The following is a 43,309-nucleotide window of genomic DNA, read 5'->3' as shown; positions in this document are numbered from 1 at the left end:
TTTATAAATCTAATTAATGCTACTCAAAAAACAATAATCTGACAATAAAAAACCTCTAGTAAACTATTGCAATTCCAGTATCTATTGGAACACCATTGTTTAAGTGTCACGGAATCCTTTAAAACCTCGTTAGATAACAACAAAATCTAATGTATTCATACCTAATTAACTACAAAGAATGATCAAAGATGGCATTCGTGTAAATATGAAAACAAAAGTTTACAAAAACAACGATTTACGGCGACTATCGCCGAATATTCAATATTTGATAAATAAATATATTTACTTATATTTGAGTTTACGGCGATGGTTGCCGTAAACTTAACCTTTGTTAAACATGCCATTAGATGCTCAAAGACGAAAAGATATATTTAAGTTAGTACCAGAAGGAGCTTTAGTGACCCGAAAATGGTTAAAATCAAAAGACTTAACTGGTCACGCTATAGACAATTTAGTAAAAAGCCAACAGCTAGAATCTGTAAAAAATGGGGTTTATAAAAGAAGTGGATCTTTGACAGAATGGGGAGATATTATCTATTTTCTACAAAAAAGATTGAATACTGATTTGGTGGTTGGCGGACTCTCTTCTTTAGAACTACAAAAGCTTGCCCATTATTTACCAATATCAGATAAGCGTTTGATCAAACTTTATGGCGCAAGTAACTTGCCGTTTTGGGTAAACGAGCAAACAAACGATATCAAGTTTGAAAAACAGAATTCATCTGTGCTTCTCGGAAGTATTCCTGATAAAGACATAACAGAAACCTATAATAGTTTCACGAAAACAATAAGCTGGAAAAACACGAAAGAAGGTTTAAAAATATCAATCCCGGAAAGAGCCATACTCGAGATTTTAAATGATGTTCCAAATCAAATCAGTTTTGAACATGCATTTGAACTGATGCAGGGAATGAATACCTTGTCGCCAAGGCTATTGCAGAAACTGTTGGAGTTATGCAACAATATAAAAGTCAGACGGCTTTTTTTCTGGTTTGCAGATCAACTGAATCATCCTTGGCTGGCAAAGTTAGATCGCGATAAAATAAGTATGGGTTCAGGTAATCGTATGATAGTGAAAGGCGGGAAGTTGGATAAAAAATATTTAATAACAGTACCAGAAAGCTATGAGTAAAAAAGAGGAATATACGGGACAAGTTAGGCTTCTGTTGAGGTTGCTCCCATTTATTGACAAAGAAAATTGTTTTGCACTCAAAGGAGGTACTGCGATTAATCTTTTCTATAGACCATTGCCGAGACTATCCGTTGATATAGATTTACTGTATTTACCTATGGAGGATCGTGAAACGTCTATCGCGAATATCAAAGCGGCTTTTGCTAGGATAACTTCTGACATCAAATCAAATATACCCGGCGTACAGGTTCAAAACACAACACTGCAACAGGAAAACTCTTTACGTTTAATTGTGTCAGTTGGTGAGGATAAAGTGAAAATTGAACTTTCCCCAGTAATAAGGGGAAGTCTGTTTCCTGCTGTAAGGATGGAAGTGCGGGAAGAGGTGGAAAAGCAATTTGGATACGCTGAAATGCTGGTTGCATCTCATCCAGATCTATATGCCGGAAAATTATGCGCAGCCCTTGACCGCCAACATCCCAGAGATTTATTTGACGTTATTCAATTATATGAAAATGAAGGACTGACTGAAGACTTAAGAAAAACTTTTTTAGTTTTCTTAATCAGTCATCATAGACCAATGGCTGAACTTCTGAACCCGAACCGTAAAGATTTATCGGGTATTTATGAAAACGAATTTTTGCAGATGGCGGAAATTGATGTTTCACTTGACGAACTCATTGCTGTAAGAGAACGGTTGATTTCTGATATTAATACACAGATGACGAATGATGAGAGACAATTTTTACTTTCTGTCAAAAATAGAAAGCCGAATTGGGAACTGTTAGGTATGGTTAACCCCGAATTAGTTGCGGAATTGCCCTCGGTAAGATGGAAGCTACGTAACTTAGAAAAGCTTTCTCCTCAAAAGCATAAACAGGCCTATGAAAACCTTGCATCTATACTATATCTAGGCTAAAGCTTTCTATTCTTAAATTGGAAATTAAAGCAGAATTATTGGTTTCGGCAATCCAATAATTGCATTTTTGATTTTGAAAACAGAAGAGAATACGGTATCTTTAACATTAAGAAACGTAGCTCATACAAGTTATTAGAATTTGGTTATGAGGGCTGCATTTTTGAATTGTAAGAATCGTAGAAATTTAAATAAAAGCGTCATTCGTGGCGTCTTTGTTTTTAAAGAAACATAAACAACTGGTAGTCAGGGAATAAAAATCGATATTCGAGTCCCGTCCATTCCGCTAATAGTAATGTTAAAAACAACTAAAAGCCTGTAAATTTAATGTTTACAAGCTTTTTTGTTTTATAGAAAACACCAAATTGTTCAAATTTTCCCAAAGAAAAAGGGAGTAATTCTGGAGTCATATTAGGTGTAGAAAAAAAGTCCCGGATCAACCATTAAGTGGTTGAATAACAAAGTAAAACCTTAAATCTTTTCCCAATTTACATCTTTAAAATTCAAGCCTAAAAACTCCGTTCTTGGAGCCAAATTTAAATAAGGGTAAGTGACTTTTGATAAATATAAACCTTGCGGATGCGCAGGATATAATATTGCTGGTGTTTCTTTAGCAATTAAATAATGTTCAAAAGCTGCTACACTCAATTTTCCAGTACCAACTCTTAATAGTTGTCCTACAATTATCCGTATCATTTTACTTAAAAACCTATTAGCTTTAATCTGAAAACGTAATTGATTGCCATTTGCTGCAACCAACCAACTGGCAAAATTTACATGGCAAATGGTATGGTCATTCTTATCTGGCGAGGTACAAAACGGGCGATAATCATTATACTTTAACAATAAAGCTGTCGCTTGTTGTAGTTTATCAAAATCTAAATCCAAATCTAAATATTGCGAGCTGCAAGTTCCTAAAAAGGGGTCTTTATAGGTATGTATGAAATAATCGTATTGGCGCTCTATAGCATCAAACCTTGCATGTGGCAAATCATCCATTGGTAAAACATCAAATACAGCAATATCATCTGGTAAAATTTGATTTAACCTAAACATTAAAGTAGTATCAAAACCTACATCAATATCTGCATGAAAAAAAAACTGACTGGCATTTACCTGTGCATCTGTACGCCCGCAACCATTAACAATAGTAGGTACTTTTAAAACCTGACTTAATTTTTCTTCAATTGTTTGTTGTAAACTAATAACATCACCGTTTTTTTGCCAGCCATGGTAATTTGCTCCTTTGTACGCTATATGAAAAAAGTACCTCATTGTTTATTTGGGCAAACTTAAACAATCTCAAGTTTTTTAGAAACGAAAAAAGACTTAACGCCTTATGGTACATTGTTAGGTTTAGAGCCTCTGTTGGGATATATCATCTTTAAATCAATATCTTCAGAGCCATTTGGCATTCTAAAATCGGTATCTAAATAAGAATTTTTATTAATTAACAAAACCATTTTGCCGTCAATAATATTATTCTTATAATCGATTATAACATCTTTATTATCTAAGCTAATTGTTTGTCTTTGTGCTTTCTTTTGATCCAAAAAATACTGTTTGATTGATTCAGACCATTTTCCGCTTGTATCAGAATTTAAAGTATTTGTATTTAAATTTAATTCTTTATTTAAATTTTTGAAAGTAACTACCGATTGTGCTTTACTTACAAAAGTCCCGGCAACTAAAAATAAAGTGGCGAAAAGCTGTAGTTTTAATTTCATGATTTTTGATTTTAAATTTATTAAAGTTAAGTTAAATAATTATTTTTTTGAAAACGTACTATTTTCTGTTTTAAACAAAAAAAAGGCGTTAATTGCCTAACACCTTTTAGACAAAAAACTAAACACTAAATACTTATAAATGCTTTTTATTAAACTCAAATTTAAGAATTTGCCTCTTAAAGAAATGTAACCTATTGTTAATGAATGTTAAATATTGTTAAACAAAAAAGGCTTAAAAACTACTATCTTATATTTGTTTTGAGATGAAGCGGAAAAGTATAATTTTAATAATGGCTTTGATGAGTTTTGCACTTTTGGGTGTAATGGCCATGCAATTCTACTTTATTAGTGAATCTTACGATTTAAAATCTCAACTTTTTGACCAATCTGTTAATGATGCTTTGCACAACGTTTCTAATAAATTAGAAAAAAAAGAAGCCATGGTTTTTTTAGCTCAAAAAGCAGATATAGCGTATAGAAAAACGCAAAACGAAGCTTTTAAGCTACAAATGCAAAAGAACAAAATTGCTAGAGAAAACAAAAAAGACAGCAGAGAAAATAGAATATCGTCTACAGAAAAATCAACCATCGCTTTTGTTAGGCGAATGAAAGCTAACCAAGCTAAATCTGACAGTATATTTAGACTTAGAGATAGCATGATAAGAAGTAGATATCCGTACAGAATGGTTTATAATGGTCCGGTTGCACCAGAAAACCAACAATTTAGCGTCAATTTAAGAGTTGATGTGGATGAAGTTATGGATGAATATGGAATTGTGCACACTATACAAAGGCAATCTATTGTTGAAACCCCACCAATTACCAATGGTATAAAAATAACTAAACGTGGTGCAGCCGTTATTGATAGCGTAAGGCGTTACATGGTACAAGACCCAGTTTTAGGAACTGTTCTAAAAACAATTCCCAAACCTAATTTTTTAACTGGTATTTCTGAAACTGAACTGCGTTTGGCATCAAAAAAAAGACAAACAGAAAAACAAATTAAAAAAGTAAATAATTATTTAGATTCTGTTGAAAAAGTACAAGACAAAAGATCAATTTTTGAAGATATTGCTACGGAAATGCAGCAAGCAAGTATCCCGTTAAAACAACGTGTTGAAGCACAAAACATAGATTCTTTATTGGCATTAGAGTTAGCAAATAACGGTATTAATCTTAATTATAATTATAGAATTAGTTCAGTTCAGGAAGATTCTGTCATTTTCACAAAGGCTTCACAAACAGCAGAATTTACCCCTAAAAACACTTACAAAACCATGTTATTTACTAAAGATATGGTAAGAGATGGCGGTTATTTACTGGTTACCTTCCCCGAAAAAAACAGCGTGATAATGAGCAATATGGGCAGTATTCTTTTTTCATCGGCAAGCTTATTATTGGTTTTAGCAGGTAGTTTTATTTTCACCATTTCATCTATCCTAAAACAGAAAAAAGTATCAGAGATGAAAACGGATTTCATCAACAACATGACTCACGAATTTAAAACACCAGTAGCTACCATAATGATAGCAAGTGACGCATTGAAAGACCCAGAAATAAATCAAAATACTGCCCGTGTTAGTAAATTAGCAAATATTATTTACGATGAAAATGTGAGGCTAGGAAATCATATTGAAAGGGTTTTAAATATTGCAAAGGTTGAAAAGGAAGATGTTAAGTTAGAATTGGCGCAACAAAATATGAATGATTTGATTGCGCTTGTTGTTGACAGCATGGATTTACAACTTAAAAAGAACAACGCAACTTTAAATTTACAGCTTCAAGCTAATAACTCAATTATTTTTGGTGATGAATTGCATTTATCGAACGTTATTTTTAACTTGATTGATAACGCTAATAAGTACAGTAAAGAAAACCCAGAAATTACCATAAGCACCCATAACGATTCCAAAAACCTATTTATTAAGATAAAAGATAACGGCATTGGAATGAATAAAGAGCAGTTAAAGAAAATTTTCGAACAATTTTACCGCATCCCAACTGCAACTTACACGATGTTAAAGGTTTTGGTTTAGGTTTAAGCTATGTAAATAACATGGTTAAAAAAATGAATGGTAGCATTATCGTAAAAAGCGAAAGAGATAAAGGTTCCGAATTTGAAATTAAGTTTCCTTTAGTTTAAATTAGGGCGAAACCATAAAAAAAAACACGGTAATTTTAACTTTTTATAAATCATCTCTATTTTATAACAATATGAGCAACAAAAAATTACTTTTAGTAGAAGATGACCCTAATTTGGGTATCCTTTTAGAAGATTACCTAAGTTTAAAAGGTAAGTTTGATGTTGTTTTATGTACTGATGGCGAGCAAGGTTTAAAAGCTTTTGTAGATAACGAATTTGATATTTGCATTTTTGATGTAATGATGCCCAAAAAAGATGGTTTTAGCTTGGCTAAAGACGTCAGAAAAATTAATCCAACCATCCCAATTATTTTTGCAACTGCAAAAGGGATGATGGAAGATAAAACTGAAGCCTACAATTTAGGTGGCGATGATTACATTACCAAGCCTTTTCGTATTGAGGAATTACTATTAAGAATTAATGCGCTTTTAAAAAGAACATCGCATCAAAACCAAACCGACGAACCAAAAGCAACGCAATTTACCATAGGAAATTATACTTTCGATTATCAAACCCAACTGGTAATAATAGGCGAAAACCAACAAAAATTAAGTACTAAAGAAGCCGAATTACTAAGGCTATTATGCTTAAAAATGAACGATGTACTTACCAGAGAAGAAGCTTTGTTACAAATTTGGCATGATGACAATTATTTTAACGGCCGTAGTATGGATGTTTTTTTAAGCAAACTGCGTAAATATTTAAGAGAAGACCCTAAAGTAGAAATCATCAACGTACATGGAAAAGGTTATAAATTGCTGGTAAATTAGCTTTATTATTGTTAACCAGAGCCAAATTCCCTGTTCCTAAATCTAAAACTATATTTCAAAACAAATAGTAAATAGTCTGTTAGAACGCAAGCCGCAAAAATATTTTACTTATACACCAGCTAATAAAATCTCAAGTTTCAAACCCAGCTCTTTGATCACCAATTACTTTTTGGGTATAAAACAAAGAAAACTCCGTTCACTTTGTGTTCATCTTTGTGCTTTCTACGGTAAAAAAACGAACATCATCATCCCAAAATCATCATTAAAAAATAAAGGCTGACAAACTGTCATTTTACCATAAAATTCGTAATTTTGTTTTTTAAAATTTTTAGGCAATGTTAGAAATAGATTTAGCTTCAAAACAACACGATGAGACCAAGCAGGGAGAAGCTTTAATTTTAGATAATCAAAGTAATTCACTAAATCAGCGTAAACTATATATAGAAAGTTATGGTTGCGCAATGAATTTTGCCGATAGTGAAATTGTTGCCTCTATTTTAAGTAAAGAAGGTTTTACAACCACGCCAACTTATGAGGAAGCCGATGTTATTTTTATAAACACATGCTCTATCCGTGAAAATGCAGAAACCCGTGTAAGAAACAGATTAAAGCAATTTAAAGCCATAAAAAGAGAAAATAAAGACTTAGTAATTGGCGTATTAGGTTGCATGGCCGAGCGTTTAAAATCTAAATTTTTAGAAGAAGAAAAATTAGTTGATGTTGTGGTTGGCCCAGATGCTTACCGCGATTTGCCTAACTTAATTTCACAAGTGAATGATGGCCACAAAGCAATAAATGTATTGCTATCCAGAGAAGAAACCTATGCAGATTTAAGTCCAATCCGTTTAAACTCAAACGGAATTAGTGCATACATTTCAATTATGCGTGGTTGCGATAATATGTGTTCTTTTTGCGTGGTACCTTTTACCAGAGGCAGAGAACGCAGCAGAGATGCTTTTTCTATCGTTAAAGAAGCAGAAGATTTAAGAGATGCAGGATACAAAGAGGTAACTTTATTGGGTCAAAATGTTGATTCATATAAATGGAGAAAGCCTCATCCTCAATCCTTCTCCAAAGGAGAAGGAAGCGCAGGAGAAAACGAAACGGAAGCAGTGGATAATGCTAATACTAAGAGCAACTTAGCAGGTAACTCCCTCTCCTCCGGAGAGGGTTGGGGTGAGGCATCCGTAAATTTCGCCCAACTATTAGAAATGGTTGCTTTGGTTAGCCCAGATATGAGAGTTCGTTTTTCGACATCGCACCCAAAAGATATTACAGATGAAGTTTTACATACGATAGCCAAGTACGATAACATTTGTAATTATATTCATTTGCCAGTACAATCTGGAAGTTCAAGAGTTTTAGATTTAATGAACCGTACTTATACACGAGAATGGTATGTAAATAGAATTGCAGCAATCAGAAATATCATCCCAACATGTTCTATTTCAACAGATATTATTACTGGTTTTTGTAGCGAAACAGAAGAAGAACATCAAGAAACTTTAAGCTTAATGGAAATGGTGCAATATGAATTTGCTTATATGTATTCGTATTCTGAAAGACCTGGAACGCCAGCTGCAAAGAAATTAGCAGATGATATAACTGACGAAGTAAAGCAAAGAAGGTTAGAGGAAATTATTGATTTACAACAAATTAACAGCAAATACAGAGCACAAAAAAGAATAGGTAAGGTAGAGAAAGTATTGATAGAGGGCTTATCTAAAAAATCTAAACAAGAATATTGTGGTCGTAGCGACCATAACCACATGGTAATTTTTCCGGTAACAGAAGGTGTTAAACCCGGCGATTACGTGAATGTATTAATAGAAAAAACAACAACAGCAACTTTAATAGGAAGAATAGTAGATTAGTATTGGGTATTGAGACCTTTGCTTTTCTAATAAATAATCTGTTTTATAAAAAATTATGGCTGTGAGATTTTTTGGGTAGCCATGCGACATCTCAATACTCACATCTCAATACTCACATTTAATTAATAATGGACGTACAAGACATAAAACAACGCTTTGGCATAATTGGGGGTTCGCCTTTAATTAACAGAGCTATAGATATTGCCAGACAGGTATCGCCTACTGATATTACCGTTTTAATTACTGGTGAAAGTGGATCTGGGAAAGAGGTTTTTTCTCATATTATTCACAATTTAAGCGCTCGTAAACACGGACCTTTTATAGCTGTAAACTGCGGAGCAATACCAGAAGGAACTATAGATTCCGAACTTTTTGGACATGAAAAGGGTTCTTTTACTGGGGCGCATGAAGCTCGTAAAGGTTATTTTGAAGTGGTAAATGGGGGGACTATCTTTTTAGATGAAGTTGGCGAATTACCAATTGGTACACAAGCTAGGTTATTAAGAGTTTTAGAGTCTGGCGAGTACATTAGAGTGGGTTCTTCTAAAGTACAAAAAACAGATGTAAGGGTAGTTGCTGCAACTAACGTTGATATGTTTGAAGCCGTAAAAGCTGGTAAATTTAGAGAAGATTTATATTATCGCTTAAATACTGTACCTCTAAAAATACCACCATTAAGAGACCGTAAAGAAGATATCCATTTAATTTTTAGAAAATTTGTAGCCGATTTTTCTGACAAATACCGTTCGCCAAATATTACTTTAGATGATAGTGCGGTACAAGTTTTAATCAATTATAATTGGCCCGGAAACGTGAGACAATTAAAAAATATTGCCGAGCAAATTGCCGTTTTAGAAAGAGACAGACACATTACTGGGCAAACATTATTATCATACATCCCAACAGATAATACCTCAAGCTTGCCAATGCGCTTGAATCAAAATAGCAATAAAGAAGATTTTTCTGAAAGAGATATTCTTTACAAAGTGCTTTTTGATATGAAAAAAGATATGGTAGAGCTTAAAAAATTAGTAGTAGATATTATCAATAACGGAGATGATGTTTCTAATTACGCTGCTCAAAACCCACAAATAATTAATGCATTATACGATGATTTAGAAATGCCCGTAAACGAGTCTAAATTAACCATTCAACATCCAGTTAATATTACTCGTACTGATGAAAATTACCAAATTACACATGATGCCGAGGAAATAGAAGAATCTCTTTCTTTAATTGATAAAGAAGCTGATATGATTAAAAAGGCACTTAAAAAACATAAAGGAAAACGTAAGGCCGCTTCAGAAGAGTTAGGTATATCTGAACGTACTTTGTACAGAAAAATTAAAGAATTAAATTTGAGCTAATCCATGAAAAAAAATATTCTTTTTGTCCTGTTACTTTCTATTATAGTTTCACTTGCAGGTTGCGGAATTTACTCTTTTACAGGAGGCTCAATTTCAGCTGGTATGAAAACAGTTTCTGTAATAGTTTTTGAAAATTCAGCACCAATAGTAAATCCAAATTTAAGTCAATCTTTTACGGAAGCTTTAAAAGATAGGATTAGAACACAAACCAGTTTAAGCTTTTTAAGGGTTGATGGCGATGCAAATTTCCAAGGTAGAATTACCGATTACAATTTACAACCAGTTGCTATACAGGCAACAGAACAAGTTACCGCTGGACTTACCCGCTTATCTATTACAGTACAAGTTAAATACACAAATAAGTTAGAACCCGATAAAGGATTCGACCAATCTTTTACCAGATTTAAAGATTTCAATCCTCAAGGATCTCCTTTTAGCAGTCAAGAACCAGCTTTGGTAAAAGACATTAATCTGCAATTAACAGAGGATATTTACAATAAGGCATTTGCCAATTGGTAGGCTTTTATTAACTTCACAAGGTTTTTTATAAGTATTAGCAAAATTATAGGTGGATTTAAACATTAAAGAGGCAAATAAGTTTATAAGTTATCATGCTAAGCCTCAAAGCTTAGTAGAAAAAGACTTAATTTTAATTCAGGATTTAGTTCTGAAATATCCTTATTGCCAAAGTTTACATTTTTTGGCCACTCAAGCTGCTAAAGAAAGTGCTGCATTTGAAAATAAATTAGCCAAAGCTGCCGTATTTACATCATCTGGAGAGGTTCTATATCAATTTGTAAACCATACCAATCAATTCGAGACAGAAACTATTGAATTAGACGATTCTCTAACAGTTTTTGAAACAGAAACTATAAAAGAAGTTGAGGAGACAAATGATTTTGGCCAAGCTTTCGGGGTTGATTTAAACAGATTGGTAGTATCTGACCAACAGGCTGAAAATTACTCAGTTGATGAAGAATTAATTATTGATGAGGATGACGTTATCACTGATGAAACTCTTATTGAAGAGCCTTTAGCAGAGGTAAATGCTATCGAAAATATTGAAGATGTTGCTGAGCCGGTTGAAGAAGAAGTAACTATTGAAGAGCCTTTAGCAGAGGTAAACACTCTCGAAAACATTGAAGATGTTGCTGAGCCAGTTGAAGAGGAAGTAAATATTGAAGAACCTTTAGCAGAGGTAAACACTCTCGAAAATATTGAAAGATTTACTAAGCCGGTTGAAGAAGAAGTAACTTTTGAAGAGCCTTTAGCAGAGGAAAATGCTATCGAAAATATTGAAGATGTTGCTGAGCCGGTTGAGGATGAAGTAACTATTGAACAACCTTTAGCAGAGGAAAACGCTATCGAAAATATTGAAGATGTTGCTGAGCCAGTTGAGGATGAAGTTGTAACTATTGAAGAGCCTTTAGCAGAAGAAAACGAAATCGAAAATATCGACGAACCTGTTGAGGAAGAAGAAACAACTATTGAAGAGCCTTTAACAGAGGAAAGCGAAATCGAAAATATTGAAGATGTTGCTGAACCTGTTGAGGAAGAAGAAACAACCATTGAAGAGCCTTTAACAGAGGAAAACGCAATCGAAAATATTGAAGATGTTGCTGAGCCAGTTGAGGATGACGAAGTAACTATTGAAGAGCCTTTAGCAGAAGAAAACGCAATCGAAAATATTGAAGATGTTGCTGAGCCAGTTGAGGATGACGAAGTAACTATTGAAGAGCCTTTAGCAGAAGAAAACGCAATCGAAAACATTGAAGATGTTGCTGAACCAGTTGAAGAAACTGAAAAATCAAATAAAATTGACAATCAAATAAAACCTGATAAGTCTGAGTTAATTTTTGACAGCCCTGTTGCTTCCGACTTTTTTGCATTTGCAAAAAGAGAAAAACAAGAGCCTGCCATAGAACCAACAAAATTAGATGAACAATCAAAAGTACAACTGGCAAACCAAGAAAACTTGAGTCAATACAATGACGAGCGTATGCCTTATACTTTTTTATGGTGGTTAAACAAAACCCGTAAAGAACATGAGGCTAATACACAGCCATACTCAAAAAACGTTGTAAAAAATAAAGAAGAAATTAAAACGAAAATAGCTACAGACAGTTTAAACCAACAAATTGCTACAAATATATTTCAATTAAGAAGTGTTGAAGATATAGAGCAATCACAGCAAAAAAGCTTTGGTTTTCCATTTGATTTCAGAAAAAAAGAGTCGAATATTATTGAGAAATTTATAAAAGAAGAGCCTCAAATTAAGCCTCCAGCAGCAAATAAAATAGACACAGAAAATAAGGCAAAGAAAAGCTCGGAAGATTCAAACGAAGTAGTTTCAGAAACTTTAGCTAAAATTTATGTAGAACAAATGCTTTACCACAAAGCCTTAGATGTTTACAAAAAATTAAGTTTGAAATATCCAGAAAAAAGCACTTACTTTGCCAGCCAAATAAAATATTTGGAATTAAAAGTTAATTAGAAAAAATAAATATGGTAACGTTTTTAGTAATATTGGGTATTTTATTATGTATCCTTTTGGTATTAGTAATTTTAATTCAAAACCCTAAAGGTGGTGGTTTGTCTTCTGGCTTCTCATCATCAAACAATATTATTGGTGTACAACGTACTGGAGATTTCTTAGAAAAAGGTACTTGGGGTTTAGCAATAGCAATTATGGTAATAGCTATATTAGTTAATGTAGGCGGTCCTAAAACCGGAGCAGCAGTTAATAAAGATTCTAAAATACAGGAGCAAATTGACAAAACTGCGGCACCTTCTGCATTGCCAACAATGCCACAACCAAGCACAACTGATACTACAAAAAAGTAAATTAAAATATAAAATTTAGAGCTCCGCAAAATTTTGCGGAGCTTTTTTTGTTTTAATTAACTTACTTTAAAGCTGGGATAGTTTTTCTAAGTTTGGGTTGCGTTTTAAATCCAAAGACAAGGCAAAAAAAGTATCAAAAAATAGAAAAGAACTTAACCTGATTTAAATCTATTTTGGGAAATTTGTAAATGGCTAAGAAGAAAAAAATAAATATTATGGTAGCCTCAACGGTGTATCAAAACCGTGATTTGCTTTTGCAAATTTGCGGTATTTTGAATACGTATGGTTACCACGTTATCAATTCTGAATACGGAACACTTCATCCACCATTAGGAATGAATAATACGGATGCTTGCCTTGCTGCAGTTGCTGATTGCGATATTTTCTTTGGCATCATTAACCCTATGTACAGCACTGGAATTACACATAGAATTTCAAAGAGCTATTGCCATTGACAAACCTCGAAGATTTATTGCTCACAGTTTTGTAACCTTCTCAAGAAAACTGCTTGCTCAATATATATATGCTGATGCAGCCAAAACTCAACGCAACAATTTTGAAATTCAATCCACTTCTGTAATGGATAGTGTAAAAGTGATTGACATGTATAACGACGCTGTACAAATAAATTTAGCATATGAAGAACGGAAATATCATTGGGTACAGGAGTTTTTTAGACCCGATGAAGCATTAAGACACGTTGAAACTTTATTCCGTGACATTAAGCGTGTAGAACGTGAATTAGCTAATTTAAATAATCCAGTACAATGAAAACAGAACAACTCATAAAAGACCTGTTAAAGCAGGACGAAAGCGGACAGCTTGATTTTAAAGAAGTTATTCGTAAAGATACTATTGGAAAAACTATTTGTGGTTTTTTAAATAACGAAGGCGGTCAGTTACTCATTGGCATTGCCGACAATAAGGAAATTAAAGGCATTAAAGACGCAGATAAATGGCAATTTGAAATTGAACAATACCTGATTAAAGAACTAGTGCCCGAAGCCCCCGTAATGGTTTCAGTTGAAAATTATGGAGAAAAACAATTATTGCTAATCAAAGTTTGGGAAGGTTCAAAACAACCGTACATTTTTAACGGCAGCATTTATTACCGTAGAAATGATAGAACAATTCAGGCATCATCAAAAGAAATTTCTGAGCTAATCCATAAAAGGCAGGAGACAGAAATACATTGGGAACGGCAAGCAGCATTAGGTGTAGAGTTGGAAGATTTGGATTTAGAAGAAATCAAAAAAACAATGGATGTGGCTTTGTCTGACAATAAGATGAAAAACATTAAGAAAGAACCACTTGAATTTCTATCCTACTATGGACTTTTTCAAAATGGAAATTTCACAAATGCCGCTGTAGTTCTTTTTGCTAAAAAGCCTTCACGGTTTATTCCACAAGCAAGAGTTCGTGTGGCATTTCTCGACCACGGAAAAACAGGCGATGTTTTTAAAGATGACCAATTGCTAGAAGGCAATTTGTTTAAAAATATAGAAGCCATTCAACAGTTCTTTGAAAAGCATTTATCGTTTAGCCGAAAATTTGAAAACAACAATTGGAAACGAACAGATGATTATGTTTTTCCAATGGCTGCTTTACGAGAAGGAGTTATGAATGCTTTAGTACATAGAGAATATGGTTTAGTTTCAAGTGCTTTATCAATTATTATTTATAACGACAAACTAGAAATTACAAATAGTGGTAAATCTCCTTTCAAACAAAGCGAATTAAAGAAGAACCATTTATCAATGCCATATAATCCTGATATAGCACATATAGTTTTTCTAAGAGGTTATATTGAAAAGATAGGTAGAGGAACTTTAAAGATTATAGAAGCTTGTAAACAAGCTGGTATTAAAGCACCAGTATGGGAAATAGGAGAACAAACTGTTAAGTTAACCTTCTTCAGTGATGTTAAACTTGGTGGTGCAGTTGAAGGTGCTACTAAAGGAGCAAGTAAAGGAACAACTGAAGGAGCAAATGAGGTAGCTGTTGAAGGAGCTATTGAAGGAGCTATTGAAGGAGCTATTGAAGGAGTAACTAAAGGAGTTAAAGATAAACTAGCTATTCTATTAAGTGCTATTGTATCTCATGAGGGAAATAGAGTTCCTGAATATAAAGAAGCTACTGGTTTATCCGATAGTAGCATGGAAAGATATATCAAGCAACTAAAGAATGGTGGTCTGATAGAATTTAGAGGAGAGGCAGCTCATACAGGAGGTTATTATTTAACAAAGAAAATGAAATCAAAATTAAAATAACGGAAACCAGCTAAGAAGTTTAGTATTTTTTATGAACATTTTTCCTAAAAATTAAGAATTTGAAAAACCTGCAAAACGAAACTCAAAATTAAAACCCTTCTTCAACAACAATTTCATCATCCTTCCTAAAAAACACCCTTTCAAAATTATTACATTCATTTTAACCTAATTATGCAAAGGTTTATTAGCTTTAAGCTTTGCCAAAAACATAAATTATGAAGATAAAAAGTTTAAGCAGCCTAATTTTATTAAGCACCACCATCATAGGTTGTAATAGTAGTAATAACAACGTTTCTGATAATATGATTGCACCAGCAGATACCATAAATATTTTACCCTATCCACAAACTAACAAAGAAAACATACCTGATGATTACTTTGGAACAAAAGTAGAAGACCCTTACCGTTGGTTAGAAAACGACACTTCTGATGCCACAAAAGCTTGGGTGGTTCAACAAAATAAGGTTACTCAAAACTATTTAGAGCAAATACCTTTCCGCAAGGCAATTAAAGAAAAGCTAACCGATTTGTGGAATTACGAAAAATTTTCAGCTCCTTTTAAAGAAGGTTCTTACACCTATTTCTATAAAAATGATGGTTTACAAAACCAAGCTGTACTTTACCGCCAACAAGGCGATGATGAGCCACAAGTATTTTTAGATCCAAATACTTTCTCTAAAGACGGCACTACCTTTATGGCCGACATAGAGTTTTCTAAAAACGGAAGTTTAGCTGCATACCAACTTTCTGAGGGTGGGTCTGACTGGCGTACCGTAATGGTTATAAAAACATCTGACGTAAGTTCTGTTGGAGACACTTTAACTAACGTAAAATTTTCTGGTATTGCTTGGCATGGTTCTGATGGTTTCTATTACAGCAGTTACGATAAACCAGAAGAAGGTTCGCAACTATCGGGTTTAACCCAATACCATAAATTGTATTACCATAAACTAGGGACGCCACAATCTGCCGATAAATTAATTTTCGGGGGCAACCAAACCCAACGCAGATATATTGGTGCTTACCTAACCGAAGACCAACACTATTTAGTGATAACAGCCGCAAACTCAACCACTGGAAATGAGTTATACATAAAAGATTTAACACAAGCCAATAGCGGAATAGTAAAAGTAGTTGGAGGTTTTGATACACAACAAAGTATTTTAACCAATAAAGGTTCTAAACTTTATATCTATACCAATTACCAAGCTCCAAATTACAGATTAGTGGTTGTTGATGCTAAAACCCCAAATAAAAGCGATTGGAAAGATGTAATACCAGAAACTGAAAACGTAATGGAAGCATCAACAGCAGGCGGAAAACTATTTGCTAGTTATTTAAAAGATGCCACTTCTTTAGTTTTACAGTATGATTTAGATGGTAAAAAAGAGCGTGAAATTGCATTGCCAGGTATTGGAACTGCAAGCGGATTTTCGGCTAAAAAATCAGATAGCGAACTTTATTTTACCTTCACTTCTTACATTTTCCCATCAACTGTTTTTAAATATAACATTGAAAGCGGACAGTCAGAAATTTATAAAAAATCGGGTGTAAAGTTTGACCCTACACAATACGAATCTAAGCAGGTTATCTATCCATCAAAAGATGGAACAAAAATCCCAATGATTATTACCTACAAAAAAGGCTTACAATTTAACGGTAACAACCCCACTTTACTTTATGCTTATGGCGGTTTTAATGTGAGTTTAACACCAGCTTTTAGCACTTCTAATATATTACTATTAGAGCAAGGTGGCGTTTATGCTGTTGCTAATTTGCGTGGCGGTGGCGAGTATGGGGATAAATGGCATGATGCTGGTACAAAAATGCTTAAACAAAATGTTTTTGACGATTTTATAGCTGCTGCCGAGTATTTGATAAAAGAAAAATTCACATCAAACAAATATTTAGCAGTATCTGGAGGATCAAATGGAGGTTTGTTAATTGGAGCGGTTACCACCCAAAGACCAGAATTATTTAAAGTAGCATTTCCCGCCGTTGGTGTTTTAGACATGTTACGTTACCACAAATTTACGGCTGGCGCTGGTTGGGCTTATGATTATGGAACGGCAGACGATTCTAAAGAAATGTTTGAGTATTTGTATAAATATTCTCCTTATCATGCTTTAAAAAATGGAGTAAGCTACCCTGCAACTATGGTTACCACCGCAGATCATGATGATAGAGTTGTGCCAGCACATTCTTTTAAATATGCAGCTCGTTTACAAGAATATCATAAAGGCGGTGCTCCAGTTTTAATAAGAATAGAAACTAATGCTGGGCATGGCGCAGGTAAATCAACCGCAAAAGTAATTGAAGAACAGGCAGATAAATGGGCTTTTATGTTTCAGAATATGGGTTTGAGTTATGTGAAGTAAAATAATATTGTTGGGATAGCTTAATTTAATTACGCTAAGCGTATAGCCACGTTGAGCGATAGAAAAATATCACACATATAAGTTATGAGATTTAAAAAGCAAAGCCTATTTCGCCTAACATTTTGCTAATTTGTGCTGTAATGGCATAGAAAGCAAAAACTTATCTGCCCGTATAAACTCAGTTAATTGGGATGAAATAACGTAAAGCAGTTCAGCCATTATAATTTGTGGCCATGCGTAGGCTTTATTTTTTGTAATAGTCGATTTCATCTCTCATTAACACTTCAATTTCTTGCCAGAGTTCTCCCATTATTTTTCCTCTTTCTTCATGACCGATGCTTTGTAATTGGTCAGCATTGTATTGCAAGTCATTTTTAATAGATAAATTATTTAATACAGATTGAAATTCATTAGTATAGTCATTTACTATAGTCTTATATAAAATAATTTTAGGTAATAGCCTTTCGCTTGCTACAAGTTTTAGTTTATTCAGTTCAGAATTAATAATCATCATAGGTTGTAGAGAGTCTTTGGTCGTTTGTAAAAGATTTTCATTAAACTTCAACAAAGCGCTATTAATTCGGTCTTCGTCAAAAGTTAGCATTTCTGCCATGAATTCGTTCGATATTCCATAGGTAGCATTTGGATTTTTTCTCATATTCATACCAATTTCGTCCATTTGATTCATGAAGTTAGAATATACTTCAAATCTTTTTTCAACGGCTTTATCGGTTTTTTGATATTTTCTGTTCAGTCGAAATTGAACTATACCCCAAATCCAGCCTAAAATTCCTAATCCAATAATTAAATAATCTTTCGTTTCCATTCAGTTTTTAAGCTTACGCATAACTTATATATATGAGACGCTTTATGTCACAAACACAATATACGTAAGCTGTATTAAAGACATTGATGCAAAATATATTTTTATCTAATATATTATAATTCAACAAATAAAACCAAAAACGAAACCATCATTTAAATAATGGAAACCAGCTTACCTGCAACAGCCTAAATCTCTAAGCCGGATAGCAACGGAAAACCCACAGCGAGTGAAACGAAGCGAGGATTTGTAGTGTATAGCCGGGACAGGCTGTTATAGAAAAGCAAAAGCCTAAGTTCTTCCAGGAAAAACTTAGGCCTTGTTTATCATTATGATTAAACCCAACAGGTTTTTAAAAAAACTATTTAAACTTACCCATTAGGGCTTGTAATTTTATAGCTATATCGCTTTCTTCCTTTTTAGGGCTTTCTGGTTTTGGCTTAACAAAAGATTTTGCTGCTTGCTGTGGTTTCGGCTTTTCTCTGACTGGTCTTTCTGTGTTTGCTGGCGCTGGTTTTTTCTCTCCAGATTTCATGGTTAAAGAAATTCTTTTGCGGGCGGCATCTACATCAACAACGGTTACTTGCACCCTTTGCGATACTTTTACCACTTCATTGGGGTTAGCAATAAATTTATCTGCCATTTGGCTTAAATGTACCAAACCATCTTGGTGAACGCCAATATCAACAAAAGCACCAAAATTGGTAATATTGGTCACAATGCCGGGTAGTTTCATTCCTGGTTTTAAATCTTCTATTTTGTTGATGCCATCGGCAAAAGCAAAAGCTTCAAATTGCTCACGAGGGTCGCGGCCAGGTTTAGCCAATTCGGCAACAATATCTTGCAAAGTAGGTAAACCAACTTCTTCAGAAATATATTTTTTAAGGTCTATTTGCTGTCTTAGTTTAGCATCAATTAATAAATCAGCAACCTTGCAGTTTAAATCTTTCGCCATTTTTTCTACCAAAGCATAACGTTCTGGGTGTACAGCACTGGCGTCTAAAGGATGCTCACTGTTTCTGATGCGTAAAAAACCTGCGGCTTGTTCAAAAGCTTTATCGCCCAAGCGTGGAACTTTTTTTAAGGATGCTCTGTTTTTAAAAGCACCATGTAAATTGCGGTAATCCACAATGTTTTGTGCCAATTGCGGCCCTAAACCAGATACGTAAGCCAAAATTTGTTTTGATGCTGTATTTAACTCAACCCCAACCGCATTTACACAAGAAATTACGGTATCATCTAAAGAAGTTTGTAATTTATTCTGATCAACATCATGTTGGTATTGCCCAACACCAATAGATTTAGCATCAATTTTCACCAATTCTGCTAGTGGGTCCATCATACGGCGACCAATTGAAACTGCACCTCTTACGGTAATATCATGGTCGGGGAATTCTTCTCTAGCAATATCTGAAGCGGAATAAATTGATGCGCCACTTTCGTTAACCATTACCACCAATACGTTTGCTAGGTTTTGTGCATTTACAAAATCTTCAGTTTCTCTACTGGCCGTTCCGTTGCCAATTGCAATGGCTTCAATTTTATATTTCTCTACTAAATATTTTAAAGTTTGAGCTGCTTCTTTTGCCACTCCGGCACCTGTATGTGGATAAATGGTGCTGTTTTCGAGCAATTTTCCTTGCTCATCTAAACAAACCAATTTACAGCCTGTTCTAAAACCTGGATCTAATGCCAAAACTCGCTTTTGTCCAATTGGCGCCGCTAACAATAACTGACGAGCATTTTCTGCAAAAACCCGAATCGCTTCTTCATCTGCCAATTGTTTAGATTTTAAACGTGTTTCTGTTTCCATAGATGGCTTTAACAAGCGTTTATAACCATCTTCTAAAGCCAACTTTACTTCCTGGCTTTTTTTGTTGTTGCCTTTTACAAACTGGTGATCTAAAATATTAATGGCAGCTTCTTCCTCTGGTAAAGCATCTAATTTTAAAATCAGCTCTTTTTCTCCACGTCGCATGGCTAAAACCCGATGCGATGGGGCTGTTTTTACAGCCTCTGTCCAGTCAAAATAATCTTTATATTTAATGCCTTCTTCTTCTTTTCCTTTTAAAACTTCTGCTTTATAAGTGCCTTTATCAAAAAATAAATTCCTTAATTTTAACCTTGCATCTGCATTTTCGGCAATCATTTCGGCAATAATATCTCTTGCACCTTGTAAAGCATCGGCGGTATTATTCACCCCTTTTTCAGCATCAATAAAAGCATCCGCTTCGGCATCTGGGTTTTGTTGGTCTTGCTCAAAAATGCTTAATGCCAGCGGTTCTAAACCTTTTTCTCTGGCTATTGATGCTTTGGTTTTGCGTTTAGGTTTATATGGCAAATAAATATCTTCCAACAAGGCCATTGTTTGGGCTGCTAAAACAAGTTTTTTAAGCTCATCTGTTAACTTACCTTGCTCTTCTATAGATTTTAAAATTGCTTCTTTACGTTTGTCTAAATCTCTTAATTGTTGCACCCTGTCTCTTACGGCAGCAACCTGCACTTCATCTAAACTTCCCGTCATTTCTTTTCTATACCTTGATATAAACGGAACTGTTGCACCTTCATCAAGCAAATTTAAAGTGGCTTCCACCTGTTTGCTTCCTACATTTAATTCTTGCGCTATTAAAAAAATATGCTGTTGCGACATGGTTGTTTTTTTATTGAAATACGAAGATGAGAAATATGCTCTCAAAATTAAATTTGTTTTGTAAACATTGGTTGATAATTAAATAATGTTGGTTGGTTACCAGTTGAAAGGAGGGGGTTTTAGGGGTGAGATTTTGGTTTTTAAAAATTTAATTTGGGCGTTTTTACACGCTTTCCACTGTATCTTTTTATTGCCTTCCTTCGACTCCGCCCAGGATGACAAAAAAAAGGATGCCATTTCAATCGTTAACGCGAAACGCAGGGTTATCTAATATAGAGGTTTTGCTTTCACAAAGATGTTTTACCAAAGAGGAAACGGAGGTTTTTCACAAAAGGCACAAAGCTTTTTTATAGTGAAGGTGTTTTTTAACCGCAGAGGGCGCAAAGGTCACAGAGTTGGATGGGAATATATTTTTTATCTGCACATATCTGCGAAATCTGTGGGAGAAAAAATTAACACAAAGGGTACAAAGTTTTTTTAATAGTGAAGGTGTTTTTTAACCGCGGAAGGCGCAAAGGTCACAGAGTTGGCTTTCTAACATTTCAAGAAAAATCTGCGCAAATCAGCGGTATCTGCGGGAAGCATATAACCATCCAACTAGCTGTTCAAGATGTTAGCATAGCGCATCTCGAATTAATAAATGAAAAGGATTTGTAATCCACTTTCAAACTTCTACAAATCTATTTGTCTTTAAATTTGTGGTTTAGAAATCCACTTTATTTCCAAGTTCAACATGCGCTTCGCTAACATGTAGAACAGCGTTAGAATTTATAACCTAGGTGTATTAGTATAATCCACTTAACCTACAAAACATGCACTTCGCTAACAAACAGAATAGTGTGAGCTTTATAAATGGTGCTATACAAATTATTTAGAGGCACCTATATGCGCTATCAATTATAAATGCAAATTTTTAACTTTATAAAATTTTGAACTCATTTAGTTTACGGTTTAGGCATGATATTTAATTATAACAGTTAAATTTATATTCAAAACAGTATAAAATTTGCGTGTATTTTTGGGCAAACAAAACACTAGTGTTTTTAATAATGGTTTAAAATTTTTAAACCACACCGCAAAAAACAAGTTTTTAATAATGACTATAGACAACAAAATAAGTTAAATTGCATTATAATTTAATAAATAAACATTACATTTTTTGCGTTAAGGATGGAAGCGATATCCTTTATGGCTTTTTGAGACCATAAAGATTTAGCGGACAGCCAGCCCGAACGCCCAAAATATATAAACTCTGCATAAAATAATAAGATGAAAAAAACGATGACCGGTTGTTTTTCTGAAGTAGCACAACAAGCAATGATGCAGCCTCAGGAATCTTTTGAAGCGCAAAAGCCAAAAAGGAATAGTCTTTATATAGGGATCCCCAAAGAAACTTCTTTTCAGGAAAACAGACTTGCTTTAACGCCTTTATCGGTTGCATTATTGGTAAATAATGGTCATCAAGTGGTTATTGAGTCGGGAGCGGGTTTGGCTGCAAATTTTGCCGACATTAAATACAGTGAGCAAGGGGCAAAAATTGTATATGATACCAATGAAGTTTACCAAGCGGATATTATTATAAAAATTGCGCCACCAACGCTTGATGAAATTGCTATGATGAAGCACAACCAAATTGTGTTTTCTGCTTTGCAAACCGGAACGCTTAAAAAGGAGCATTTAGCTGCTTTAATGAGCAAAAAAATAACTGCTTTAGCTTTTGAACTTTTAAGAGACGAGGGAAATATTTTGACCGTTGTTAGGGCAATGAGCGAAATTGTAGGTGCTACTTCTATTTTAATTGCTGCTGAATATGTGAGTAATGTTTTTGGAGGTAAAGGCTTAATGCTTGGCGGCGTTACTGGTGTGCCGCCTACAGAAATTGTGATTTTAGGCGCTGGTACTGTTGGCGAATATGCTGCCCGTACAGCAATTGGTTTAGGTGCCCAAGTAAAGGTGTTTGATTCTTCTTTGTACCGCTTAAGGCGTTTACAAAACAATATAGGAAGCAGAGTTTTTACTTCGGTTATGCAGCCCTTGGTTTTGGAAAAAGCAATTATTACTTGCGATGTTGTTATTGGTGCTGTAAGGGCAGAACATGGACGTAGCCCTTGTATGGTTACCGAAGAAACGGTAGCTAAAATGAAACCAAACTCGGTAGTTATTGATGTAAGTATAGACCAAGGTGGCTGTTTTGAAACATCTGAAGTTACTAACCATAAAAACCCTGTTTTTAGAAAACATGATGTAATACATTATTGTGTGCCAAACATAGCATCAAGAGTTAGCCGTACTGCAACGTATGCCTTAACTAATATTTTTACACCCATTTTAATTGATATTGGCGAAATGGGAGGCATTATGAATTTGATCTGGGAAAAAGCTGGCATAAGAAATGCGGTTTACATTTATCAAGGTTCAATAACTAACATTGATTTAGCGCAAAGATTTGGTTTTGCGCATAAAGATTTGAATCTGTTAATTGTTAGCAAGCAATAAATTTGTTCATGAAAAAAGTAACTTATAAAGATTATCCTCAAATTTTAAAAGAAACCTTTAATGCCTTTATGGATGATAGGGGTTTAAAACTAAGTGCTTCTTTAGCTTATTATACCATATTTTCTTTAGCTCCAATGTTAATTGTTTTACTATCTATTGGAGGGATTTTTTACGGTCAGGATGCTTTGCAGGGGAAAGTTTTTGCGCAATTAAATGATTTTATTGGCAACGAAGCAGCCACACAAATACAAGAAACTTTACAAAAATTACAACTTTCTGGTAAAAGTAATATTGCAATTGTAACAGGTGTTATTACTTTATTGATAGGTGCTTCGGGTGTTTTTATAGAAATACAAGACTCTATTAACCAAATCTGGAGAGTAAAAGCAGTGCCTAAAAAAGGTTGGGTTAAATTAATTATAAATAGGGTGCTTTCTTTATCCATGATAGCCTCTTTAGGCTTTATCTTGATCGTTTCTTTATTGATTAATAGCGTGGTATTGGTTTTTAGTGCAACTTTAACTCGCTTTTTACCAGATTTCACCTTGATATTTATTGATATTTTGAATTTAGGAATTACTTTTATTGTACTAATGAGCTTATTTGCGATTATTTATAAAGTGCTGCCTGATGTAGAAATTACTTGGAAACAAGTAAAATCTGGAGCGTTTTTTACAGCATTGTTATTTATGCTAGGTAAATATATTATTGGTTTATACATACAATATGCCGCCGTTGGCGATATTTATGGTGCCGCAGGTACAGTAGTTATTGTGGCTGTTTGGGTTTATTATTCGGCCGCTATTTTGTTTTTTGGTGCTGAGTTTACATGGGCTTATGCAAAAGTGCGAGAGGATAATATTAAACCGTCAAAACACGCTGTAGCGATGAAATTCATTGAAGTTGAAACTCATAAAAATAAGGTAGATTTAGATTAGATGTGTTTAAGATTTATTTTTTGTACAATATTATTATTAGTTAACGCTTTTGTAAGCGCACAAGAACTTGTAATTGTTAAAGATTATAACGAATATAAAGCCTCATTTGCAGCCAACAACAAGCTAGAATTACAAGAAATAGCTAAACAAATTCCCAATATTAAATTAGATATTAAATATGCTACTACAAATAATTTCTCAGGGTTTGCAGTTTATAAACAGGCCAAAGCTTTTGCCCGTAAACCTGTGGTTGATGCTTTAAAACAAGTACAAAAAGAGCTCAACAGCATAGATTTAGGGCTGAAAATATTTGATGCTTACCGCCCTTATACAGTAACCGTTAAATTTTGGAAAGTTACGCCACAAAGTAAAAAAGAATTTGTAGCTAACCCTAAAACTGGCAGCCGCCATAACCGTGGTTGTGCGGTAGATTTAACGCTTATTAATTTAGAAACCGGCGCAGAACTTGAAATGCCTACCCCTTATGATAGTTTTGCCAGAGAAGCATCGCCAACTTATGAAAACATTAGCCCAAAGCAAAAGTTAAATAGAAACCTGCTGATAAACATCATGCAAAAAAATGGTTTTAAAGTGATTAAAAACGAATGGTGGCATTATGATTTTATAGGTTGGGAAAATTATCCAATAATGGATATTCCTTTTGAAAAATTATAAAACTTTATCTATTTGAGCTAAGATATGATTAGCGCTAATTACCAATCTGTTTAAAACTGGGCTATTAGCAAGCGGGTATGGAAAAGAAGTGAAAATAATTTGCTGTTTTTGTAATTGTAATGCTTTTTCTTCATTCTTAATCAATACAACAGGGAAATCTTTTATCCAATAATAATTAGTTGTTGAGCATTTACTAAAAAAATAATTCAGGTTTTTTTGAAGTTTACCTTGTGCTGCGGCAATTATTTCTTGACCATGTAGGTAAGTGTGTAAAACTGCCGGACTACATGGTGATGCCCCGTTAAATGCTTGGCTTTGTTTAATTAAATCAATCAATTTTTTATCTCCAATAATTACTCCAGCATCTAAACTTAGTCCTTTTGCTAAAGATCCACATAATATTAAACGGATGTTTTTAGGCAAGTTTTCAAATTGTACTAACCACTTTTTTTCTAAATACCCAAAACCATGCGAATGGTCTAACAATAAAATAACTTCTTTGTCTGGTTTAATTTTTTGGAGTGCGGTAAAATCGAAAATTCGAGGATGAATGTTGTTTACAGAATTACCTACCAATAAAAACTGTGTTTGCAAAGACATATTAATTTTTTCAACAGCGATGCGTATATCAATTATTTGTTGTGGTATGGTTGCCATTAATGCTGGGTGGGCATCGTTAACATAAATAATTTCTCTGTTGGTTTGTAGCATTTGTACAGCAGTAGTTGCAGCTAGCCAACCACTGCTAAAAGTAATTGCAGCTTCTAAATTGTAATTACTTGCCAATAAGCTTTCGCCTTCTTCATATATAGATAAGCTGATATTATTATTTCTAGAAGCGCCATTGTTTAAGCCCCATTTTATTAAACCTGCACTAAAAATTTTTAAATATTGCTGATTGTAATTTAAACCTAAGTACGATGTACCACCAAAAAACAAATAATCTTGCTGATGAGCAACAACTTCTGGTTTATAGCCTGATTGTTTTAAAATATGTTTCATTAAAGAGTTGTGCTATGATGATTTTTACCAAAGTGCATTACTTTTAATGTAGTTTTCTCACCTTTTTTTGTAATCTCAAAAATGAAATCATAATCGTCATCATTTAATTCGTTGATGCTAATTTCTGCTCCTAAAGCCCTAACAATACTCAAAACAGTATTAGAATGCCCAACTATTAATATGTTTTTTCCTGCACTTAGGTTATTTACGGTAGTAATTAATTCTGTTTGGTTACCTGCATCATAACCATTTATAGTAAGTTTTCTATCATCAGCCAAAGGGCTTGCAGTTTGTTTAGTTCTTTTGTAATTGCTAGCGAAAATAAAAGTTAAGCGCTCTCCCTTAAAAAAATCTTTTAGGTCTTTAGCTCTTAATATTCCTTCTTCACTTAAATCTGGATCTTTCTCTTTGGGGTTATCGGTAAGCTTTTCTGCATGTCTTACTACCCAAATTTTTGTTGCCTTTTGGGCAAAAGTGAGGTTAGAAATAAATAATATGAAGATGATGGTGTATAATAATTTTTTCATTGACTTGCGTTTAAATTAGACTGGTTAATCATATTTTAACAAGGATTAAAATTAGGATAATTTCCGAAATTAAAATTCAGCGTATTTGATTCCTCATAAACCAAAAAACGGTTTCCAACCAAATGAAAACCGTTTAATATTTTAAAAAACACCTAATTTGGGGTTAACCAATATTTAGGGTCTTGTTCTATTTTTGATTTATAAATATGAAACTCAATCTCTGATTGTCCATCCGCAGTACCAATTGTTTGCTTAGTACTCACTTTTTGCCCTTTAGATACACTTACAGAACTTAAGTTTTTATAAACTGTAAAAAACTCACCATGTTTAATCATAACCATTGTAGAGCCTACAATATCTGTTATAATAGATACAGTGCCGTCGAATACAGAACGTACAGAAGAACCTGGATTAGTTCTTATGGTCCAACCGTCAACATTAACTGTTACGCCTCCAATCTTTTTAACACCCATATATTCGGTAACAACGCCATTTGCAACAGGCCAAGGTAACTTTCCTCTATTGCTCACAAAATCCGCAGATAATTTAGCTGCCTCTGGTGTAGAGTTTAAAACAGAACCAGTGCTGGTTTTAGTAGTAGGAGCTACTTTACCTTCTGCCTTGGCTTTTGCAGCAGCGGCTCTGGCTTCATCTTCTGCCTTTTTCTTAGCCAATGCAATTTCCCTATCAATAGCTTGTTTAATAGCTCTTTCTAACTGTAATGCGTCTCTTTTTTTCTTTGCTAAATCTTGTTTCAACTTTTTTTCTTGCGATGTTAACGAGCTAACTACTTTGGCTTGTTTACTTTGCGCAGTACCTAAAGTGTTTTTTTCTTTTTGCTGGTCGCCTAATAAATGATCTTTTTCTCTTTTATTTTTATTAAGCGTAGAAATTTTGTTTTTGATGTTTGCCTGAGTGTCTTCTATATATTTTGCTTGCTTTTGGCGATATTCTCCAAATTGCTGCAAATACTTTAACCTTTTGTAAGCTTGATTAAAATCATTAGCTGCAAAAATATACATCAATTTACTGTACGAGCCTTGATTTTTTTGCGCAAACCTAATCATGGCTGCATAGTCTGATTTTAATTGAGTTAACTGAGATTGAAGCGACCTCACCTGATTAACGTTTTCGTTAATTTGTCCGTCTAACAATCTAATTTCGGAGTTTATAGTGCTAATTTTTTCTTCCCTTAACCTAATTTGAGTTCTTAAAGCATTTAACTGTTTTAAAGTAACCCTTTTATCAGATGCTGTTTTAGATAAAGTGCTATTAATAAGCTCTATGTCTTTATTTAATTGCGCCTTTCTTCTTTCCAACTCCGACCTTGTTTGGGCAAATAGCTGAACGCCGGAAAACAAAAAGAAAATTAAGCAGATGATTTTGAAACACTTCATTACGGCAAAGGTATTTATTTTAGTCAATCACAGAAAATCTTTTAGACACATTGAACGGAAAATCTACAGGTTCGTTTAATTGTGTTTTGGTATATTCCATATTTAGCTTAACAGCTTGCGCACCTGAAACTGATGAAATATTGATGTTTTTAGGAAGTAAAACGTTTAAAACATTCTCAAAACTAATGATGTTTATGTTCAGTTTTTTAGCATTATCAACAGTAAATAATTCTGTTACTGAAGGCTTAAAATCTGTGTTAAAGCTCACTTTATAATTAAGTTGTTGATTTTTTCCTTTAATTATATCCTGCCCGTTTTCTGTAATAAAGTTCTTTTTATCTGCTAAAGTAAACGGGATGCAGTTGCCAACCAAAATTGCTTCTAAAGTTTGGTAATCTATTTGTTCATTGGTGTAACTTTGTATGAAACTAAAAGATTTTTTAATGTATTGGTTGTTAATTTTATCCATCACTTTTACACTATCTGGTGTAATTAAAGCTCGGGCAACTTCTAAACCAGCAAAATAAGTTACAGAAACCCAAATTCCCTTTCCTTTTTTTATCCTCATGTTTAAGGTAACATCGTAAGATTTTCCTTTGATACTTAGCGCTGTAGCAGCTTTGGTGGTAAAGGTTTCAAAGTTTGCTTGTTGGGTTTTTATTTTATTAAAATTCGCACTTTTTTTAGTGCTCATTTCTGTATCATTAATTGCTCCTACAGTTTCAACAGCTTTCTTTTTCGCTTTACAGGCAAATAAAAACATGCAAATTATAAAGAGGTAATATTTATTCGAAATATTTTTTTTCATTTATTTTCTTTTGTAATAGCGGATTGCTGGTGTCTATTTTCCAAGCTTTATTCCAATTTTCTAAAGCTTTATTGGTATCTCCCAGTTTATAAAAAATATCCCCTAAATGTTCAAATTGCACAGCGCTATTTGGGTTATTTTGAATTGCTTTTTGCATCCATTCTTTAGCTTCTTCATATTTCTTAAGCTTAAAAAGAATCCAAGCGTAAGTATCCTGAAAAGAAGCATTGTCTTTCTCTAACTGGTTAGATTTGATTGACATTTTTTCTGCCTTTGCTAAATTCTCATCTCTTAACGATAAATAGTACGCATAATTATTTAGCGCATAAGTATTATTTGGTTCTAAAGCTAAAGCCCTATCATAAGCTTCCGCAGATTCTTTAAACTTTTTTTGGCCTTGGTAAGCATCGCCTAAGCTGCTATAAACTTGTGCTTTAAGTGCTATACTTTCTATATCAAAATTTAAGGTGTTGTTTAAGTAACCAACTGCGGTGCTGTAATTTTTATCTTGTAAATAACCCATGCCTACATAAAAGTAAAGGCTGTATTGGTTTGGAAACAAGCTGATGGCTTCTTCTCCAGTTTTAATTAATTCTTTACTGTTACCGCTGTAAAGCTGTATTCTCAATAACTGATCCCAAATTGCAAAAACGTTTTTATTTAAAGAAAGTGCTTTTTCATAAGCAGTTTTGGCATTTGCAAAATCTCCTTTTTGGAAAAGAACATCAGCATATAGCGAAAAAGATTTTGGGTCGTTTGGGTGTGCCTTTGTAATAATTTCTGATAGTTCTTCTGCCTTTTTTAACGCTAAAGGGTTTGGGAAGGCATCAAAATATTGTATAACCATTTTAACTTTTTGGTCTATGCTAAAATCTGGTTGTTCAAATGCAATTTTAATTTCTTCGTAAGCTTCTTCTGGTTTTTTTTGCGTTTCTAAAATTTGTGCAATGGCCATTCTTGTAAACGGATTGGTGCTGTCTAATTCTTTTGCTTTATTATAAACCGTTAAAGCTTCATTTGGCATTTGGTTAGCATAATATAAATCGCCCAAGTATAAATAATATCTTGTTTCGCTAGGGTTATTTTGTATCAGTTGTTCTAAATCGGCAACAGCTTTTTTGATATTCCCTTTTTTAAGATAAATGCGTTGCCTGCCTTGTAAAACCTCATCTGTTAAGCCAAGTTTATTTTCTAAGTTGTTATATATTAAAAGTGCTTCATCCGTATTACCCATCATAAATAAAGCGTTTGCTTTATCAAAATTATATTCAACTTTATCTGGCGATAGTTTTATAATTTCATCCAAGGTATAGTTTAGCAATTCATAGTCTTGCTGTTGCTGATAAATATTACCCATTAAAAGCCAATACCATTCGTTATCGGTTTTTATAGTTACTGCTTTTTGAGCGTAAATTCTGGCATTTGCCAAATCGCCTTTCTTAAAATAAATTTGTGCTAATTCGTAATAAGCAGGATGATTTAGCGGGTCAATTTTTAATATTTGATTAAAGCTTTCTATGGCTAAAACTTGGTTTTGCACCACTTTTTCTTTTAAACCATTATAATAAAGTTGTAATACCTTGTTACTATCTGTAATACTTAGGTCTTTACCAGCTATAATTAAAAACTCTTGGCTCGAATTCTTTTTCTTTTGGGCATAAGACGAAACGCCAAGCACAATTAGCAGTGTAAATAGGATGTTTTGTTTCGTCATTTTGCTTTCATTGCAAATTGTGCATTTCAATAACCATTAAAAATCTGTTATTGCTTTTATTGGATTGTGAAATTAATTTTTCTTCCAAGTCCGAACTCAATAAGTTTATAAAGTGTAGAAAGCTGAATATCACTATGCCCGTTTTCAATACGTGAAATAAAGCTTTTTTTTGCACCAATTTTGTCTGCAAGTTGTTCCTGCGTTAAATTAGCTAGTTTTCTTTCTTCTTTAATGAGTTCACCAATTGCAAAAGATTTGGCTTTAATTTCAAAATCGGTTCGTTTTTCTGTACCTGTTTTTCCGTATCTTTTGTCAAGATGTGCTCCAAAAGTTTTTATATTTTTATTTTCTAATTCCATTGTTTTTTTCTTTAAAATATTCCTCCATTATTTTCTCTGCTTTATTCAATTCTTTAAGAGGTGTTTTTTGAGTTTTCTTTTGAAATCCGTTAAATAAAACCACTAAATTTCCTTTGTCAAAACAGCAAAATATTCTATAAATATTACTTTCATATTCAACTCTAATCTCAAAAAGTCCTTTAACACCAACAATACTCTTGAAAAATTTTTTAGGGACTCGTTCTAAAATTGTCATCATAAAAAAGACTTCGTCAATCTTGTGTTTTGCTTTTTCAGTTAAGCTTTCAAAAAAGTTTTCAAAGTAATCTTTATAAAAGACAATTTCTCTAATTACCTCCATTTATCAAAGTTAACGAATAATGGAACATTGTTTAAATAAAAGTGATAATATTTTTGGGAAGTACAATTTAAATGCGGTTGGGTAAAATAACCTATTTCACACCTGTATGTCCGTAACCGCCAGCACCTCTTTCTGTACTGCTTAATTCTTCAACTTCCATCCATTCGGCTTTTTCATGCTTTGCAATTACCATTTGTGCAATTCTATCGCCATCGTTAATCTTAAAAATAGCATTAGATAAATTTACCAAAAGCACTTTTATTTCTCCACGATAATCAGCATCTATCGTACCCGGCGAGTTTACAATACTAATCCCAAATTTGTAAGCCAAACCACTACGCGGACGAATTTGTGCTTCAAAACCAATTGGTAACTCAATAAATAAACCTGTAGCTATCAGCTGTCTTTCTAATGGTTGCAAGGTAATTGGGGTATCCAAATTAGCTCTTAAATCCATACCGGCAGATGCCCCGGTTTCGTAATTGGGTAATGTGTGTTTTGATTTGTTGATGATATTTATTTTCATAAACTCGAAAGTATTTTTTTTATTTGAGAGCGCTCAAGATATAAAATAACCAAGCCAAATCCCACAAAAAGGATGTTTCCTATTATCAAACTTTTGTTAAAATAAATGTAAGAAAGCCAAACTAAAATAATTGAAGCCATTAAATAGGCAACATTTCTTTTAAGATGATATGGTATAGCGTAATTTTTTTGTCCTAAAATGTACGATAAAATCATCATACTGGTGTAGGCGGTTAAAGAAACCCATGCCGATGCCATAAAACCATATTTTGGTATAAATAGCAGGTTTAAAACTATGGTAACCAAAGCACCAATACCTGAAATATACAAACCATATTTTGTTTGGTCTGATAGTTTATACCAGATTGATAAATTCATGTAAATACCTAAACTTACATAGCCAAATAATAATATTGGTACTACATCTAAACCTACCCAATATTCTGGAGCAATGAAGTTTTTGAGCAACTCAATGTTTGCTACTACACCCACAAATATTAAGCTGATGGCCAACACAAAGTAATCCATAATAAAAGCATAGGTTTTACCTGCATTTTCATTTTTTGCATAAGAGAAAAAAAATGGCTCGGCACCTAGCCTAAAAGCCATAATAAATATACTCAAGAAAATAGCTATTTTACTACAAGCACCATAAATACCAACTTGTGCATTGCTAATGTTTGCAGGTAATAAATGACTTAAGAAAATTTTATCAACATTTTCATTAATGATGAATGATAAGTTAGCTACCAAAACTGGCCAACTGTAAGTAAACATTTCTAAAGCTAAATCTTTATGAAGCTTTAATTTAAGCTGCAATAATTCGGGAATTAATAAAAAAAGTGTTAATAAACTAGCTATTAAATTGGCAACAAAAACATAACCAATCCAATTATTTCTGTACCATTCTTGAAAATAAGCTGCGCCAAAGCTTTGGTTTTTGATAATGTAAGGGATTACAAAAATAAAGAAGAGGTTTAAACCAATAAATGTTAAAACGTTGATCAGTTTAATTAGAGAATATCTTCCCGGCCTTCCATCGGCCCTAACTTTTGCAAAAGGGACAACGCTAATCGCATCAATTACCAAAATAAAAACAAAAAACTTGATGTAGGTTTTATATTCTGCAACGCTAACAAGCCTTTCGTCTTGCACCCAAGCGGCAATAGGATCAATAAAAATAAGTGTTGTAGCTAAAAATATTGCTGATGTGCATAAAACAACAATAAATGTATTGGCATAAACAGCTTCTTTTTGGTCTCCTTTTTTATTAATATATCTAAAAAAGGTAGTTTCCATCCCAAAAGATAATAGTGCGTTTAAAATGGACGCGTAACTATACATTTCGGTAAAAACACCGTACACCTTTTTATCAAAAACACGAGTGTAAATTGGTGTTAAAAAGAAATTTAAAATACGCGAAGCTACGGTAGCAATACCGTATAGCGCAGTTTGGCTCGCAAATTTTTTTATTGTCGACAAATTATTTCTTTAAAACATCAAAATTACGATAGTTTTTCATTTCTATCTCCTCAATCTTAATATCATCTACACGGGCATCATCTGGGCCGTATTTGCACCAGTCTATAAAATCTTCTAAAAACATTTCTTCTCCTTCTGCATGTATCAATACAGAACCATCTGTTTGGTTTTTTGCAAAACCTTTTATACCCATTTGGTCGGCAACGGCTTTGGTAGATGCTCTAAAAAACACCCTTTGTACCCTGCCCGTCACCGTTATTTCTAATGTTTTCATTCTGTTTTAAGTTAAATTAGAAAGTTAAAAGGAGTGCTGGCTGTTTTAAAATTATTTCTAAAACTTTAGCCTTTGCAACTTTTCCTTTTCTGCTAAAAATTCTTTCCAAATTTCGTTTAAAATTTCTGAAGCTGGTAAAATAGCATCAAAATTTGCCGCTACTTGTCCAATTTCTAACTCTCCGTTTTGCATATCGCCTTCAAACATACCCGCTTTTGCTCGTCCTTTTCCTAATAATTTGGAGAGTTCTTCTTTGCTTGCTCCGTTTTCTTCGGCAGTGTAAATAGTTTGGGCAAAATTATTATTTAATAAGCGCACTGGTGTTAGTTTTTTCATGCTGAGTTTTGTAGCCCCTTCTTTTGCCTCAATAATGGCATTTTTAAAATTTTGATGTGCCGATGATTCTACCGAAGCCGCAAACCGACTGCCTATTTGTACGGCCTCTGCCCCTAAAGCAAAAGCAGCTAACATACTTTTACCAGACGCTATTCCTCCAGCAGCAATCACCGGAATTTTAACTGCCTCCACAATTTTAGGAATTAAACATAAGGTAGTGGTTTCCTCTTTACCATTATGTCCGCCGGCTTCAAAACCTTCGGCAACAATGGCATCAACCCCTGCGTCAATGGCTTTTAGCGCAAATTTTGTGTTTGCAACTACATGAACCACAATTATACCAGCTTGCTTTAATGTGTTAGTCCACAATGCAGGGTTACCAGCCGATGTAAAAACAATAGGCACTTTTTCTGCAATAATAATTGCGATATGCTCATCTATTGAGGGGTACAATAAAGGTAAATTAACTGCAAAAGGGAAATTGGTATTTGCTTTTGTTTTTTGGATATGTTTTAGAAGCACCTCTGGATACATTGACCCAGCACCAATAATTCCTAAACCGCCAGCGTTTGAAACCGCCGAGGCTAATTCCCAACCGCTACACCAAACCATACCGGCTTGTACAATTGGGTATTTGATACTAAAAAGTTCGCAAATTCTGTTCATTTTGGGATTATATTAACTTTTTTACCTGAGTTTCTTCACCAATTTTACCATTATCTAAATTGATTAGTAGGTTTAAACCTGGTGTTTTGCCAATAGCCATACTTCCTAAATCGTCATCAAACCCTAAATATTTTGCACCATTGATACAAGCCCATTTAAGTAAATCATTTAATGATAAGTAAGGAATGTGTTTTTGCAAAACTTTCATCTCGTCTAAAATAGATAAGCTATCGTTGGATGCCAAACTATCCGTACCAATGGTTATTGGGTGTTCTGTATATTTAAAAAAATCAAATTCTGGCAGCTTATTTTCTATGTATAAGTTAGCATTTGGGCAAAAACACCAATAAACAAGCTGTTCAAATCTTTTGGTGAAAAAAACGTCTTTTAAGCAGGTATAAGTATTATGAACAAATAAAATGTTTTGTTTTTTTGGCATAACAGATAGCATTGCCTGTAAGGAACTTTTTGCTTGTATAGTAAATGTTTCTGTATTGATATTTAAGTCTTTATAAAATTGTAAAAAAGCACCTTCACGGCGTTTATATAAATCATCTTCTTCAAAACATTCTTGGTTATGTATGGTAATTGGGTTATAAATACCTTTACTATAGGCAGCTAATTGTTTTACCAATTCTTTAGAGACTGAATAGGGTGCATGTACTGTTAAAGAGCTTGGCGTGTTAAAACATTTTTGAGTGAGTTTTGCTTTTTCAATAATTTCTGATGCTTTATTGGCTTCAAAACCCAACATTTCAATAAAAGTATGGTAACGTATTTTACTTTTTTCTTTAATATATGCTGAAATGCTAAGGTTTGAAATATCGCCAACAGCTACAATCCCATCATTCCACATGGCTTCATCTGCGGCTTGCATTGCTGCAATGATTTTATCTTCTGGGGTGGCTCGCTGAAAGATGACTGCTTTAATAAAATTAATTAAGCCTGTGTGTTTATCTATTTTTCCTTTTAGGTGTGAAAGTTCTAAATGGCAATGTGCGTTAATAAAACCAGGAACGATAACTCCTTTAAAACGTTCAATGTTTGGGTCAAAAGATGCTTTTTCTTGTGATATGGCTAAAATTTTTCCATTATCATCAGTCACTATAATCCCGTTAGGTATAGGGTCACCTTCTAGGGTGTAAATCAAGTCTGCACTAAACTTTCGCATATTTTGCACTATATTATAAGAACTTAATTAAACTATGTAACTGAAAATAGAAATAAAATATTTTTGAATTAAATGTAATAGGAAAAAGTTGTAATAACAATTTTTATAAAGTATTAGAGTTTCCAAACTTCACATTTTCAATTAAAAAAACAGCACCTTTCGTCTAATCCGTTTATAAAATGTTAATTTTGAACCCATAATGGAAAATCTGCAAAAGAAAGACATAAGAGCATTATCGCTACCTCAACTAAAAGAAGTTTTTACCCAAATGGGAGAAAAAGCTTTTAGGGCTAATCAGGTTTACGAGTGGCTTTGGCAAAAATCTGCAAGAACTTTTGAGGAGATGAGCAATTTATCAAAATCTTTAAGAGAGCAATTAGATTTGAATTTTGTAATAAATGCGGTTAAAATTAACAGCACACAAATTAGCGCAGATAGAACCATTAAAAACACTTTTAAACTGCATGATACACATTTAATTGAAGGGGTTTTAATTCCAACTTCAGAACGTATGACTGCCTGCGTTTCTTCACAAGTAGGTTGTAGTTTAACTTGTAAGTTTTGCGCAACAGGTTATATGGAGCGGAAGCGCAACGTAAATGCCGATGAAATTTATGACCAAGTGGTTTTAATTAACCAACAAGCTATAGAAAAGTACGGAATCCCGCTTTCCAACATTGTTTATATGGGTATGGGCGAACCGCTTTTAAATTATGCTCATGTTTTAAAATCTATCGATAGGATTACTGCCGAAGATGGCTTAAACATGTCTTATAAAAGAATAACAGTTTCAACTGCGGGAATTGCCAAAATGATTAAAAAACTAGGCGATGACGAAGTGAAATTCAATTTGGCATTATCTCTACATGCAGCTGATGATAAAAAGCGAGATGAAATTATGCCCATTAACGAGCAAAATACTTTAGAAGCTTTGGCTGAGGCTTTGAAATATTACTACTCGAAAACCAAAAACCCGGTTACTTATGAGTATATTGTTTTTAATGATTTTAACGATAATTTACAAGATGCGATAGATTTAGCTAAGTTTTGTAAACATGTCCCTTGCAAAGTAAACATCATTGAATATAACCCAATTTCTTTTGCTGATTTTACCAATGCAACAGAAGATAAACTAGATATTTTCGCAAATTATTTGAAAAAACAAGGCATCAACACAGTAATTAGAAGAAGTAGGGGAAAAGATATTGATGCAGCTTGTGGCCAATTAGCGGTTAAAGAAGGGGCTTAATTTTGAACAGCATTGGAAGATATATCAGTGATTTTGCATCGCTTGTTTTTCCGAAAATATGCCATGCTTGTGGCACTTCTTTAGCGCAAAGCGAAACTCATTTTTGTACCACTTGCATTCATCAATTACCTTATACAAATTTTCATTTACAGCCAGATAACAAATTAGCCAAACAATTTTGGGGTAGGGTTAAAGTAGCATCTGCAATTGCGTACTTGTATTTTACTAAAGGTGGCAAGGTGCAAAACATCATGCACCAGCTTAAATACAACAAACAGCCACAATTAGGCGTTGCTTTAGGTAAAATGTACGGAGAAGAACTTAAGAAAAATCAACTTTATCAGCAAGCAGAAGCCATTATTCCGGTTCCACTGCATCCGTCTAAATTAAAGAAAAGAGGATATAACCAAAGCGAAACTTTTGCTAATGGATTATCGGAGGTTTTAGGTATTCCTGTTTTGTCTGGTATTTTATACAGAGAATCTCAAAAAGACAGTCAAACCATGCAAAGCAGAAGCCATAGGTTTGATAACATGGAAAAGGTGTTTAAAGCCAATACTCAAACTATTGAACTAAATAATGTACTTTTAGTTGACGATACCATCACCACTGGTGCAACTTTAGAAGCTTGTATTATTGCCCTGCAAGATGTAGGCATAACACAAATAAATATAATAGGCATTGCCTACACAGAATAAATTAAATAAAGCATATTTGCCATCATGAGTAAAAATATTCTTTTCGCCTTTTTTTTAACTTTTGCTTTTTTAGCTTGTAGAAAAGAAGACGCTGTAGATTACAGCGCAAATGCTCAGCTTCAATTTTCGACAGATTCTTTGTTATTCGATACGGTTTTCACCAGTAAAGGTACCACCATGCGTACCTTAAAGGTGTTTAATTATAATGATAAAAGTGTTATAATTTCTGATATAAAATTAATGGGGGGTGCTGCATCGGCATTTAAAATAAACATAAATGGGCAGGCTACAACCGAATTAAAAAATATCAAAATTAGAGCTAATGATTCTATTTATGTTTTTGTAAAAGCATTTATAGACCCTACAAATGCTGCCACCCCGTTTTTAGTGGAAGATGAAATTCAGATTAATTTAAATGGCAATCAAGAAAAAATTCCTTTAGCTGCTTTTGGGCAAAATGCTACTTATTTAATTAAAGCCATTATAAGCAGTAATACCACTTTCACAAAAGGCAAGCCTTATATAATTTATGATTTTGTTACTGTGAATGAAAACGTCACCTTAAATGTTGAAGCTGGTGCAAGGTTATACTTTCATAAAGAGGCAAAACTACTGGTTTCTGGAACTTTAAGTGCTAATGGAACTTTGGCAGATAGCATTACCTTTAGCAGCGATAGGTTAGAACGTATTTATGATGATGAACCAGGACAATGGGAAGGCATTCAATTGTTAAAAACAAGCATCAATAATGCTTTAAATTATTGCACCGTAAAGAATGCCTTAGCAGGTATTAGGGTAGATTCACTAAGCAGCAATGCAAGCCCTAAACTTCTATTAACCAACTGCATTATTAAAAACCATGAAGTTGCTGGTATTTTAGGTTATAATGCAAGCGTTACAGGTCTTAATAATTTAATGTATAACTGCGGACAATATTTAATTGCTGGTTTTTATGGTGGCGATTATAATTTTTTCCAGAACACTTTGGCAAATTATAATTTTAACTTTCCACGCAGAACACCTTCAGTTTATTTTACAGATAATTTAAACAGCAACGCTACTAAAACAAAGGATTTAAAAACTCAATTCGTCAATAACATCATTTTTGGTAGCTTAACCAAAGAATTAGATTTCGATAAAAAAGGAAATGGTGTATTTGTTCAAGATTTTCAGAATAATTTGATAAAAACAGATGCACAAACTTTAGGTAGTACTAATATTTACAATACAGACCCATTTTTTTTAAATACCCGAAGAGAAAATTATGAATTGGTGAGCAACAGCCCAGCACATGATAAAGGAAAAGATTTGAGTAACAACCCATATTTTACCACTTTTTTAAATAAAGACTTTTTACAAAAAGATAGAGTATTCCCTTCTTCTTTAGGCTGTTACGAAAAGTGAAAATAAATGTAACTTTTGTTTAAATGCTTACGTAAAAACCTTCGAGAGCGTTAATTTAGATTAGAAAGAGCGGAGTTTTGTAAAAAGCTTCGCTTTTTCTTTTTTGTTTAAACCCAAAGTTAACAGAGGTTTTTCAAAAAGAAGATGTGCGCAAATAAAAAATTTATTTCAACCCAACTCTGTGATCTTTGCGTCATCCTTGGTTAAAAATTTTCCTCATTATTAAAAAAACTTTGTACCCTTTGTGAAAATCCTCCGTTTCCTACGTGGTTAAAACCAGCTCACACTAATCAGAAATAATTTGATAATTTTGGAGATATTTACAACAAATGGATAAAACAAACTATTATTTCGCTTCTGATTTCCATTTGGGCGCACCATCTTACAAAAGTAGCCGAGAAAGAGAAGCAAAATTGGTTGCTTGGCTAAACTATATAAAGGAAGATGCCGCTGCTGTGTTTTTAATGGGTGATGTATTTGATTTTTGGTTTGAATACAGCACCGTTATCCCGAAAGGTTATGTACGCTTGTTGGGCAAATTAGCCGAACTGAGTGACGCAGGCACTAAAATATACTTTTTTAAAGGCAATCATGATATGTGGGTATTCGATTATTTTGAAAAAGAATTAAATGCCACCATAGTTAGCGATGAACTTATTTTAGAATTGAACGGTAAACGTTTTTTCTTACACCACGGCGATGGATTAGGAAAAGGTGATGATGCTTATAAAATTTTAAAGAATTTTTTTAGAAGCAGTTTTTGCCAATGGTTATTTGCCCGTTTACACCCAAATTTAGGAATAGGTATTGCCAATTATTGGAGCCAAAAAAGCAGATTAGCCAACAATAAAAAAGAAACCTACCTACATATTGACCGGGAAAAAGATTGGGTAGCTAATTATTACCAACAACTAAAAGACCAATATGGGGATGTAGATTATTTAATTTTGGGACACAGGCATTTCCCCGTAACTTTGCCAATAGAAAAAGCACAATACATTAATTTAGGAGAATGGGTTAATTTTACAACCTATGCCGTTTTTGACGGAATAAGTATTAAACTATTGGACTTTGAAACCAACAAACCCATACATGATTAATTATAAAACTTACCTAAAACAATTTCACTTAACCGGCATTTGCGGTTTAATTGTTTTATTGTGTTTTTTTGGTTTTAATAAAAACGTTTTAGCTCAAGAATATACTTTAATTACTAAAATAGATACTGTTGCTAAACTAGCCAGTGTAGATAATTTTGGGAATTTATTTGTAGTAACACCACAAAATGAGCTGCTAAAATTTAATACGAGTGGCAAATTATTGTGGAACTATAGCAATAGAACTTACGGAGAAATAAGTCAGCTTGATGTTACTGACCCATTAAGAGTTATTTTATATTATGCAGACTTTCAGCAAATTGTGGTATTGAATAATAATTTAAGTGAGATTGCTAAATTTAATTATAACAATAATCCGGATGTGCAAATTACCTTAATAGCATCTGCAAATAATAACGGTTATTGGGTTTACGACCAAATAAACCGCGAATTGCGTAGGGTAAGTAATTCCTTTTTAGATGATATAAAAACAGGCAATATTTACCAAAGAAATGGGTTTGATATGCATGCAAATTTTATGCTTACTGATGATTCCCAAATTTATATTAACGATACCACAGCGGGTGTTAGAATATTTGACCGTTATGGAAATTTCATAAAAACAGCCGTAGTTTACCCTAAAAACGATTTTACGGTTTTAGATAATGAAATCTATTTTACCCAAAACAATAGTTTGCTGGCCTACAATTACCTTACTTTTAAACAAAGGACCATTGCATTGCCCAACGAAACTGTATTTAAGAAAGCTATTCTTAGGTTTAACAGGCTTATAGTTTTAACAGAAAAAGATTTAACTTTGTGGGCTGTTAAAAAAAATTGAGTTTTTTGCATTTCCCTGAGTTTATAAACCTGATAGCAGTGGATACCGGCCTCGTGATTAAGGCCTGTGTAGTATAAACGGATAGCAGGACTGCATTAACCCAAGAACACAGAACCTGCCAGTTTTTTTTGCTGGCACATTTTCAAAAAATAATATGTTAGATAAATTAGAAGCTATTAAGCAACGTAGGGATGATGTTGAGATATCGTTAAGCAGTCCGGAAGTAACACAGGACATGAAACGATTTGCGCAATTAAGTAAAGAGTATAAAGATTTAGGTTTAATTGTTGACCAATATTTTATTTACAGAGATGTGGTTAGTAATATTGAAAGTAATAAGGATATTTTAGCTAATGAGAAGGATCAGGAGTTTAGAGAGATGGCTAAAGAGGAGTTAGATGTTTTGATTCCTCAGAAAGAAGAATTGGAAGCAAAAATCCGTTTGATGTTGATTCCGAAAGAGGAAGGTGACGAAAAAGATTCGATTGTAGAGATTAGAGGCGGAACTGGTGGTGATGAAGCTGCAATTTTTGCTGGCGATTTATACCGCATGTATGTACGGTATTGCGAGAACAGAGGTTGGCGTTGCGAAACTTTAGAGGTTACAGAGGGTACAAACGGAGGATACAAAGAGGTTATTTTTAAAGTAATTGGTGAGGATGTTTATGGTGTTTTAAAATATGAGTCGGGTGTGCACCGTGTACAACGTGTACCAGATACTGAAACACAAGGAAGAGTCCATACATCTGCCGCAACGGTAGCGGTTATGCCAGAAGCTGAAGATGTGGATGTTTACATTAATCCTGCTGATGTTGATTTGCAAACATCAAGATCTGGTGGTGCGGGTGGACAAAACGTAAACAAAGTAGAAACTAAGGTGCAATTAACCCACAGACCATCGGGTATTGTGGTAGTTTGCCAAATAGAGCGTTCGCAATTAGGTAACAGAGAAAGAGCTATGGAGATGTTGCGTAGTCGTTTATATGAAAGAGAATTGGCTAAACATAATGAAGCTATTGCAAGTAAGCGTAAAACGATGGTTTCTACTGGTGACCGTTCTGCCAAAATTAGAACTTATAATTATCCACAAGGTAGGGTTACTGAACACCGTATTGGTTTAACTACCTATAACTTACCGGCAGTTATGAACGGCGATTTAACAGAAATTTTAGAGGCTTTAGCTTTTGCAGAAAATGCAGAAAAATTGAAAGAAGGGAGCATCGAATAATTTATTTTAAAATAAATTTTGAACTGCTGTTCTTTTGCCTATATTTGCACTCCCGAACAGAAATGAACGGGCTAACGGAGTGGTAGTTCAGCTGGTTAGAATGCCTGCCTGTCACGCAGGAGGTCGCGGGTTCGAGTCCCGTCCATTCCGCCAAATACATTATCAAAATGTGCAAAAGCCTTCAAATCATATGATTTGAAGGCTTTTTTGTTTTATGGGCATACCAAATTATTCAAATTTTCACAAAGAAAAAGGGAGTAATTCGGGAGTCATTTTAAAGGTATTAAAAGTACTCCCGAATTGTACTGCAAATCACTGATTTGCAACCTGTTCAGTCGCTAAACATCTTGATTTCAAATGATGGAATAATTATATTGTTTCACCTATTAATCATTTATTATCATGAGAACATCAATCAGTTTGCTTTTCCGCACTAGAAAGCCAAAAAATTACAAATCAGATCCATTTCCAGTTTATTTACGGATTAAGGTTGACAGTCAACGTTGTAAAATTGCTATGAGCAGACAATGTGAACCAAACAAATGGAATTCACAAGCGGGAAGAGCTAAAGGCACTAAAGAGGATATCAAGCAATTAAACTCCTTTTTAGACGATACTCAAAACAAGATTCTTGATCTTCACAGGCAAATGACTGAATCTGGCGATGAAGTTACTATTTATTGAAACATTAAAAAATAGATTTACAGGAAAGGTTGGCAAGACTAGAACATTACTAGAAGTCTTTACAGATCACAATGAAAAAATGCGAGTTCTTGTTGGTCAAGAGTTTGAGAAAAGCACTCTTCAACGTTATGAAACTGCATTAATGCATACCCGTGATTTTATGGATTGGAAATACAACATTTCTGATCTTGCTGTAAGCAAAATCAACTTTGAGTTTTTGAATGAATTTGAATATTATTTGAGGAGTGTTCGCAAATGCGCAAACAACTCAGCAATTTAATACATTAAAAACTTAGGAAAGATTGTTCGCATTTGTTTGGGTAATGGGTGGTTAACTGTTGATCCCTATATTAACTATAAGCCTAAAACAACGAAAGTGCATTGAGTGGTTTTAACTAAAGATGATTTAACAAATATTGCTGAGAAACATTTTTCAATTCATAACTGTCCGAACAAATAATATACAAAAAAGGCCTGTATAATTCTAATTTTGAGTTGCGAAAC

41 protein-coding genes and 1 tRNA gene are annotated in these 43,309 nt (G+C 33.7%); 26 read left to right on the top strand and 16 right to left on the bottom strand.

Annotated elements, in window-relative coordinates; all coding sequences use genetic code 11:
- The first annotated feature begins 337 nt into the window (after positions 1-337).
- Together ACFSSE_RS04720 and ACFSSE_RS04715 are read left to right on the top strand one after the other, a co-directional pair.
- Positions 338-1,132 (top strand): type IV toxin-antitoxin system AbiEi family antitoxin domain-containing protein, encoded by a 795-nt coding sequence (locus tag ACFSSE_RS04720; protein ID WP_379041755.1) that lies wholly within the window; start codon positions 338-340, stop codon positions 1,130-1,132.
- A complete protein-coding gene (locus tag ACFSSE_RS04715) occupies positions 1,125-2,051 on the top strand; it encodes a nucleotidyl transferase AbiEii/AbiGii toxin family protein (protein WP_379041753.1) in 927 nt (308 codons plus the stop codon). Before ACFSSE_RS04720 ends, ACFSSE_RS04715 begins: the two co-directional genes overlap by 8 nt.
- Positions 2,052-2,519: 468 nt before the next feature.
- Here the strand turns inward: ACFSSE_RS04715 and ACFSSE_RS04710 are convergent, their stop codons facing one another.
- A complete protein-coding gene (locus ACFSSE_RS04710) occupies positions 2,520-3,323 on the bottom strand; it encodes a tRNA pseudouridine synthase A (RefSeq protein ID WP_379041751.1) in 804 nt (267 codons plus the stop codon).
- A 62-nt stretch (positions 3,324-3,385) separates the two neighbouring features.
- The gene (locus ACFSSE_RS04705; RefSeq protein WP_379041749.1) at positions 3,386-3,775 is read right to left on the bottom strand and encodes a hypothetical protein; all 390 of its coding nucleotides are present in this window, start codon (positions 3,773-3,775) and stop codon (positions 3,386-3,388) included.
- Between the two features lie 299 nt (positions 3,776-4,074).
- Between ACFSSE_RS04705 and ACFSSE_RS04700 the strand changes: the two genes are divergently transcribed.
- The 12 genes from ACFSSE_RS04700 (at position 4,075) to ACFSSE_RS04645 (ending at position 17,421) form a co-directional block, all read left to right on the top strand.
- Positions 4,075-5,811 carry a sensor histidine kinase gene (locus tag ACFSSE_RS04700; protein WP_379100750.1) on the top strand — a complete coding sequence of 579 codons (1,737 nt, stop codon included), beginning with the start codon at positions 4,075-4,077 and terminating at the stop codon, positions 5,809-5,811.
- A gap of 20 nt (positions 5,812-5,831) precedes the next feature.
- Positions 5,832-5,918, top strand: a complete 87-nt coding sequence (locus ACFSSE_RS04695) for a hypothetical protein (protein ID WP_379100753.1) — start codon at positions 5,832-5,834, stop codon at positions 5,916-5,918.
- 71 nt (positions 5,919-5,989) lie between these two features.
- The gene (locus ACFSSE_RS04690) at positions 5,990-6,688 is read left to right on the top strand and encodes a response regulator transcription factor (protein ID WP_379041745.1); all 699 of its coding nucleotides are present in this window, start codon (positions 5,990-5,992) and stop codon (positions 6,686-6,688) included.
- A gap of 335 nt (positions 6,689-7,023) precedes the next feature.
- Complete coding sequence (locus ACFSSE_RS04685; protein ID WP_379041743.1) at positions 7,024-8,562, top strand: MiaB/RimO family radical SAM methylthiotransferase; 1,539 nt, start codon at positions 7,024-7,026, stop codon at positions 8,560-8,562.
- A gap of 128 nt (positions 8,563-8,690) precedes the next feature.
- Entirely contained in the window at positions 8,691-9,929 is a 1,239-nt protein-coding gene (locus ACFSSE_RS04680; protein WP_379041741.1) for a sigma-54 interaction domain-containing protein, read from the top strand.
- A 3-nt stretch (positions 9,930-9,932) separates the two neighbouring features.
- A complete protein-coding gene (gene lptE, locus ACFSSE_RS04675; protein ID WP_379041739.1) occupies positions 9,933-10,448 on the top strand; it encodes an LPS assembly lipoprotein LptE in 516 nt (171 codons plus the stop codon).
- Between the two features lie 49 nt (positions 10,449-10,497).
- Complete coding sequence (locus ACFSSE_RS04670) at positions 10,498-12,423, top strand: hypothetical protein (RefSeq protein WP_379100747.1); 1,926 nt, start codon at positions 10,498-10,500, stop codon at positions 12,421-12,423.
- An 11-nt stretch (positions 12,424-12,434) separates the two neighbouring features.
- A complete protein-coding gene (gene secG / locus ACFSSE_RS04665; protein WP_379041735.1) occupies positions 12,435-12,773 on the top strand; it encodes a preprotein translocase subunit SecG in 339 nt (112 codons plus the stop codon).
- Between the two features lie 215 nt (positions 12,774-12,988).
- A complete protein-coding gene (locus ACFSSE_RS04660) occupies positions 12,989-13,228 on the top strand; it encodes a DUF4062 domain-containing protein (protein ID WP_379041733.1) in 240 nt (79 codons plus the stop codon).
- Positions 13,161-13,544 (top strand): hypothetical protein, encoded by a 384-nt coding sequence (locus tag ACFSSE_RS04655; protein WP_379041731.1) that lies wholly within the window; start codon positions 13,161-13,163, stop codon positions 13,542-13,544. Before ACFSSE_RS04660 ends, ACFSSE_RS04655 begins: the two co-directional genes overlap by 68 nt.
- A complete protein-coding gene (locus ACFSSE_RS04650) occupies positions 13,541-15,043 on the top strand; it encodes an RNA-binding domain-containing protein (protein ID WP_379041729.1) in 1,503 nt (500 codons plus the stop codon). Before ACFSSE_RS04655 ends, ACFSSE_RS04650 begins: the two co-directional genes overlap by 4 nt.
- A gap of 302 nt (positions 15,044-15,345) precedes the next feature.
- Positions 15,346-17,421, top strand: a complete 2,076-nt coding sequence (locus tag ACFSSE_RS04645; RefSeq protein WP_379041759.1) for a prolyl oligopeptidase family serine peptidase — start codon at positions 15,346-15,348, stop codon at positions 17,419-17,421.
- 244 nt (positions 17,422-17,665) lie between these two features.
- Here the strand turns inward: ACFSSE_RS04645 and ACFSSE_RS04640 are convergent, their stop codons facing one another.
- On the bottom strand, positions 17,666-18,247 hold the full coding sequence (locus tag ACFSSE_RS04640) for a hypothetical protein (RefSeq protein ID WP_379041727.1): 582 nt from the start codon (positions 18,245-18,247) through the stop codon (positions 17,666-17,668).
- Positions 18,248-18,605: 358 nt separating this feature from the next.
- Positions 18,606-20,894: a Tex family protein gene (locus ACFSSE_RS04635; protein WP_379041757.1), complete on the bottom strand. Its 2,289-nt coding sequence runs from the start codon at positions 20,892-20,894 to the stop codon at positions 18,606-18,608.
- Between the two features lie 1,269 nt (positions 20,895-22,163).
- Here ACFSSE_RS04635 and ACFSSE_RS04630 point away from each other — a divergent pair.
- The 3 genes from ACFSSE_RS04630 to ACFSSE_RS04620 are packed head-to-tail and all read left to right on the top strand — an operon-like array spanning position 22,164 to position 25,003.
- Positions 22,164-23,390 carry an alanine dehydrogenase gene (locus ACFSSE_RS04630; protein ID WP_379041725.1) on the top strand — a complete coding sequence of 409 codons (1,227 nt, stop codon included), beginning with the start codon at positions 22,164-22,166 and terminating at the stop codon, positions 23,388-23,390.
- Positions 23,391-23,398: 8 nt separating this feature from the next.
- Positions 23,399-24,328: a YihY/virulence factor BrkB family protein gene (locus tag ACFSSE_RS04625; RefSeq protein WP_379041723.1), complete on the top strand. Its 930-nt coding sequence runs from the start codon at positions 23,399-23,401 to the stop codon at positions 24,326-24,328.
- Positions 24,329-25,003, top strand: coding sequence for a M15 family metallopeptidase (locus ACFSSE_RS04620; protein ID WP_379041721.1), 675 nt, complete (start codon positions 24,329-24,331; stop codon positions 25,001-25,003). It abuts the gene before it with no gap.
- On the opposite strand, the gene ACFSSE_RS04615 is transcribed toward ACFSSE_RS04620, so the two are convergent.
- From ACFSSE_RS04615 to ACFSSE_RS04560, 12 genes are all read right to left on the bottom strand, one after another.
- Positions 24,998-26,005 (bottom strand): aminotransferase class I/II-fold pyridoxal phosphate-dependent enzyme, encoded by a 1,008-nt coding sequence (locus ACFSSE_RS04615; RefSeq protein WP_379041719.1) that lies wholly within the window; start codon positions 26,003-26,005, stop codon positions 24,998-25,000. The two genes, ACFSSE_RS04620 and ACFSSE_RS04615, sit on opposite strands and share 6 nt — an antisense overlap.
- Positions 26,005-26,532, bottom strand: a complete 528-nt coding sequence (locus ACFSSE_RS04610; RefSeq protein WP_379041717.1) for a histidine phosphatase family protein — start codon at positions 26,530-26,532, stop codon at positions 26,005-26,007. Before ACFSSE_RS04610 ends, ACFSSE_RS04615 begins: the two co-directional genes overlap by 1 nt.
- Before the next feature lie 152 nt (positions 26,533-26,684).
- Entirely contained in the window at positions 26,685-27,851 is a 1,167-nt protein-coding gene (locus ACFSSE_RS04605; protein WP_379041716.1) for a murein hydrolase activator EnvC family protein, read from the bottom strand.
- Between the two features lie 97 nt (positions 27,852-27,948).
- Positions 27,949-28,737, bottom strand: a complete 789-nt coding sequence (locus ACFSSE_RS04600; RefSeq protein ID WP_379041714.1) for a DUF4292 domain-containing protein — start codon at positions 28,735-28,737, stop codon at positions 27,949-27,951.
- Positions 28,715-30,451 carry a tetratricopeptide repeat protein gene (locus tag ACFSSE_RS04595; protein ID WP_379041712.1) on the bottom strand — a complete coding sequence of 579 codons (1,737 nt, stop codon included), beginning with the start codon at positions 30,449-30,451 and terminating at the stop codon, positions 28,715-28,717. The genes ACFSSE_RS04600 and ACFSSE_RS04595 overlap by 23 nt, the downstream gene beginning before the upstream one ends.
- 56 nt (positions 30,452-30,507) lie before the next feature.
- Positions 30,508-30,810 carry a helix-turn-helix domain-containing protein gene (locus ACFSSE_RS04590; protein ID WP_379041710.1) on the bottom strand — a complete coding sequence of 101 codons (303 nt, stop codon included), beginning with the start codon at positions 30,808-30,810 and terminating at the stop codon, positions 30,508-30,510.
- Complete coding sequence (locus ACFSSE_RS04585) at positions 30,794-31,150, bottom strand: type II toxin-antitoxin system RelE/ParE family toxin (protein ID WP_379041708.1); 357 nt, start codon at positions 31,148-31,150, stop codon at positions 30,794-30,796. Before ACFSSE_RS04585 ends, ACFSSE_RS04590 begins: the two co-directional genes overlap by 17 nt.
- Positions 31,151-31,241: 91 nt before the next feature.
- The gene (gene dut, locus ACFSSE_RS04580) at positions 31,242-31,676 is read right to left on the bottom strand and encodes a dUTP diphosphatase (RefSeq protein WP_379041706.1); all 435 of its coding nucleotides are present in this window, start codon (positions 31,674-31,676) and stop codon (positions 31,242-31,244) included.
- Complete coding sequence (locus ACFSSE_RS04575) at positions 31,673-33,157, bottom strand: lipopolysaccharide biosynthesis protein (RefSeq protein ID WP_379041704.1); 1,485 nt, start codon at positions 33,155-33,157, stop codon at positions 31,673-31,675. The genes dut and ACFSSE_RS04575 overlap by 4 nt, the downstream gene beginning before the upstream one ends.
- 1 nt (position 33,158) lies before the next feature.
- Positions 33,159-33,431 carry an acylphosphatase gene (locus ACFSSE_RS04570; protein ID WP_379041702.1) on the bottom strand — a complete coding sequence of 91 codons (273 nt, stop codon included), beginning with the start codon at positions 33,429-33,431 and terminating at the stop codon, positions 33,159-33,161.
- Between the two features lie 57 nt (positions 33,432-33,488).
- The gene (locus ACFSSE_RS04565; RefSeq protein ID WP_379041700.1) at positions 33,489-34,433 is read right to left on the bottom strand and encodes an NAD(P)H-dependent flavin oxidoreductase; all 945 of its coding nucleotides are present in this window, start codon (positions 34,431-34,433) and stop codon (positions 33,489-33,491) included.
- Positions 34,434-34,440: 7 nt separating this feature from the next.
- A complete protein-coding gene (locus ACFSSE_RS04560; RefSeq protein WP_379041698.1) occupies positions 34,441-35,604 on the bottom strand; it encodes an amidohydrolase family protein in 1,164 nt (387 codons plus the stop codon).
- Positions 35,605-35,803: 199 nt separating this feature from the next.
- Here ACFSSE_RS04560 and rlmN point away from each other — a divergent pair, with 199 nt between their 5' ends.
- From rlmN to ACFSSE_RS04515, 9 genes are all read left to right on the top strand, one after another.
- Positions 35,804-36,853, top strand: coding sequence for a 23S rRNA (adenine(2503)-C(2))-methyltransferase RlmN (rlmN, locus tag ACFSSE_RS04555; RefSeq protein WP_379041696.1), 1,050 nt, complete (start codon positions 35,804-35,806; stop codon positions 36,851-36,853).
- A 2-nt stretch (positions 36,854-36,855) separates the two neighbouring features.
- On the top strand, positions 36,856-37,551 hold the full coding sequence (locus tag ACFSSE_RS04550; protein WP_379041694.1) for a ComF family protein: 696 nt from the start codon (positions 36,856-36,858) through the stop codon (positions 37,549-37,551).
- A gap of 24 nt (positions 37,552-37,575) precedes the next feature.
- Positions 37,576-38,955, top strand: a complete 1,380-nt coding sequence (locus ACFSSE_RS04545) for a hypothetical protein (protein WP_379041692.1) — start codon at positions 37,576-37,578, stop codon at positions 38,953-38,955.
- 329 nt (positions 38,956-39,284) lie between these two features.
- Entirely contained in the window at positions 39,285-40,055 is a 771-nt protein-coding gene (locus ACFSSE_RS04540; protein ID WP_379041690.1) for a UDP-2,3-diacylglucosamine diphosphatase, read from the top strand.
- Positions 40,048-40,893: a hypothetical protein gene (locus ACFSSE_RS04535; protein ID WP_379041688.1), complete on the top strand. Its 846-nt coding sequence runs from the start codon at positions 40,048-40,050 to the stop codon at positions 40,891-40,893. Before ACFSSE_RS04540 ends, ACFSSE_RS04535 begins: the two co-directional genes overlap by 8 nt.
- A gap of 154 nt (positions 40,894-41,047) precedes the next feature.
- Positions 41,048-42,121, top strand: a complete 1,074-nt coding sequence (gene prfA, locus ACFSSE_RS04530; protein WP_379041686.1) for a peptide chain release factor 1 — start codon at positions 41,048-41,050, stop codon at positions 42,119-42,121.
- 76 nt (positions 42,122-42,197) lie between these two features.
- Positions 42,198-42,274, top strand: a tRNA-Asp gene (locus ACFSSE_RS04525).
- 249 nt (positions 42,275-42,523) lie between these two features.
- Complete coding sequence (locus ACFSSE_RS04520; RefSeq protein ID WP_379041684.1) at positions 42,524-42,805, top strand: Arm DNA-binding domain-containing protein; 282 nt, start codon at positions 42,524-42,526, stop codon at positions 42,803-42,805.
- Complete coding sequence (locus ACFSSE_RS04515) at positions 42,786-43,085, top strand: phage integrase SAM-like domain-containing protein (protein ID WP_379041682.1); 300 nt, start codon at positions 42,786-42,788, stop codon at positions 43,083-43,085. Before ACFSSE_RS04520 ends, ACFSSE_RS04515 begins: the two co-directional genes overlap by 20 nt.
- Positions 43,086-43,309 lie beyond the last annotated feature (224 nt).

The organism is Pedobacter alpinus, from assembly GCF_042684645.1.
GTDB classification, from domain to species: Bacteria; Bacteroidota; Bacteroidia; order Sphingobacteriales; family Sphingobacteriaceae; genus Pseudopedobacter; species Pseudopedobacter alpinus.
This window is presented reverse-complemented; position numbering and strand designations above follow the sequence as displayed.

Excerpts from the sequence above, each read along its gene's own strand:
- ACFSSE_RS04720 (WP_379041755.1), top strand. The coding sequence starts at position 338 with ATGCCATTAGATGCTCAAAGACGAAAAGATATATTTAAGTTAGTACCA.
- ACFSSE_RS04715 (WP_379041753.1), top strand. The coding sequence starts at position 1,125 with ATGAGTAAAAAAGAGGAATATACGGGACAAGTTAGGCTTCTGTTGAGG.
- ACFSSE_RS04710 (WP_379041751.1), bottom strand. The coding sequence starts at position 3,323 with ATGAGGTACTTTTTTCATATAGCGTACAAAGGAGCAAATTACCATGGC.
- ACFSSE_RS04705 (WP_379041749.1), bottom strand. The coding sequence starts at position 3,775 with ATGAAATTAAAACTACAGCTTTTCGCCACTTTATTTTTAGTTGCCGGG.
- ACFSSE_RS04700 (WP_379100750.1), top strand. The coding sequence starts at position 4,075 with ATGAGTTTTGCACTTTTGGGTGTAATGGCCATGCAATTCTACTTTATT.
- ACFSSE_RS04695 (WP_379100753.1), top strand. The coding sequence starts at position 5,832 with ATGGTTAAAAAAATGAATGGTAGCATTATCGTAAAAAGCGAAAGAGAT.
- ACFSSE_RS04690 (WP_379041745.1), top strand. The coding sequence starts at position 5,990 with ATGAGCAACAAAAAATTACTTTTAGTAGAAGATGACCCTAATTTGGGT.
- ACFSSE_RS04685 (WP_379041743.1), top strand. The coding sequence starts at position 7,024 with ATGTTAGAAATAGATTTAGCTTCAAAACAACACGATGAGACCAAGCAG.
- ACFSSE_RS04680 (WP_379041741.1), top strand. The coding sequence starts at position 8,691 with ATGGACGTACAAGACATAAAACAACGCTTTGGCATAATTGGGGGTTCG.
- lptE (WP_379041739.1), top strand. The coding sequence starts at position 9,933 with ATGAAAAAAAATATTCTTTTTGTCCTGTTACTTTCTATTATAGTTTCA.
- secG (WP_379041735.1), top strand. The coding sequence starts at position 12,435 with ATGGTAACGTTTTTAGTAATATTGGGTATTTTATTATGTATCCTTTTG.
- ACFSSE_RS04660 (WP_379041733.1), top strand. The coding sequence starts at position 12,989 with ATGGTAGCCTCAACGGTGTATCAAAACCGTGATTTGCTTTTGCAAATT.
- ACFSSE_RS04650 (WP_379041729.1), top strand. The coding sequence starts at position 13,541 with ATGAAAACAGAACAACTCATAAAAGACCTGTTAAAGCAGGACGAAAGC.
- ACFSSE_RS04645 (WP_379041759.1), top strand. The coding sequence starts at position 15,346 with ATGATTGCACCAGCAGATACCATAAATATTTTACCCTATCCACAAACT.
- ACFSSE_RS04640 (WP_379041727.1), bottom strand. The coding sequence starts at position 18,247 with ATGGAAACGAAAGATTATTTAATTATTGGATTAGGAATTTTAGGCTGG.
- ACFSSE_RS04635 (WP_379041757.1), bottom strand. The coding sequence starts at position 20,894 with ATGTCGCAACAGCATATTTTTTTAATAGCGCAAGAATTAAATGTAGGA.
- ACFSSE_RS04630 (WP_379041725.1), top strand. The coding sequence starts at position 22,164 with ATGAAAAAAACGATGACCGGTTGTTTTTCTGAAGTAGCACAACAAGCA.
- ACFSSE_RS04625 (WP_379041723.1), top strand. The coding sequence starts at position 23,399 with ATGAAAAAAGTAACTTATAAAGATTATCCTCAAATTTTAAAAGAAACC.
- ACFSSE_RS04620 (WP_379041721.1), top strand. The coding sequence starts at position 24,329 with ATGTGTTTAAGATTTATTTTTTGTACAATATTATTATTAGTTAACGCT.
- ACFSSE_RS04615 (WP_379041719.1), bottom strand. The coding sequence starts at position 26,005 with ATGAAACATATTTTAAAACAATCAGGCTATAAACCAGAAGTTGTTGCT.
- ACFSSE_RS04610 (WP_379041717.1), bottom strand. The coding sequence starts at position 26,532 with ATGAAAAAATTATTATACACCATCATCTTCATATTATTTATTTCTAAC.
- ACFSSE_RS04600 (WP_379041714.1), bottom strand. The coding sequence starts at position 28,737 with ATGAAAAAAAATATTTCGAATAAATATTACCTCTTTATAATTTGCATG.
- ACFSSE_RS04595 (WP_379041712.1), bottom strand. The coding sequence starts at position 30,451 with ATGACGAAACAAAACATCCTATTTACACTGCTAATTGTGCTTGGCGTT.
- ACFSSE_RS04590 (WP_379041710.1), bottom strand. The coding sequence starts at position 30,810 with ATGGAATTAGAAAATAAAAATATAAAAACTTTTGGAGCACATCTTGAC.
- ACFSSE_RS04585 (WP_379041708.1), bottom strand. The coding sequence starts at position 31,150 with ATGGAGGTAATTAGAGAAATTGTCTTTTATAAAGATTACTTTGAAAAC.
- dut (WP_379041706.1), bottom strand. The coding sequence starts at position 31,676 with ATGAAAATAAATATCATCAACAAATCAAAACACACATTACCCAATTAC.
- ACFSSE_RS04570 (WP_379041702.1), bottom strand. The coding sequence starts at position 33,431 with ATGAAAACATTAGAAATAACGGTGACGGGCAGGGTACAAAGGGTGTTT.
- ACFSSE_RS04565 (WP_379041700.1), bottom strand. The coding sequence starts at position 34,433 with ATGAACAGAATTTGCGAACTTTTTAGTATCAAATACCCAATTGTACAA.
- ACFSSE_RS04560 (WP_379041698.1), bottom strand. The coding sequence starts at position 35,604 with ATGCGAAAGTTTAGTGCAGACTTGATTTACACCCTAGAAGGTGACCCT.
- rlmN (WP_379041696.1), top strand. The coding sequence starts at position 35,804 with ATGGAAAATCTGCAAAAGAAAGACATAAGAGCATTATCGCTACCTCAA.
- ACFSSE_RS04545 (WP_379041692.1), top strand. The coding sequence starts at position 37,576 with ATGAGTAAAAATATTCTTTTCGCCTTTTTTTTAACTTTTGCTTTTTTA.
- ACFSSE_RS04540 (WP_379041690.1), top strand. The coding sequence starts at position 39,285 with ATGGATAAAACAAACTATTATTTCGCTTCTGATTTCCATTTGGGCGCA.
- ACFSSE_RS04535 (WP_379041688.1), top strand. The coding sequence starts at position 40,048 with ATGATTAATTATAAAACTTACCTAAAACAATTTCACTTAACCGGCATT.
- prfA (WP_379041686.1), top strand. The coding sequence starts at position 41,048 with ATGTTAGATAAATTAGAAGCTATTAAGCAACGTAGGGATGATGTTGAG.
- ACFSSE_RS04520 (WP_379041684.1), top strand. The coding sequence starts at position 42,524 with ATGAGAACATCAATCAGTTTGCTTTTCCGCACTAGAAAGCCAAAAAAT.
- ACFSSE_RS04515 (WP_379041682.1), top strand. The coding sequence starts at position 42,786 with ATGAAGTTACTATTTATTGAAACATTAAAAAATAGATTTACAGGAAAG.